The sequence below is a fragment of the Prevotella rectalis genome, from assembly GCF_900607215.1.
Classification (GTDB): Bacteria; Bacteroidota; Bacteroidia; order Bacteroidales; family Bacteroidaceae; genus Prevotella; species Prevotella brunnea.
This window is the reverse complement of the sequence record NZ_LR027822.1, coordinates 832,971-888,761: the sequence shown is the minus strand read 5'-3', so window position 1 is coordinate 888,761 and position 55,791 is coordinate 832,971. Positions and strand designations below refer to the sequence as shown.

Sequence of the window (55,791 nt, the reverse complement as noted above, 5' to 3'; positions counted from 1 at the left end):
AGAGGTATCGTATGGCTCATAAAGAAACGAATTTGACAGACAATGAGATATTGCGCCAGAAGATAGTGAACCTCCAACACGCATTGTCTTTGGAGAAGATGCGCAGCCGTGCCTATGAGAAACTCATAGAGATAGCCGAATCCGAGGAGGGTATCAGCATCTTAAAAAAAGATGGTGCCAAACAGTAACGGCGCTGCGTGAGGAGTTTCCCGGTGTATCCGTGGAATTCCTCTGTGGGCTGTTTGGCAAGAAACGCCAGTGGTATTACGCAAGCAGCAAGCTTGTGATTTCTGAGCGGCAAAGGCGTAAACTGATAGTTGACAATGTACTCTACTATCGTGCCTGCTGTCCCGGGATAGGCGGTGTGAAACTGCACGTCCTCCTCAAGTCGGAGCTAGGTGAAGATGTTACTCATGGTCGCGACTCCTTCTTAAAACTACTTGCTTCAGAAGGACTTATGCTTCCCAAGAACAAGCGAAGACGTACAACGGACTCCAATCATCCTTATAGGAAGTATCCTAATCTTGTACAAGGTGTTACGGCAATGTATGCTAACCACATTTGGGCAGCCGACATAACCTACGTTTGGATTTACGGCAACGTCCTGTACCTCCATCTCATTACAGATGTTTACTCACATGCTGTCATAGGCTGGTGCTTATCCGAAACCATGGAGGCTATAAATACGAAGGAGGCATTGCTAATGGCAGTTAAGGCAGCCGGAGGAGGCAACCTCTGCGGAACGATACACCACTCTGACAGAGGTTCGCAATATGCCTGCCACCTATATGTTGAAACTCTTATGTGCCACCATATCAGGGTTAGTATGACAGAACGGTACAATCCTACGGACAATCCCGTGGCGGAAAGGACGAATGGAACCTTTAAGGTTGAGTGGATTTACCAGCAGGAGATGTACCGAGATTATGACCAGGCCAATATGGAAATCTCCAAGGCAATAGCCTTCTACAACTACAGACGACCGCATATGAGCATAGGAATGAAATGTCCGATGGATGTCTATAGAGGCGAACAGCCCGGGAGAAATCTTTGGAAAAAGAGATAAATGCTTGCAAAAAAGAAAAATATAACGTATCTTTGGAACGCCGAAAATATGGCGAACGACGGTCTTATGCCATCTTCACCAAAGGTCCCAGGGGGCATCGAGCCCCCTAAGACCTTGCCGAAAATATGACGGAACTTAGGTGTTGTCCATCTTCTTTTATGCAAGTGCACTGACTTCAAATTTAAACTATATAATGTTAATGTCAAGTCATTCAGTAAATAAGAAAATATTTGACAAGTAAAACAGAAATACATCGTCAGATCTGACAAGTGAATTCAGGAAAAGACAATTCATGACCTTTTGCATTGCAAAAGGTAAGCTTTTGAAAAGCAAAAGGTAAGCTTTGTATGAATAGAGGGGAATTTATAGAGAATACTATTGGATAAGAGTATATCATTTCGGAAGAGCTATATGACAAAAACGGAACAGACCTTGTTGGCACTCATCAAGTATATGGTAAATGGGACGGAAACTTTTAAGTTGGATGATAACATCAATTGGGAACAACTCATCAGATTATCCAATTTACAAGGAATTTCCATCCTGATAATTGATGGCTTGCAGCAATACCTTTCCGCCCATCCGGAGTGCAGACTTTTCGATGAAGAGAACTCTGCGGACAGACTGCGACGCCTCCAATGGTTTGGACAAGTGGTCATTCATGAACGGATGTATGCCAAACACAGAAAGGAAATAGCCAACTTGTCGCGACTCTATGCGAAGGTCGCCATAAAGATGATGGTGTTGAAAGGCTATGGATTATCGTTGGATTGGCCTGTCCCCAATCATCGTTCCGTTGGCGACATGGATGTTTATCATTATGGAAGATGGCAAGAGGCTGACGCTTTAGTGGAAAAGGAATGTGGCATCAAGATTGACCGAGGGCATGAACACCACACCTTATTCAACTTTAACGGAATTCTTGTGGAAAATCACTACGACTTTATCAACACAAAAGCACATCGAGATGCCCCGAAGATAGAGACTCGACTTAAAAAACTTGCGGAGAAGGGCAACATGGAAATAGAAATGAAAATGGAAGACGCCAAAATTTATCTTCCCTCCGCTGATTTTAACGCTATTTTCCTAATGCGCCATATGGGACAACATTTCTCCGGAGAGAGATTAAGCCTGCGTCAAGTGCTTGATTGGGGATTTTTCATGCGTGCCCACCATGCCGAAGTGGATTGGCTTTCAACAATAAACTTCTTAAAGGAAATAGGCTTGTATAAATTCTTCAATCGGATTAATGCAATTTGTGTGAACCATTTGGGATTTTCGGAAGAATCGTTTCCGACTATTGAGAGGAGAGAAAATATCGAGCAAAGAATTCTCATGGATATTTTTCATCCGGAATTTGACAAAAAGAAGCCCGAAAAGGGTATGTTTCCCATTCTTCTGTTCAAGTTCAATCGTTGGTGGAACAATCGTTGGAAGCATAAGATGATATATAATGATGATTTATTGATGACATTTGTTACTTTGACGTGGAGTCATTTGAAAAGGTATAAATCCATAACAGATTGATGGTAGCACGTCTATGTGGATATTTTTGTGTTTGGTTTAGACTTAAATAAATGAACATACTGTTTCTAACAATGGGTTCCGGTTTTCGGGATGTGAATGTCAGAGGGATATATACGGATTTGTTGCGTAGATTTATGAAAGACAATCATCAGGTCTATGTGATTTATCCCAACGAGAGAAGAACGGGATTGGGAACCACACTGAATGAAGAAGGGCTTTACCACGCGCTGGGCGTAAAAACCTTGAATGTGCAGAAGACCAATGTGCTTGAAAAAGGACTTGGGCAGGTGCTCTTGGAACGTCAGTTTAAGAGAGCGTTGAAGAAGTTCTTCGGTCATGTGAAATTCGACCTTATTCTCTATTCCACTCCTCCCATTACCTTAACCAAGGTTGTTAGGTGGGCGAAGAGACATAACCCCGCGGCAATGACCTATCTGATGTTGAAAGACATCTTTCCGCAGAATGCGGTAGATTTGGGCATGTTGCGAAAGACCGGATTGAGGGGCTTGCTCTATCGCTTCTTCCGTGAAAAAGAAAAGGAATTCTATCGCATTTCCGATTGGATAGGCTGCATGAGTCCGGCTAACGTTGCATATGTGCTTAAACACAATCCGGAAGTTGATGCCATGAAGGTGGAGATTTGTCCGAATTCCTATGACATCCCCTCTGCTCCCCTGACCTCTAAAGAAAGTGTCCCTCAGCGAGAAGAGGTGAAGCGTTCCGTCAGGGTTAAATATGATTTACCAATCGACAAGCCCATATTCATTTACGGAGGGAATATGGGTAAACCGCAAGGCATTCCTTTCTTGATAGAATGCATGGAAGCGAACAAGCATCGTAAGGATTGCCACTTCTTGATAGTTGGGAACGGTTATGATTATCCGTTGCTTGAGACATGGTATAATGCGAATAAACCCGAAGCTGTCAGCCTCTTCAAAAGGCTGCCCAAAGCGGATTATGACAGGTTGGTGGATTCGTGCGACATCGGTATGATATTCTTAGACCATCGTTTCACCATTCCAAATTATCCGAGTCGGTTGCTACCTTATCTCATGGAACGTAAACCCATTCTTGCTTGTACGGACCCGAATTGCGACATGGGAAAGTTGGCTGTTAAGAATGGTTATGGCATGTTTTGTGAAAGCAACGATGTCAATGCGTTTACGTGTGCTGTCGATGAGCTGTTGCGAGCCGATTTAAGTGAAATGGGCGATAATGCCTATCGCTTTTATCTCGATAATTATACCGTTGATCATACTTATAATACCATCTTGAAGCATCTTGCATAACCCTTATATTTGATAAAATTTTCTATGTACAAACATTTCTTTAAACGCTTCTTCGACTTTTGGATTTCTTTGGTGGCGTTAATCGTGCTTAGTCCGGTGCTTTTGATAGTAACCATTTGGCTGCATTTCGCTAATAAAGGTGCCGGTGCTTTCTTTCTTCAAGAACGACCGGGGAAGAATGAGAAGATATTCAAGGTGATTAAGTTCAAGACGATGACAGATGAAAGAGATGAAAGCGGAGAATTGTTGCCAGATGCCAAACGTTTAACAAAAGTTGGTATGTTCGTAAGATCAACTTCAATAGATGAATTGCCACAGCTTATTAATGTTTTGATAGGCGATATGGCTTTGATAGGTCCACGACCATTACTCGTAAAATATCTCCCATTATATAGTAAGCAACAGATGAGACGTCATGAGGTTCGTCCCGGAATTTCCGGTTGGGCACAGTGTCACGGAAGGAATTCAATTTCATGGACAGAGAAGTTTAAACTCGATGTGTGGTATGTTGATCATTGTTCTTTATTAACAGATCTCAAGGTAATATTTATAACGATCAAAAAGGTGTTGTTTCGTGAGGGTGTCAATACGACTACCGGTAAATCGGCTACGATGGATAGCTTTGATGGGACAAATTAAGACTAATAAAAAACCAATAATCCTATATATTTATGGATAATATTTTATTTTGTAGTGTAGGGCGTCGTGCCAAATTGTTAATGGATTTTAGAAAATCCATGAATGGTTGTGGTAAAATTATAGCAGTCGATTTAAGTCCGGTTGCGCCAGCTCTCTTCCATGCTGATGAAACTTATTTGGTTCCAAGTATTGATGACCCTAATTATTTCAGCACTATATTAAGTATTTGTGAGAAGAATAATGTGAAGGCGATAACCACACTTATAGATCCTGAAATTGAAATTTTGTCTTCACATCGTAAAGAATTGCTCAAAAAAGGGATTTTGCCCCTTTGTCCTGCAGATTGGACTGCACATTTGTGTTTTAACAAGTACGAAATGTTTAAATATCTTCGTTCCAAGGGTATAAGAACGGTGCTTACTTATGATTCAATTGAAGGATTAAAAGAGGGTCTTGAAAAAGGAGAAATCTCGTTTCCGGTATTCATGAAGCCAATATCTGGAAGTGGAAGCATAGGGATTGGTGTGGTTGAGGACTTAGAGACCGCAGAAAAGAAATTTCGTGATGGAAACTTTAGATATATCGTTCAAGAGCTTATGACCGAAGGAGATTGCGATGCTGATGTTTATATTGATTGTATAAGCCATAAGGCTGTTTCTGTGTTCTGTAAAAAGAAAATTGAAAGTAGAATAGGAGGCGCAAGCAAAACCATATCTTTCAGGGATCAGAAACTCTTTGATTTTATCAAACAAGTTTGTTCTGTTTTGGAATTAAATGGTCCTTGTGATATGGATTTCTTTATTAAAGATGGTAAATATTATCTTTCTGAAATAAATCCACGCTTCGGTGGTGCTTATTTACATGCTTATGGTGCTGGCGTTGATTTCATAAAACTTATTCTTAACAATATTCATGGCATTGAAAACAAATCGATCATAGGTGAATACGATGAGGATATTATTATGCTGATGTATGATGATGTAGTAATCACTCGGAAGAAGGAGTTATTGTCAGATAGCTACTCTTTGTTATAATATTGTAATCATTACGGAAAGTAATTTAGTAAACAAATTATGTCAGACGAACGGAAAATGATATATCTCTGTCTGGCTCACATGAGTGAGGAGGGATGGGAACAGAAATATGTAAAAGAGGCTTTTGACACCAATTGGGTGGTGCCGATGGGACCTAATGTAAATGCTTTCGAGAAAGACTTGGAGGCGTTCGTGAACGAGAAAGGAAATGGTGAAGAAAGGCTCGACCGAAGAGTGGTGTGCCTTTCTGCCGGTACGGCGGCCGTGCATTTGGCATTGATAGGCTGTGGCGTGAAACCGGGCGACGAAGTGTTGGTGCAGTCGTTTACGTTCTGTGCCTCTTCGCATCCGATTACCTATCTCGGGGCTACGCCGGTGTTTGTGGGATCGGAGAGTGAGACATGGAACATGGATCCGCAACTGTTGGAGAAAGCCATCATCGACAGAAAAGAAAAGACGGGGCGTTATCCGAAAGCCATTGTGCCGGTCGCGCTCTACGGTATGCCCTACAGAATAGACGAGATTATGACGATTGCCGATAAGTATGGCATTCCTGTGGTGGAGGATGCCGCCGAGGGGTTAGGCTCTCGCTTCGACGGACAGGTGTTAGGCACTTTCGGAAAGTATGGCGTGTTGTCATTCAATGGTAACAAGATGATTACCACTTCGGGAGGCGGTGCCTTGATTTGTCGCGATGCCGAAGATGCCGATGAGGTGATGTGGTATGCCACGCAGGCTCGCGATGCCTACCCATATTATCAGCACACCGCCATAGGATATAATTATCGGTTGTCAAATGTCTGCGCCGGTATCGGACGCGGACAGATGAAGGTGGTGAACAATCATATTGTTCACCACAAGCATGTACAGACTCTCTATGAGAAACTGCTTAAAGACGTTCCGGGTGTAAGGATGCACAAGCAACCTGCCGATTCGCGTTATGATGCGAATTTCTGGCTTTGTGCTGCAACGATGGATGCGGACGTGAAGATTAAGGGTCAGGAGAATGCTTATCGTGAAGTGGTGAGGACGGCCGTAGGCGGAGCTGCCGGCGTTATTCATGCCGTTGATACTGCTACTACCGACTGCCAACCCAATGCGAATATCGAGGCTCTGCGCGTGTTCATGCTTGATAAGAAGGTGGAGTGCCGTCCGCTTTGGAAGCCGATGCACAAACAACCGGTCTATGCGAAAGCGCCTGTCTATACGAATGGCATTGAAGAATCGCTCTTCAAGGTGGGCTTCTGCTTGCCGGCAGGTCCGTATGTTACGGATGATGATGTGCGTTATATCGTGGAGAGCATCAAAGCCGCGATGGCGCAATAACGAAGCCCCTGTTGCCATGTGTAATCATTGAGGGTGCAAGTCGAATCGGAACTTGCACCCTCAATGCATATTGGCGCATCACCATCAAGTGATATTGATGCCTATCTTTGCGAATTGGTGCGCAAGGTGTTTGCCTTGATACAAAGGTCTTTTACCACCTCGCCACCCACAATCAGACCGGCTGCGGCAGGAACCCACGCGTTGGAGGCCGGTGTGGCGCGCTTTTTGTGGGCTATTCCTGTGGGTTCTTCGGTGTTATCTTCCGCCTGTTCTGCCCCGACGCTTGGCAGAGGTTCCTCCGGACTATACACCACTTTCACGTTGCGTATGTTGGTTTTACGCAGTTTCTTGCGCAGTACTTTGGCAATGGGGTCGTTGATGGTCTTGAAAAGATCGGTAACACGAAACTGCGTGGCATCGAGCTTAAAGGCAGCTCCCATGGAACTAATCATCGGAATGTTCAGTTGATGGCAACGAGTGATGAGGTCGAGCTTTGCAACTACTGTGTCGATGCAGTCCACCACGTAGTCGTAAGAGGAAAAGTCGAATTGTTCGGCTGTCTCCGGAAGGTAAAAAGTTTGAAATTTGCGGACGTTACATTCCGGAAAGATGTCCTTGATGCGTTTCTCAGCCACATCCACTTTGGCTTTTCCCATGGAAGAATGTGTGGCAATGATTTGCCGGTTGATGTTGGAGAGTGCCACAAAGTCATCGTCCACGATGTCGATATTTCCCACTCCGCTGCGCGCCAATACCTCCGACACGTAACCACCGACACCCCCCACTCCAAAAACGATGACATGGCTGTTGCGTAGTGTCTGCATTGCCGCAGAGCCTAATAATAGTTCTGTTCTGGAAAATTGGTTCTGCATGGCGATTATTTGTCCACCAGTTTTATTGCCAATGGTTTCACACTGATGAGTCGGCGTTTGTACAGGTCGCCAATCGCCTTCTTGTACACTTTCTTCGACACTTGGAATCGACGTTTGATGTCTTCTGCCTCGCTCTTGTCTCCAAGGTCGCATTGTCCGTTGTGTTCTTTCAGGTATCGCAAGAGCACCTCTGCGAAATCCTCCGCGTATTTCTGCCCCATCGGCTGGAGTGTGCAGTCTATCTTTCCGTCTGAGCGAACGGTGGCAATGTAGCCCTTTATCTTGTCGCCGGTGTGAACCTTTCTGAATACCTGATTTTCGTAGATAAGTCCAGGATACTTGTTATCCACGATTACTTTAAATCCTAAGTCGGTTTTCTGCCAGATGAGCAGTTCTACTTCCTGTCCGGGGAGATAGTGGGGCACTTCTTTCTCGAAGTAATGTTCCACCTTTGCCGAAGCCACAAGTCGGTAGGTGTCCTCATCAATATGGATGTGAACGATGTAAGAACTTCCTGCCTCCATGCGCATTTTCTGTTCACGGAACGGGCAGAAGAGATCTTTCGTAACGCCCCAATTCAGGAAAGCTCCATACTCGTTTACCCATGAACATTCCAAAAAGGCAAAGTCGCCCACTGTCACCAAAGGTTTCTCCGTGGTGGCGATGGGGCGTTCCTCGTGGTCGAGATAGACGAATACGTGCAACTCATCGCCAATGGCTGTCCCCTCGGGAACATACTTCTGTGGCATGAGTATCTCTCCCTCGCGTCCGCCGTCAAGGTAGAGTCCGAAAGCCTCTCCATTGCCTTCGCGCAGGGCTGTCTTTATTACGGTCAGCGTGTTGTACGCACCTATTTTTATTTCATTTTTTTTCGACATTTCTTTATTGTTTTTTCGATTACCATGCAAGGTGAGTGGATTGTTTCCCTTTTGGGGTTTATTCCATCGTTACCACTTCCTTGTCAAGGATTAAGCCGTCTTTAAGATGGATGGTTCTGTCGGTCAGCTGTGCCAAAGTCTCATCATGCGTAACGATAACGAACGTCTGTCCGAACTTATCGCGTAGTTCGAAGAAGAGTCGGTGCAGCTCTTCCTTGTTCTTTGAGTCCAAACTGCCCGATGGCTCGTCAGCCAAGATGACTGCCGGATTGTTCATCAAAGCCCTCGCCACTGCCACGCGTTGTTTCTCTCCACCTGACAATTCGTTGGGCTTGTGGGTGGCACGGTTGGTGAGTCCCATGAACTCCAGCAACTCCTCTGCTCTCGATCGTGCCTCTTTGGTTTTTGTCCCGGCAATGTAAGCCGGAATCATGATATTCTCAACGGCTGTAAACTCAGGTAGCAGCTGATGGAACTGAAAGACAAAGCCCAAATGCCGGTTTCTGAACTCGCTCAGTTTGTTGGCAGACAGACGATTCGTCTCTATTCCATCCACGATTACTTTCCCGGAGTCCGGTTTGTCGAGTGAACCAATGATTTGTAGCAGCGTAGTCTTTCCCGCGCCCGAAGGTCCGACGATGCTCACCACCTCACCTTTGTCAATGTGCAAGTCGATGCCTTTCAGCACTTTCAGTGCCCCAAAGCTCTTTGTAATTCCTTGTATATCTATCATAATCTTCTTATTTTCTTTCCAATCCATTTCCGGAAGATGTTATATGCGCTCTGTTCCTCCGTGTGTTGAGGCTGTGCGAACGTCATTCCTTCCATGCGGTTGCCATACTGATCCGGAAAAACAATCATGATGGTTCTTTGCTTGAAGAATCGGTTGATTTCATCCGGCAAACGTTCCATTGCCGTTTTGTAGGAGATGGTTCCTTTTCGCGCGGTAATGATGGCAAGCAGATGGTCTTGGTTCACCTTCGTGGCGAGCTTTGGTAATTCGTTCCAATGCTCCATCTCTGCATATTCTGCCCTCACCCCCTGATGGCGATTGCACACGTAGCCACTGATGAGTTGCAGTGTGTCGCGTCGGGCATGGAACACTATTCGGCACTCGGTGTTGGCTGCGAGCCGCGAGAGTCTTTCCAACCAGCGGTAGAAACCCGGTTCAAACTCTGCGCGCGAGGGTACTGCCACATGGATGCGCCGAATGGTGTTCAGTGGTTGCATGATGCGCGAGATGATGATTTGTCGGCTCAGTCCGTTGTAGAGACTTTGGGTGAATTGTCCCCAAAAACTTTTTGTTATTTCTTGTCGGGCATGTAGTCCCATTACGATTTCCGATGCTTGGAATTCCTTGAAAGCGTGTTTGATGCCATTGGCAATGTTGGCGGCTATGCGCACCTGTGTTTCCAATGGCACGTTCGCCGCGCTTGCCTCTTTTCGCAGATGATTTAACAATTCTTGTCCCTCCTCGCGGTTTTTCGCGAGGTTCACATCGTCATATACCACGTTGAGTGTAACTATCTCGCGTTTCAGTTTTGGGTTGCGTATCATCATGGCAAGCGAGAGCAGGTCATCGGCAAATTCCTGGTACTTCACGGGTACTAAGATTTTCTCGTCATTGTCTGTCTTCACCATCTCCGGTTCTTCTTTCCTCATGAGGCGCAGGCGTCGGGCGGCGTTTTCAGTTACCATGGTAGAGATGACGCAAGTAAAAAGTATCATGATGACGATGCCGTTGAGCACCTCATCGTTGAAAAGGAATTGTCCCGGTGCAATTTCCAATTTTCGCCCCACCATCACCATGGCAATAGCTCCTGCAGCATGCGCACTGGTCAGACCGAAAAGCATGTCGGAAACTGCCTTCGGCAGTCGGAAAAGCAGTCCGGCGAGATAAGCTGCCAATGCCTTTCCCACCGTTCCGAAGAACACGATACACAGCACCACCCATAGGATGTGGGTGCCGGTGAAGAGCAGTCGCACGTTGATGAGCATGCCCACTCCAATGAGGAAGTAGGGGATGAACAGTGCGTTGCCCGTAAACTCTATGTGATTCATCAATGGGGAGAATCGCGGAATGAACCGATTGAGAATCAGTCCCGAGAAGAAAGCCCCAAAGATACCTTCCAATCCGATGGCAGCCGACAATGCCGCCGAGAAGAACATGACCGCGAGGACGAAGATGAACTGCATGACGCCATCGGAATAGCGACGCAGAAACCATCTGGTCAGTCGCGGAATGCCCCAAATTAACCCCGAAATGTACAGTGCGAATTTCAGCACGAGCCACATCCACAGTGCCGCACTACTTGCTCCTTTGACGGAATTAACGATGATTGCCATGCTCGATAGTGCCAATAGAAGAGAGACCATCGTGGCTCCCACGCTCAGCGTGGAACTCTCGTGTTGCGTCAAACCGTATCTGCCCACAATGGGGTAAGCCACCAATGTGCTCGACGACATGATGCAACCCAGCAGCAACGACGAAACGACGGAATACCTCAACAGATAAATCCCCATCAGGAAAGTGAGCACAAACGGAATGAAGAACGTGAGCACTCCGAAGATGGAAATGCGCCCCTTGTTCTTCTTTAATCCCTCCATGTCCATTTCCAGTCCGGCGAGGAACATGATGTAATACAATCCCACGCTGCCGAATAGCTCGAACGAGGCGTCGCGCGTCAAAATGTCCAGTCCATATTCCCCTATTAGCACGCCTGCCAGCACCATGCCGATGATATGCGGAATGCGCAATCTGCCCATGATGATGGGCGAGAGAAGAATCACCAAAAGCACCATGAAGAAAATCAGTGTCGGGTCGGTGATGGGGAAGTATTGGCTGATACCGAACATCTTTATTGTTGATAATTATTTGCAAAGATAGTAAAAAGATGCGGGTTGAGGATTGATAGTTGATGGAATTTTGTATTTTTGCACTTGGAAGTTACGAAAAGAGTGTAATTTATTGGAAATGAGCGTAGGTTAATTGCTCTTGATAGTAATAGGTTACGATTTAGTTAGTTATCTACTGCATTATCCTTCTGCGCGTTGCGTAACCTTCAAAGAACTCTTCGTATGCAAAAGTAGCTATTTAATTCGAGATTTTGATATAAACTCCCGTTTTTTATCCCCTCATTCATAAGAATTTTCCGTAAAAGCGGTATTGTCCGTCGGCACACCATTGCCCAAAACGAGTTTGGAACAAACGTGTGCCGACTACCGCATAGCTGGAGAAAAGGGCATTGCCTCACGCCTAAACGATGTTTAGACAGATGAAGCAATGCCCCTTTCTTTTGCGCCTATGCCAAGAGATGCTTTTACGGGTTTTCAAATGATTTTTCTTTTTTCGCTGTCTCTTTTGCCGGAAGCGGAAAGTGAATGCAGAGTGTGTCAGCCTGCCCCATGAATGAAACAGGCGCCCACACACAGCCGGACAAACCGGGAAGAATGATTGTTGCCACCCGGCTGAACAAGTTCCGTCGGATCGGAAACAATCATACTTCCTTTGTTGTGGTTTGCCCTTTTCACGCTTCCGGTGATGTCTTTTTCCTTTTGGTGATTCTTTTTTTTACGGATTTTCCCCTGAAGTTTTTTTCTACACAATCTGCCTCTGTTTTCGTTTACCTCCATTTTGCGCCTTTCAGTAAGCCGCATCAGTCAGTCATTTTCGTTCTGGGCGCAAAGGTAATTCCGGGATTGGACGGGAAAGCAAGGTCAAGCCTCCTGTTTTCGGTAAAAATCTCCAGCCCTGCGGGTAGTATTTTGACCGAAAAACCTTGCATTCCCTAATCCCTACCTTTTCAAGCACCCGAAACGAAAACGACCGATGCGACAGAAAGACGCATAAAAAAAATGTCGGATAAACGAGAGGCAGATAAGATAGTTTGAAACTCAACTCCCTCAGCTCTTGAATCCGCATTAAAAACAAAAAAATCAAAAACAGCGAAGATATGACGGCAACGGCAAATTTCAGACAAATGGCGCAACACATCGGGTTGGCGATATGCGGCTTGATGATGCGCACCGCCTTCGGGGTGTTCGGCATCCTTTGGGGCATCATCAGAGAGATTGTAAACGGAGTGTTCCGAGTGGCGATAGGTGTAATCGTGGCTATCCTTTCCACCATTGCCTTCTTTGGCTTCATCCTTTGGTTATTCACCCTTTAACCCTTACCGACATGGCAAAAAGAAACAGCAAGACGGCAGCGCAGCAGTGCAGATATTACGAGGTGGACAACATCTTCGTGTATATGGTGGAAACGTACATCAACGGCAATTTTGAAACTTTCCGAAGATTGTACCACGAACTGAACAAGGACGCACGGAGGGATTTCATGGACTTCCTTCTCAGCGAGGTAGAGCCGACCTATTGGAGAGAGATACTGAAACAGATAATCTAAAAATGACAGCGATATGAAAGGAACAGACCATTTCAAGAGAACGATATATATGTACTTGGAACAGCGTGCGGAGGAAGATGCGCTATTTGCAAAGAAGTACCGCAACCCTGCCAAGAACATGGACGAGTGCGTGACCCACATTCTGAACTATGTGCAGAAAAGCGGTTGCAACGGTTTCACGGACGGAGAGATATTCGGGCAAGCCATCCACTACTATGAGGAAAACGAGATAGAGGTGGGCAAACCGATGGACTGCCAAGTGGTTGTGAACCACGTTGTGAAACTCACGGCAGAGGAAAAGGCGGAGGCACGTCAGAACGCTGTCCGCAAATACCAAGAGGAGGAACTCCGCAAGTTGCAGAACCGCCACAGACCGTCAGCGAGAAAAGAAAACCAACCCCAACCCTCATTATTTGATTTAGGCTTATGAAACCGAAGACCAAGATACAGAAAGAGGTGGCAAGACTTTCCGCCAACCTTCGCCCCATATCAGCGACACAAATAGATTGGGCATACCGCCACTGCGTTGAGCATATCGGCTACCGCACCAAGAAAGGGAACATCACCTGTTCCGACTGCGGTCACGAGTGGCACAGCGACAGCGGACTATGCGACACCCTTGAAGGCTGCACCTGCCCCAAATGCCATGCCGAACTCAAAGTGCAGGACACACGCAGACGCATCTACAAGGAAACGCAGAATTTCAGCGTGATAACCACCTGCAAAGGGTATCAGGTAATCCGCGTGGCGCAGGTCAGATGCGAGAGCAGGAAAGGCGAACCGATGCGTTTCTACTGCCACGAGGTCGTGCAGCGTTGGATTTCACCCGACGGCAAGGTTACGGACATGGCGTTGCTCCGTGGCTTCCTTTTCTGCTATTGCGATGTGTGGGCATTAGGCAGCGATATGGAGGTAAGACCGCACAACAGCCTATACGATGATGTGGTGGCAAGAAGCTGTGCATATCCAAAGATGAGGATATTGCCCCAACTCAGACGTAACGGCTTCAAGGGCGATTTCCACGGCATCTCCCCCGTGCGTCTTTTCAAAGCCTTGCTTTCAGACCCAAGAATTGAAACCCTTATGAAAGGCGGTGAGATTGAGGTCATGAAACACTTTCTTTTCAATACCCGTACTGCCGATGAATGTTGGGCATCATATCTGATTGCCAAGCGTCACAAGTATCAGATAGACAACCTCTCAATGTGGTGCGACTATCTGCGTATGCTCAAAAAACTCGGTCAAGACCTCCGTAACCCGAAGAACATCTGTCCCGAAGATTTCATGGCGGCACACGACAACGCAACCCGAAAAATTGAAGCCATACACGAGAAGGAAAGAGCCGCAGAGCAACGCCGTTGGGAGATTGAAAGGCGTGAGCGTGAGCAACAGCGACAACTCCAACGAAAGAAAGATGCGGAGGATTTCATCGCCAACAAATCCAAATTCTTCGGCTTGGTAATCACGGACGAGGAAATAATCGTCAAGGTGCTTGAAAGCATAGACGAGTATTACAACGAGGGCAAGACGCAGGGCATCTGCGTGTTTGGCAGTGGATACTACAAGAAAGCCGACACCCTCATACTATCGGCAAGGATTGGCGATGAGATTATTGAAACCGTAGAGGTGGACTTGCGAACCCTCGAAGTGGTGCAGTGCCACGGCAAGCACAACCAGGACACCGAATATCACGAGCGCATCATAGACCTTGTGAACAAGAACGCCAACCTTATCCGTGAGCGGATGAAAGCGGCATAGCATAACCCCTAAAACAACATTGATATGGAAGTAAGAATTGAAAGTATGATTTGTGTGTGGGATGATGCAATCCCCACGATGTTCCTTGAATTTGTGAACCTCCTCACTCTCACAACGAGTGAGGGGGAATTGAGAAAGAGCGTAAAGGAGTTTGCCGAGAAGCACGAACTTGACAAGTTTTTCCTTTACGGCTTCGGCTCACACCATTTCTACCTGCACCAACGCTACACAAGCAACCCCGAAATGGTGATGAAGAACAGAGTTCTGTCAGTACATTTTTAACCATCTAAAAAGCAACATTATGACAACACGAATGACCATCAACGGAGTAAGCACCTGCGCGGAAGCAGGTACGGAGAAATACGAGCGTTTCCAATCGGGTATCGGAAGACGCAGGCGGACACTTGTGCAGTACGACTACCGCCACCCCATAGACAGAGAATTGTTCTCTTGTGTCAAACCCACGTTGGACGAGTGCCGAGCCGCACGGGACAAGTGGCTGAACGCAAAGAAGGGAAAGGAGGACAGACTATGAACACGACCTATCAAACGCTGATAGTCAAGTTCAGCGAACCTATCACGGCATTGGACGGTATCTTTGACGATACCGGAGCGTGGGGAACGGACACCCTCAAGGGGTGGATAGATGATTACGAAAGCACACGTTTCACCGCCACCGACAGCCATACGGCAGTCATCACGAGCGAGTACAATATGGAATGTGTGAAAGAGTGGCTACAACGGCAGACCCCCATTTCCGAAATGCGAGAATTTTGAACGGGATGGCGGTGTCCGCACCGCCAATACTTAAAACCCTAAAAACAAAAGATATGATAGCCAAGACGATATTACAGCAGATAGGCGGAAAACGCTTCACCGCCATGACAGGTAGCCGTGATTTCATAGATATGGGCAACGGCTTACGGATGAGCCTTGCAAGGAACAAAACAAGTGCCAACCGCCTTGACATCATCTATGACGAAGGGGCAGACCTCTACAATATGCGCTTCTACCGCAGGACGTTCAGCAAAAAGACCTTTGAGTGCAAGACAAAGGACATTGCCGTACACGAGGGTATCTATTTTGATATGCTGGAGGAAATGTTCACGATGGTGACGGGACTTTACACACGCTTTTGAGTGGCGGGGCGGCGAGAGCCGCCCTACTTTCTTTCAGTGAGCATGATGGCGGACAAAGAAAGTAGCAAAGAAACCTTTGTCCAATCTGCGATAACTAAAAAATCCGCAAGTAAAACTTGCGGAGGCTATATATTGGGTCGTTATTTTTTGGTGGAGGGGAATGATAATCTCGAACCGTTGAACTACACATTTCTGCTTCGTCTCCATTTCCCCCAACGATTTGATACGTTCAATCATTTTTGTTGTTCCTTTCTGAATTTTCCTAAATACTTTCTTCATAATTTCGCTATACTTTTTATGGTTAATAACTATGTTTTGTATTGCTCTCACAACACTTACAACTTGAAGTGTTATTTGGAAACCGATAGGCAAAAATGGCTCAACGATGTCAATTAACGAGAAAATCCTACGATAATCTATCAAGTGATAGAGCAAAAGACGTGCCAAGTTAAATATGGCACGTCTTTTGCCAGTTTTGTCAGTCCTTTTATGGGATATACAACAGCGCAAACTCCGCCTTTCTCCGTTTGAGCAGCATGGCGTGGCGTTTTCCTTTGTAGTTGCAGAAGGCTATATACTCACGGTAGATGTTCCTGTCACCAGCTTCCAGCTTCTTGATTAAGGTGCTTTTGGGGATTGTTTTGCTGCCTAACAGCTTCGCCGGTCCCACATTGTAAGCTAACGTGCCAAGCAAAATCGAATCAACCCCGAATTTACGGAACATGGCGACAAATTTGCGCAGGTCTTTCCGCAAAAGTTCATCCGCATCCCGTTTTGTCATGGTTCGTGCCGAATACTTCTCGTTTGGCAAAAGTTTGTGACCCCAACCGACGTATGGGTAGTGTTTTTCTGAGTGCCAGCCTTCAAAGTAGCGGCAGCATAAAAAAGCACGTTCCATAAGCGGCAGTCGGTAGATTGCCGCCTGCCCGTCCGTTCCCTCTTGGCGGCTGATCTGCGCGGACACAGAACAGACCGTCAGAAGTGAACAGAGCATTGTCATGAATACACGCATCATTTCAACAAGGGGCTGAAGTTGCCGATGGGAACGATGGTAAGATCGTCGTCCTTTACATTCCTGTTGTTGAAGTCAAATTCCAGTTCGTAGGAGTTGCTAAAGTTATCCTCCACCACCACGATGAAATTATGCGCCTCATCACCCGCCGCCGTGTAGTACAGGCGGAATTTTTCGTTCTCCAGCAGGTAGCGGTCGTTAGGCAGGAAGGTGATGCCGTTATCCATTTTGAGCGAGCCTTCCCCCTCGAACTGGAAATAGCGGATGGTATAGAGCGTACCCGAAAAGTCGCCCTCCTTTTTCAGTTCACAGCGGATTTCCACTGTCTGCCCCTTTACTACCTTGTTCGGCACGGGCATGACCTCCACCGTGAAGGGATAGGACTGCTGGATGTCCATGTCATCGTCACATGACACGAGGGTGAATGACATGGCGGCTATCAGGCATAACGCCACTGCCTTGAATATTGATGTTCTCTTGTTTCTGTTGTTCAGTATGTTCATTGTTCTTCGATTTTTAGATGGTTGTTTTTCTGTTTTTTCGTTGTCAGTTGCAGGTACTCGTTCAAGTCCTTGCAACCGTCATAGAGGGAGGAACGGTCGGTGACACGTTCCCCGTATCGCATGGTAAGTGCGGCAAGCGTCCGCCGTCCGGCTTCGTCACGGTCGAGGAAGCAGCCGATGCGCCCGTATCCGTCCAGCAATCCCGCCGCCTTCTCCACGTTGGCGACTGAGTTCAGCACAAGACAGTCAGCGTTACCGGTTACACCAAGCGTCACGGCAGAGAGAAAGTCCATGAAGCCCTCGAACACGAGGCACTCGTCAGCCGGGATGTCATTCGCCTTTACCAGTGATACAGACTTCGGAGGTATGCAACCCTTGAAATATCGGCTTCTGACTTCATAGCCACCTGCCATGTTCGGAAAGCCAACGGCAAAATACCGTTTCCCACGCACACCGTAGTTCAAGCGGCAGCAGTGACGGGATGCGATGGCGTAAGGGATGCCCCGTTCCTCTAAATACTCCGTCAGCAGTGAGCGGAGCAGCGGAGCGACCTCCACATCCTCAAAAACGGATTCGGTCGGCTTCGAGAGATAGACGGGCTTTTCCCATCCGGCAACCGTCATATTGGCGGCTTCCGCTATGAACTTCGCTTGCTTCATGAAGTCATCGCTTTGCAGAAACTCCCCGGCAAGCGTGAAGATGTCGCCGCCCTTGCCCAAACCGAAGTCGTACCAGAGCTGTTTCGCCACGTTCACACGGAAAGAGGATGTGCGCTCGCCCCTGTACGGGGCAAGATACCACAGCTCGTTACCGCTCCTTCTGACAGGCTCATGCCCCAGCCGTGCGAGAAAATCCGCAAGCGGCATCCTTCTGACAGCATCTATTTCCGTCCTTTCCATGCCCGTGTCAGTTGATGATGAACTTGATACCGACCCCGAACTGCGTGTGGAACTTCCGTGTGTCGCCACCCCAAAGGCAACGCTCCCGCAGGTTGGCAAGCAGGGCGATACGGTCTGCCACGTAACACTCCACATCGAGCGTCAGCGCACCGCCGTAGATGAAGGCGTCCCGGTCGTGCAGCGTGGAGCCGTCATGCAGCACCTTCTTCCCCCAATTTACCGCCTCATATCCGGCGAGAGCCGAAGCCCCGGCATAGACGAAAACAATCTTTCGGGCGTCCGACAGTATCTTGAAGTAATAGCCGCCCTCCGCCGTGAACTGCGCCACGGGTATCTTGGTGTCCTTGTAGGGATTGTTCTTCAACAGGTATTCGCCACCGAACACCCACTTGTTCCCCTTCTTCGTGTAGGTGGAGAGAGCCGCCCCGAAGCTGTACCCGCCGTCCTTGCCGCCGAGATTGAAGCCGTCCGCCATGTCCGCCCTCACCTCGATGCCCTGCATCTTCGGCAGACACCGCTGGGCGTGCGCCTGCCCTGTAAAAAGGGCAAGCGACGCGATGATTATTGCGATGTACTTTCTCATGGTCAGCGTACTTGAAGTTCGTTGATGGTACCCGCGCGTACCAAATCCTCGTTCTCAATCACGAAGGACTGGTGACGGCCGCCGTTCTTCTCGTTCAATTCCACCACGAGGCACTTGTCATCGGGGATGGTGAACTTCGCCATCGTGAAGACCGTGCGCTCGCTCTTTTTGCCCGGCACGAGGGTGGCGTAGTTCTGCGCGCGGAGCGGCAGAATAATCTGCTCCTGCACGGCAGTACGCTTCGCAACCTTCTTGTCCACGATTTTCCAAGTGATGTAGTCCACATCGAAAGGCACGTTGCTCTGGTTCTTTATCTCCGTGTGGAAATAAAGCAAGCCGTTGTGCGTGTAGATGCCTTTCAACAGGTATTGGATGCCGAAACGCTTGCAGCCGATATGCTTCACCTCGCGCTTGTTCTGTTTGTGGATGGACTTCATGATAAGGCGCACCAGCATCGGGCTTTCGCTGCCCAGCTCTTTCAGATAGATTTCCTGCGCGTTGTTCGGGCGGTTCACCGTGCTGCCGTCATGGATGAAGTCGCACATCTCCACGTTGAGCAACAGCGGTTCGGCGGCGTACTTCACGTTGAAGGTGTAGAAACTGCCGTCCTCCGTGATGACGGACATATTCGTTTCGTTGGGAAAATTCCTTACGGTAGCCTTCACACGGATGATGTTCTCCGCTCCGTCGGCTTTCCCGGCAATCAGGTCGGGCGAGCCTAAATCGACATAGCGCACCTCCGCCGGAAAAATGACGTGGACGGTCTTGTCGTAGGTCACTTCCAGACCGTGCGGCGGTATCATGCGGTCGAAGGTCAGCTTGCGTGACAGCCCGTGATATAGGTCGCCGTCCGCCTCCTTCTGCGGATAGACCTCCTTCGTCAAGGTCGGTTGTTCACTTCCGTTGGTCGTTTCAACGGTTACATTCTCCTGCGCGTTGGCAGTTATGATGCCCATAGCGAGGGCAAACATGATGATTACTTTTCTCATTACTTTTGGATTTTAGTGGTAATTTTTATTGTTTTCAATATTTTTCTTGGTAAAGCATGACCCTGTACCCGGCTTTCAGATGCACCTTGACGGTTCGCATCTTTTTGGCGATGTACTGGCTCGTGCCTTGTATCAGCCCCTTGCCCAAGTCGGAGGCGAGCTGCGCCCCGGCATTGGTGGAGATGTTGATGCTGCTTCCCAGCGAGCCGCCCATGTTGGCGGCGACCTCCCGGACGGCGTTCATCTCCATCGAGTTCGGGATGAAGATGCCGGGCTGTCCGTCCGTGTCATAGACCGCAAGCTCCACGGGGATAATCGTGCCGTCGTATTCCAGCGAGGTAATCTCGATGTCGAGCCGCTCACCCTGTATCTTGCCCGTGCCGACCACCACCGCACCCCGGGGTATTGTCCTGCCTGCCACCGCCATAGGCTCCAGCAGGCGCAGCCTTACCGTCTGCCCGTCCGTCACGCTCTGCGCCCCATGCACGCACGCCGGTATGGTGTTCCTGTCCAATACCTCCGCCGTGCCGACAGCCGTGTTGAAACCCCGGTTGCGTTCCTGCGATAAGGCGGCGACAAACTCCGCGTTACTCATAGGCTGTGAGAGTGAAGAAACTACTTGATGCTCCACCTGTCTGATAGGCATTGCCTTGTTCTTCTTCCCTTTCTGCACGGTAGTTGGCTCTGCCCTCTGTTCCGCCGATGGCTGTCCTCCGTTCTGACCGCCCATGTACTTTGCCGCCAGCTCGTAGGACTTCTCCATAAGAGCCACCTGCTCGTCCATAGAGGAAACCTTGCCCCTCTCGCTTTCCAGTTCCGACTCCAGCGATGCGATGCGCTCCAACAATTCGTCCATCTCCGCATTGTCGTTTTTCGGCTGGTCGTAGAAGTTTCCGAGCGTGGCGTTCAGGTCACGGTAGGCGGCTGCGGAGGACTGGATGGTCTGCGGCGTGGCTGGCTTTGCCCTTTCTTCCTTGCCGCCCGGATTGGCGAGGTCGAAGTCCACTCCGTTCTCCGTTCCCGCTATCTCGCGGTCGAACATGTCGCCCAGCTGCCCGATGGCACGGTTGCGGCTCTCCTGACGCTCTTCCATCTCCCCATGCTCGTAGGCTTTCAGCTTGTCGCCGATAATCTGCCGGTTCGCCTTGTCAGCGTCGGGCATCTCGGTGTTGTATCCGTCCGTTCCCGGCGGTTGCTCCTTGCCGGAGGACGGGGCGAATATCAGCCACATCGCCCCGATGAACACCAACACCATAGCGGGCAGCACGATCATCTTCTGCCGTTTCAGCCGTTGCGCCTCTGTCAGCGGTTCGCGCTCCTTTTTCGGTTTCCCCGTTTCGGGAGCAGCTTTGTTCTCTTTCGTCGGTTCATTCTTTGTCTGTTCCATATAAATAAGGTGTTAAGTGATTGCCTGTTTCCGCCGGGGTCGGCAGTTCCACCCGTCCGGCGTGTCCCGTTTCCATATGTGAGCCGTCGTTCCTGCCGATGTCATAGACGGCTCTGCCGAAGGTGTAAAGGGCAAGCACCGCGAAGGCGGCGAACATCCCCAGCACGATGCGGCGGCGTGTTTCCGGCGGCAAGCCGTCCAGATACCCTTTGAGACTTGCCGCCAAGCGTTTCCGTTTGTCGTGGAGTTTCCAATACATGCCCCACATTGATTTTCTGATACTTTTCATGTCCTGTTACCGTTTGATAGTCTGTAAATCCTTGTTCTCAATGATGGTGAAACCCTCGATGGTAAAACCGTTCGGGTTGTCATCCGACCGCGATGCGTTCAGCAGGCGGCAGGTGGTCACGAGGCTGCGCTCGGTGACGTTGCTCTGCCGGATGATTTTCTGTGTGGCGTAGGTCACGGCACGGTAGGGATAGGCGTTGAAGTCGCACACCACGCTGTCCACCTTCAGCACTTGGTTGATGTTCCCGGCGATGATGCGGTTGTAGTACCCCTTCTCCGCGAAGTCCGAATAATAGTGGTACACGCTCTTGTCCGCCAGCAGCAAGGCACGTTTCACGTTGTGTTCAATCGCGCTTTTTTCAGGTGATAGCGTGAAGAACATCTCGTGGAAACGGCGCACATGTTCCCGTGCCTCCGCCGGGCGGTTCTGCGACAAATCCTGAGACAAGGCGAGCATCAGGCTCTTGCCGTTGTCCAGCACATAGATTTTCTCCCGTTGCTTCTCTGCGAAACGGTAGGAGTTCCACACGCTCCACACCGTCACCACGGCGCACAGCGAGAGGAAGACGATACCGAACAGGCGTATCTGCCTGAACGACGATTCGATGTTTCTAAGTGATTTGAATTCCATTTATATTTTCCAATTTATGATTGCACATTGATTATTTCAGCAATTTGCCGACACGTCCGACTGCGTTTCCTGCGGCTGCACCCGCCACGCTGCCCGCCATGCTTCCGGCTCGTCCCGCCATCTGGTTCACGTTGCGACCGTAACCGCCCATGCCTCCGGCTTGGATAATCCAGCCCGCAACGGTGGGAATGGTAAAGTAGCCGATGATGCCGATGCAGAGGAATACGATATACACCCCGTCGCTCGAATCCAGCGAGAAGTTCGGGTCTGCCTGCATCCGCTCGATGTCGTTTTGCAGCATCAGAACCTGTATCTTCGCCAGTATGGTGCTGAACATGTCCGATACCGGTAGCCACAGATAGACCTGTATATAGCGGCATATCCACTGCGTGAGCGTGTTTTGGAAACCGTCCCATACCGACAGGGCGAAGGCTATCGGACCGAGAATCGCCAGCACCACGAGAAAGAAGGTGCGGACGGTGTCTATCACGAGGGCGGCGGCTTGGAACAGCAGTTCGAGTATCTCGCGGAAGAAGTCGCGGATGCTCTTCTTCATGTTGTACATTCCCCGGTCGATATACATTCCCGCCATCGTCACCATGTCGGAGGGCGACCAGCCGAGTTCCTCCAGTTGCTTGTCAAATTCCTCGTTGGACACGAGGTAGGCGGTTTCGGGGTTGCGTACCATCGCCTCGTATTCCAGTTTGTCCTTCTGCTCCCGGTATCGGTTCATGTCCAGCGTTTCCGCCTCCAGCATCTTTGCCGTGCCCTGTACGACGGGTGAGAGGATGCTGTTTATCGTGCCCAGCACCACAGTCGGGAAGAACATGATGCACAGACCGATGGCAAAAGGACGGAGCATCGGGAATACGTCTATCGGTTCAGCTCTCGCCAGCGACTGCCATACCCGGTAGGCGACGTAGAACAGCGCACCCAGCCCGGCGATGCCTTTCGCCACACCAGCCATGTCCCCACACAGCGGCATCATCTGCTCATAAAGTGAACGTAAAATCTGATGAAGGTTGTCGAACTTCATAGGCTACCAGTATCTTTCGTTCATGTTCCCGTACAGCCCCATGATGCGGTCGAGGTCGTTCTTCTTTTTCGCACGCAGGTAACTCACGGAGATGTTCTTGTTCGTGTAGTAGCTCACGAGGTTGCGGTAACGCTTCATCTTCGAGTGGCAGCGTTCCACCACGTCCATGCGCTCCTTGTCGGTCATGGAGAGCGTGGTGATGTTCACCACGTTCCTGAGTTCCGTCAACACTTCGTTGCTTTCCTCCAGCAGTTTCGTGTAGCCGAAAGCGATTGCGGAAAGCTCTTCGGGTCTGAAATTCCCGTCACGGAGCATCCGTTGGAAACTGTTCACATAGATGTCTGTGATGTCGCCCACCATCAGGATGGTCTGCTGCACCTTGCGGGCGTCCTTGACCAGATTGTTCACCGATTTGAGGGCATCGTAATACTTCTTGCCCTGCTGATAGATTTTCACCGTCTCCTGAAAGTTGCTCACCATGTTCGTGGCGGTCTTGGAGGTATGGATGATGTTTTTGGAGGCATTGATGATGCCCTGCGCTAGATTGCCCGGATCGCTTACGACCCACTGTGCGCTTGCCCTGCCCGCGAAAAGCAGGCACAGGCAGATAATCATTGTTATTCTTGTTCTCATGTTACTTTGGATTTTAGTGGTTGTTATTCTTCGGTCGGATGTCCCGGCTGCGGCTTCACCCGCACATAGTCCCCGTTTGGCGAGAAAGTCAGCACATCCGTGGCCTCGTTGTAGGACACGTCGATGCGGAAGCCGGTGTTCATGAACAGGTTGCCGTTCTCCTCCTGCAAGAGATAGGTTTCCGGCTTGAGCTTGCGGCGCAGACCGCTACGACGGAACACCGTCACTTTGTAGGCTTCGCCCTCCTTGTAGATAAGCACGTCAGGTTTTCCCTCCACGCTCTCCCAGTTCCCGCACAGCATGTCGCGGCGGTTGTCGGCCACGTCGCAGGATTGCAGCATCATGACCGCCAATCCGATAAGGCACTTGCTGACTTGCAGCATTTTCACTTTTGGTAAATTCATACGCGTTTTTCTTTTTTGGTTGATACATTCTGTTTTTTAGTTATTCCTTGTTTCTCCGCCTTTCGGCAAGCTGCCGGATGGCGGCTTCGATGTCGTCGCCCAGCTTCTCCGCCAGACGGTAAACCTCCACTTTTTCCGTTTCCTCGGTGGTGTACGCCAGATACTCTTCCGCGCTGACCTCCGTGGCATAGACCGCCGACTGCGTGCCGCCCAAGCCTATCCACACCTCCTTGTAGAGCCGTGAAGGGTTGTTCGCCATGTTGATGGAGAGTATCTGCGACTTCTCCTTTTCCGTCAGTCCGAGCAACGCCTGTATCTGGTCGAACTTGTTCATATATTTCCTTTGGTCAAGCAGGATTTTACAATCCGAGTTGTTGATAATGCTCTCTTTGACCACCGGAGAACTGATAATGTCGTCCACCTCCTGCGTCACCACGATTGCCTCGCCGTAATATTTTCTGACCGTCTTATACATATAGCGCAGATATTCAGCCATGTTCGCCGATGAGAGGGCCTTCCAAGCCTCTTCCACGATAAGCTGTTTCCGCACGCCTTTCAGCCGCCGCATCTTGTTGATGAAGGCTTCCATGATGATGATGGTCACGACGGGGAACAGTTCGCGGTTTTCTTTAATCGAATCTATCTCGAAGACGATGAACCGCTTGCCGAGCAGGTCGATGTTCTCCGTGGAGTTGAGCAGGAAATCGTAACGCCCGCCCCGGTAATACTGCCGCATGGTGGTGAGCATGTTGTCGATGTTGAAGTCGGACTTCTCCACCTTGATGTCACGCTGTGCCAGTTCCTTGCGGTAGTCGTCACGCATATACTCGTAGAAGGTGTTGAACGACGGCACGATGCTACGGTCGGATTGGATGCGCTCAATATAGGCACTCACGGCACTGCCCAGCTCGCCGCTCTCCGTCTTTGTCACCTTGTCGTCCTCCGACTTCCAGAGCGTCAGCAACAGGGTCTTGATGCTGTCCTTCTTCTCCACGTCGAAGATGTAATCGTCGGTGTAGAACGGGTTGAAGCTGATGGGCTTATCTTCCGTGTAGGTGAAATACACACCGTCCGCTCCGCCTGTCTTGCGTCGGATCATGCCGCACAAGCCCTGATAGGAGTTTCCCGTGTCCACCAATACCACATGTGCGCCTTGCTCATAATATTGGCGCACGAGGTGGTTCATGAAGAAAGACTTGCCGCTGCCCGAAGGACCCAGCACGAACTTGTTGCGGTTGGTCGTGATACCTCGCTTCATGGGCAGGTCGGAGATGTCAAGGTGCAGCGGTTTTCCCGTGAGCCTGTCCACCATCTTGATGCCGAAGGGCGAGAGCGAGCTGCGGTAGTTGGTTTCCTCTGTGAACAGGCACACCGCCTGTTCGATGAAGGTGTGGAAACTCTCTTCCGCCGGGAAGTCCGCCGCATTGCCGGGTATCGCCGCCCAGTAGAGTGTCGGGCAGTCGATGGTGTTGTGGCGCGGCACGCATTCCATGCTTGCCAACTGGCTGCCCACGTCGTTCTTGATATGCTTCAGTTCCTCCGCATCGTCGCTCCACGCCATGACGTTGAAGTGTGCCCGTACCGAGGTCAGTCCGTAGGAATGGGCTTCGTTCAGGTATTGGTCTATCCACTCGCGGTTGATGCTGTTGCTCCTTGAATAGCGAGATAGCGACTGCATGTTACGGGCGGACTTCTCGAACTTCTGCAAGGTTTCCTCACTGTTGTCTATCAGCACATACTGGTTGTAGATATGGTTGCAGGAGAGCAGAAGCCCCACCGGGGAGGCGAATGACAGTCGGCAGTCACTCCGGTCGGTGGAGAGCTTCTCGTAACGGGTGTCGGTAGCCACCTTGCCCGGCAGGTCTTCCGCGTCGGAGAGGGTGTGCAGACACAGGCGGTTGTCGCCGATGCGCATCTCCCTTGCCGAAAGCTCGATGTCCTGCAAGGTGGTGTCACCTTCCGGCATGAGCGAGAAGTAGCGTTCAATAAGTCCCGTCTTTCCCTCAGTACCCACAATCTCATCGGTGGAGAGGCGGCGCAGCCTGACAAGCCCGCTGTCGTTCATGATGCGCTCGAACTGTTCGCAGGCTTCCAAGAACTTGGTCGTGGTTTCCCTGTCCAGCTCCTTCGGGATGATATGTCCCCGGCACAGCGTGCTGAAATTGCTCTGCATCCGGTTACGCTCCTTTGTTGTCTTGGTCAGGTAGAGGTAGCAGGTGTGTTTCAGGTACGGACGCTCGTTGAAGTGACGCTCGAAAGAGCGGCTTAAAAAGCTCATGTCGTCCTTCTGAAGCTCCGGTTTGTAGCGTTCCTTGATGAACCAGTCCTGTTTGTGGACGACGGAGTAGTCCGGCAGCACCTTGATAGCCTTGCACCAGCAACTGTGTATCGCCTCGTACTCCGCACCCGTCACGGTGTAAAGTTCCGGTAGTTCCACCTCGAAAGCCACCGTGATGTCGGCGTCCTTTGAGATGATGCAGCCATGCTCCACCGCTAAAAGTGGGAACCTGTTTTCCAGTGTTGTCATTTTCGATGTATTCCTCATTGTCTTTCTTCCTTTCGTTGTCGTTTGAACAGACGGGTTATCCGCCGCCGGTTGATAAGGTATCGGGGATGGCTCCGTGCCGCTCCTAATTTCATCAGCCCGTGTTCACCGTACCGGGCGTTCAGCGCGAAGGTCTGCCATACAAGGAGGGAGGACGATGCCGCGCCGAAGCCGATACATATCCACTGGTCGATACCGACCATGTAGAGGATGACGAACAGGACGAAGAGAGCCAGCAGACCTCCGCAGAAGATGAAGAGGTACTGTGCCTTCAAGCCCTTGAACTCTACCGGACGGCCGATACCCTTGTTGATTGGGTATTCAGCCATACATTATTTATTAAAGGAAGAATGAGCGCAGGATGGTGGCGGCAACAATCAGGAAGATGCACGCGCCGAACCACGAGGCGGCTGTCTTGCTGGTGTCGGGGTCGCCCGATGAAAACTTGCCGTACACTTTTACGCCCCCGATAAGCCCGACGACTGCACCGATGGCGTATATCAGTTTAGTTCCGGGGTCGAAATAAGAACTCACCATAGAGGTGGCTTCGTTGATGCCCGCGATGCCGTTTCCCTGCGCGAAAGCGGAGGCGGTTGCGGCGATGACAAGTGCCGCGGAGAGGATTGCTTTTCTGTTTTTCAAGATGTTCTTGTTCATAAACTGTTCTTGTTTTTTGCCGTCAAAAGGGTGGATGGTCCTTTGTCGGGCGGTTGATACTTTGTTTCTTTACTTTGGTTTTAGTGGATGCCCGTTTGTTTCCACGGACGTGGGCGTGTCCGTTGCGGATGGGGATGCGCCTTGCGTTTCCTCGCCGCGTGGGTTGATGTCATTCTTTCATGTTCATTTCTTTTATTGTTGTCATACATAGTTGCGAATGTCGAACTCCTCGATGTTGTCCGGCACGACGAACTCCTTTTCAGATTTCTTCAGCCGAATCTCGATAAGCCCCTTGATGCGGATGCCTATCTCCGAAGAGCCTTCCATCATTTTCTCGTACAACTCCGTGCCCTCCATGTCGGTGAACACCTTAGCCGCCTTTTCACGTTCCGCCTGTGTCGCGTCCGGGTTTTTGGCGGTCTTGCAGGCGTCGTCAATCTCGTCAAAGCTGCTGCCCGAAGCCCGTGGCGTGTCCGAGGCGTCCTCTTCCGGTTCGTCGTCCCCGTATCCCAGTTCCTCCGGCGGTATGCTCGTGAAGGTCTCATCGAGTTTTTCCTCCGGGACTTGTGCCGGGCGGGATGCGTTTCCCGTTTTTCCGTCGTCAAAAGTAGCCTCTTCCTCCGACAGCTCAATGCCTTTTTCAATAGTGGCGGCTTCTTGCGTCGGTATGGCAGCGGTTGTCCGGGTGGATGCCATCCTGAAACGGCTCTTGCCGATGATGTCCGCCTTTTCCGCAGGGACTTCCTCGTGTGCCGCTATGCGTTTAGCCTCATTCCCGTCCAGTGACCGCCATAATCCGACAATGCCCTTGAAGAAGCGGACAATCCGCGTGTCCATGATGCGCTCGTAAAGGAGCAGGAACAGGAACCAGAGGTTGCAGCCGACCGATACCGCCAGCAGAATGTCTGTCATGCTGATTGTGTAATTCATATCCTTCCGTTTTTGGTTAGAATACTGAATTGTAATTTCGGGCATAAAGGCTCTTTATCGCATCTTCGCACTGGTTGAAGTGGTGCGTCAGCACATGGTCGATGTAAGCGGACAGCGTAAGCCGGTCATGCCCGATTACACGGGTGATACGCATGATACGCTCGTGGTACTCCGGGCGCACATACGCCATCTTCCCCTCACGTGCCTTTACTTCCGGGTCGCGGATGAACAGGCGTTCATAGTCCTTCTCACTGCATTTGCCGCTTACCGGGACAGGCGACAGTATTTCCACACTCGCCTGCACTTGGGTAAACATACCTCCGCAGTCTTGCTGTGGTCTTTTTTCATTCGGTGTCATTTCTTTTTCCATTTTCAAATCAGATCTTCACGTTGTTTCTTGTACAGTTCGTTGATTCTCTCCTTGTGCTGTTCCAGATGCTGGCGCAGCACGGTATCCACATATCCGCCTACTGAGATTTCCCCTCCGGCGATGTCGTTCACGATTCTGAGGATCTTGCCGTGGACGTCACGGCTGATATAGACACATTGGCGGGTCTTTATCTCGTTGCGGCGCAGGAATAGCTCGTTGTAGTCCTCGTCCTGCCTTTTCCGGCGTCCACTTTCCCTCTGCGCTTTTTCCCGTGTTACGGGTTGCACAGGAGATGGTTCCGGTGCGGCGGTGTCCTCTTCGGTCGGTGCAGCTGCGGGTACTTCCTGTGCGGGGCGCAGTGTCCCGTCCTGTGTGCGCCGCCCGATGGAGGCTAACAGCAGTTCCTCGTCGATGCCTTCCGTGTTCACTTTCCTGCTGCCCATGCTCACTGCGGTCTGATGATGTCGCTTATCTCTTCGGAAAACTCCCGGATGCCACTCCCTTTCAGCAGTGCCGTGTCCATCGGGAAGATGGTGGAGCGGAAAACGCTCTTGCGCTCTTCCGAAAGGTCACGGCGGAACTTCTTGCTGTCGGGCAAGCGGGTGGAAAGTACCGGAAAGCCCATTTCGGCTATCACTTCCTCGTAGATGCCGTACAAGTCGTTCCTCTCCCTGCCGTCCACCATCGTCCAGAACAGATGCAGCCCCTTTGTTTTCGCCTGTCCGGTAGTCATCAGCCTGTCGCGGAACATCGTGACGAATTTCAGGGTACTCTCCACGACAAAGCGGTCGGCACTCAGCGGAGTGAAAATGTAGTCCATCTGCGAGAGCGTCTTTATCACGCCGTTGCTTCGGAGTGTGCCGGGCATGTCGAAGAACACCACGTCGGGTTTCACGTCCTCAGTGGCAATCATCCTCTCGGCATCGTCGAGGGCGTTCACCGCATTGCTTTTGACGATGGTGTAGGCGTTCTTTTTGATCCGGCGGAAATGGTCGCAAGCGAGAGCCTTGAAGTAGGTGCTGCTGTCGATAAGCCCCATTTCGTGTTCGCGCAGCCCGTGGATGCTGTGCTGCGGGTCGTCGCAGTCCACGACGGCGACATTGTAGCCTTTCACGTTGTGCAGGTAGCTGGCGGCAAGTGCCGTGACAGTGGATTTGCCGATGCCACCTTTCTGTGTTGCGAATGCAACGAAGATTTCCTTACTCATAGTTCCATTTATTTTAATTGTTGATGATTTGTTTTTCTGTTTCCATACGGATTTGGCTGTCGCACCATCCGCTTCCGTGACTACACACGCAGGCGGGTCGTCGCGTATCCGGTTCTGTGGTGAAGCGGTGCGTCGGACAAATGGTGATTGACGACATTGCGTCATGAAGTCATTGAATCCATACGTCACCGAATTGTCGGAGAACCGGGTTTCCGACGGTTCGGGTATCCGTTTCGGCAAGTATCCGAAGAAGCGGATTTCCGGGTATTTGAATGTTCCGTTTATCATATCTTCAAATCGTTCGTTTCTTGAATCATGCTGCAAATAAACAAGTATATTTTGGAACCTGTATCACTTCTCCGGCAAGTGGCGGCACGTTGCGCCGGTTGGCAGTCATTGACCGGGTCAAGCATCTGTCCGATACCGCTTTAAGGGCGTAACTTTGCACCCGGACAGCAGGGTTCGCCGATGACGCGCGGCCCGGAGTCCTGAAAGGTATTTTCCCAATCCGTCCCCTGACGGATTTTTATGTTCACCTGAACATAGCAAGATGTCTTTTCAGCCGCTCAAAATATTTTGAGCAGCCACGAAAAGCACTTGCCCTTGCAGGGGGCGGGCTTTCCCTCCGAAGTCGGGAAGCCTTTCAGAACTGCGGTGCTGTAATCCGAAGCGGCGGCTTATGCCGTCAATCCGCTAAATCCAAAGTAATATGAAAGAGAAAAGGAAAAGCAAATCAGGGAGAAATCCCAAACTTGATCCGGCGGTGTACCGGTACACCGTCCGTTTCAACGAGGAGGAACACAACCGTTTCCTCGCCATGTTCGGAAAATCGGGTGTCTATGCACGGTCTGTTTTCCTCAAAGCGCACTTCTTCGGGCAACCGTTCAAGGTGCTGAAGGTGGACAAGACGTTGGTGGACTATTACACCAAACTGTCGGATTTTCATGCACAATTCCGTGCCGTGGGTACGAATTACAACCAAGTCGTGAAGGAACTGAGGCTGCATTTTTCAGAGAAAAAGGCGATGGCGTTGCTCTACAAATTAGAGCAACACACCGTCGAACTCGTGAAACTGAGCCGCCGGATTGTGGAACTTTCAAGGGAAATGGAGGCAAAATGGTCGCAAAAATCAGTGTAGGAAGTTCGTTGTACGGCGCGATTGCCTACAACGGGGAGAAGATTAACGAGGCGCAGGGGCGGCTTCTCACCACCAACCGCATCTACAATGACGGTTCGGGAACGGTGGACATAGGCAAGGCGATGGAGGGTTTTCTCACCTTCCTGCCACCGCAGATGAAGATCGAGAAGCCGGTGGTGCATATCTCTCTCAACCCGCACCCGGAGGATGTGCTGACCGATATTGAGTTGCAGAATATCGCCCGCGAGTATCTGGAAAAACTCGGTTTCGGAAACCAGCCTTATCTTGTATTCAAGCACGAGGACATCGACCGCCACCACCTGCACATCGTGACGGTCAACGTGGACGAGAACGGGAAAAGGCTCAACCGGGATTTTCTCTACCGCCGCAGCGACCGTATCCGCAGGGAACTGGAACAGAAGTACGGATTGCATCCGGCAGAACGTAAAAATCAGAGATTGGATAATCCGTTGCGCAAGGTGGCCGCATCGGCAGGTGATGTGAAGAAGCAGGTAGGCAACACCGTGAAGGCTCTGAATGGGCAGTACCGTTTCCAGACGATGGGCGAATACCGTGCGCTCCTTTCCTTATATAATATGACGGTGGAGGAAGCGAGGGGCAACGTGCGCGGACGGGAGTATCACGGGCTGGTCTATTCCGTCACGGACGACAAGGGTAACAAGGTGGGCAACCCGTTCAAATCCTCGCTTTTCGGGAAGTCCGCAGGCTATGAAGCCGTACAGAAGAAGTTTGTCCGTTCCAAATCGGAAATCAAGGATAGGAAACTGGCAGACATGACGAAACGCACCGTCCTTTCCGTGCTGCAAGGCACTTATGACAAGGACAAATTTGTATCCCAACTCAAAGAGAAGGGCATCGACACCGTACTGCGCTACACAGAGGAAGGGCGCATCTATGGGGCTACCTTCATCGACCACCGCACGGGATGCGTGCTGAACGGTTCGCGCATGGGTAAGGAGCTTTCGGCGAATGCCTTGCAGGAACACTTCACCCTGCCATACGCCGGACAACCGCCGATACCGCTATCCATCCCTGTGGATGCTGCGGACAAGGCACACGGGCAGACCGCCTACGACAGTGAAGATATATCGGGCGGTATGGGCTTGCTCACTCCCGAAGGTCCGGCGGTAGATGCCGAGGAAGAGGCTTTCATCCGGGCGATGAAGCGCAAAAAGAAGAAAAAACGCAAGGGCTTGGGTATGTAATCAGAGTATCAACAATTAAAAAATCAATGTATGTCACAACAAGAAGACGATTTGAGGGCATTGGCGAAAATCATGGATTTTCTGCGTGCCGTGAGTATCATTTTAGTGGTCATGAACGTGTACTGGTTCTGCTACGAAGCCATCCGGCTGTGGGGCGTGAACATCGGCGTGGTGGACAAAATCCTTCTGAACTTCGACCGCACGGCGGGGCTGTTCCATTCCATTCTCTACACGAAGCTGTTTTCCGTCCTTTTGCTTGCCTTGTCCTGTCTGGGTACGAAGGGTGTCAAGGGTGAGAAAATCACTTGGGGGAGAATCTGGACAGCATTTGCCGTCGGGTTCGTGCTGTTTTTCCTGAACTGGTGGTTGCTGCCCCTGCCGCTGCCGCTTGAAGCGGTGACGGGACTGTATGTCCTTACCATTGGAACGGGCTATGTCTGCCTGTTGATGGGTGGTCTGTGGATGAGCCGCCTGTTGAAACACAATTTGATGGAGGATGTTTTCAACAACGAGAACGAGAGTTTCATGCAGGAAACGAGGCTTATCGAAAGCGAGTATTCGGTCAATCTGCCGACACGTTTCTATTACAGGAAACGCTGGAACAACGGTTGGATCAATGTAGTTAATCCCTTCCGTGCGTCCATCGTGTTGGGTACGCCGGGCAGCGGCAAGTCCTATGCCGTGGTAAACAATTTTATCAAGCAACAGATTGAAAAGGGCTTTAGTCAATACATCTACGATTTCAAGTATCCCGACCTATCTACTATTGCCTACAACCATTTGCTGAACCACCCGGACGGCTACAAGGTAAAGCCGAAGTTCTATGTGATCAACTTCGACGACCCGCGACGCTCTCATCGGTGCAATCCCATTCACCCGGATTTTATGGAAGATATTACGGATGCCTATGAGAGTGCCTACACAATAATGCTCAACCTCAATAAAACGTGGGTGCAAAAGCAGGGCGACTTCTTCGTGGAGTCACCTATCATTCTGTTTGCCAGTATTATCTGGTATCTCAAAATCTATCAGAACGGGAAGTTTTGCACGTTTCCCCATGCTATCGAGTTTCTGAACCGCCGTTACGAGGATATATTTCCGATACTGACCTCTTATCCGGAGCTGGAGAACTACCTTTCGCCGTTCATGGATGCGTGGCTTGGAGGGGCTGCGGAGCAGCTCATGGGTCAGATAGCGTCGGCAAAAATCCCGCTTTCGAGGATGATTTCACCGCAGCTCTACTGGGTGATGTCAGACAGCGAGTTTACGCTGGACATCAACAATCCCGAAGAGCCGAAAATCCTCTGCGTGGGTAACAATCCCGACCGTCAGAATATCTACGGTGCGGCACTCGGTCTGTATAATTCCCGTATCGTGAAGCTCATCAACAAGAAGGGGATGCTGAAGTCATCGGTCATCATCGACGAGTTGCCCACAATATACTTCAAAGGGTTGGACAATCTTATAGCTACCGCCCGAAGCAACAAGGTTGCCGTGTGTCTGGGCTTTCAGGATTTCAGCCAGTTAGTGCGTGACTACGGGGACAAAGAGGCGAAAGTGGTGATGAACACTGTCGGCAATATTTTCTCCGGTCAGGTGGTGGGGGAAACAGCCAAGACGCTCTCCGAGCGGTTCGGTAAGGTGTTGCAGAAACGGCAGTCCATCTCCATCAACCGGCAGGATGTTTCCACCTCCATCAACACGCAGATGGACGCGCTCATTCCACCGAGTAAGATTTCCGGGCTTACGCAGGGAATGTTTGTCGGTTCTGTATCCGACAACTTCAACGAGCGTATCGAGCAGAAGATTTTTCATTGCGAGATTGTGGTGGATGCCGAAAAGGTGAAACGGGAAGAAAGTGCCTACAAGAAAATTCCCGTCATTACAAACTTCACGGACGAGGACGGCAACGACCGCATGAAGGAAACGGTGCAGGCGAACTACCGGCGCATCAAGGAAGAGGTGAAGCAGATTGTGCAGGAGGAACTGGAGCGTATCAAAAACGATCCGGTGCTGTGTAAACTGCTACCAGATAATGAGACTGTCTAACAAGTCCCCAAAATTGAAAATTATCCCTATCGAAGTTTGAAGTGACCCCCAAAAGTTGGATACAATTTTTTTGGGGGGCACTTCAGTTCTGACGGGTAAAATCGTAAAATTCGGACTTGTTAGACAAATACTTACGCGGTTTCAACCTCAGGTACTGAATCTATCGAATTGACAAATTTAACCAATTGCGGATCTGAATCTTTTTGTATGAGGTTTCGGAGACTCTTTTTCAATTCATAAGCATCATCCCCTGCTGTATTTATTAAATCCATATAAAAATCTTTGTTTTGCAGAATCAATGAACGGCATGCCCCATCGGAAATTACAGGTTTCACTATTTTATCAATAACGTCTCCAGCTTGACTTTTCAAATTACCATGCGATCTAAGCCATGTTTCGAAAAATTGAAACTTTATTGCATTGATAGTCTTTTTACCGATGCAGAAATCATTTCTTATATCGGTAACTGTCGATTTAATTTTTCGTTTATCCAATCTTTCAACTATATTCTTGAAACAATTAGGGAAAGGATTCAAACTTTGAGTTCCAGAAGCAATATCCATCAGAATCTTTTTGCCAAATTCAGTCAAGTTATCTGGCAAGGATTTGATTTTAGCCAGTAAATGTTTTATTGCGACAAACCAATAATATGATGTATGTGCTGTTCTTTGGGCGTATAATGTATCAACACTTATTTCAGACAACGCTTCGAACGCTATTTTATTGATATGATCGGTCAGGACATTGCTTATTTTAGTGGTCAAATCGTAAAAAGATGCGTCAGGAATTACATCTTTAATATTGTTCTTAGTGATATACTTATCCAAATCGGTATTCCACTCTGCTAAATGCTCGATAAATACCTCATCCGTTACACCTATTCTGTTCTTAATATCTTCAAATTGGGGCAATATGTCTGAGAGCAATAATTTATAGCCAAGTTTATGATTTACCATGTATTGTAGTGTTTCATTTAATAGCGGTATATTCCATCCCACACTATTTACTAATAAGTCTCCATGATCCACATAATAGTCCATGAGTTCTGCAACATATTTTATATCTCCACCCTCTATTAAGGAAACGGAATGACCATGTGCCAATTGCATGGCGACTAAATCGTAATATCCAGACTCTTTAATGTTTCGGCCATCAGTTTCTAATTCAGAATGCAACTGATTTATGTAGGTTGAATCTAACGTTACAGGTAAAGGTCTTTCTTCGTCAGATGCCAATAAACGATAGGTTGTAAATATAGCCCCTATATTATCTTTATTTACATTCTGTTCATCAATGCAATTCGTGATCGCTTGCAAAAGCGTTGGAAACGTATAGGTAGAATTATCTTTTAACGTTTTTACAATATCTGCATGGTCGAAATTATCGGGTAGTAAGTTTGCCAAATAATTATCGAGCGCCTCCGAATTTGTTGCTACTTGATAATATTTATATGCTTTAGTTGTCGCGTTATCCCGATAGGCAGCATCTGTTGCATTTGCAGCTTGAATATAATCGATAAATGTATTTGGCTTGACTGTTTTTGCTTCAATCAATGACGTAAAATCGCACGCCAACTTATTTTGCGCAATAAACCTGTCTATTGCATCTAACGTTTTGAAATAGTCGCCGCCATTGAAGTCATTGAACCGAACTATCTTCTTATATAATTGAGCAATCACATGGTTTTGGCTTTCCGTGTCTAAATGCAACAGCAGTTCTTGGTATTCGACAGGGAACACCTGCTTCTCTATGGATTCTTTTAATTTCAATTGTGCTATTCTTTGCCATACACGCAGAATAACATCGCTCTTTCGAGTTAATTTATGCAAACAATGTATAATCTTATCGATAAGCGCATTGTCCATACATTGTATAACTTCTTCTAATACAGTGTCAAATTGTTTATTAGTCTCTGCATATTGATTTATGTCGTGGTCTTCTTCTCCGTTGATGCAGCCTTCAATATATTTTTCAATGGAATTTGTCGAGCATCTTCAACATCGACACCATATACCAAAGCTGCAATTTCGCGTTGTGTTTGCAGATCATTGTTAATTATTGTTTGAATGCCATTCAGATAGTCGCCGGACAATATTTGTTCTACTGGATTTGCCAGAATATCCGTCTTCTTCAAACAGAACAATGCTATGTTTATCATCAAAATTTCGTTACACCACTCTTGTTTAAGAGCGACCATCTCATTGATATATGATATAATTTCCCTAACATTGGCATTAGGATTTACCAATCTGAATATCCGATTTATAGTTTCTTTCGCTTCATTTTCTGTTTCTCCAAATGCTTCAACAAACAGTTTGTTGAATATACTTCGATAGTCGGTAATAACAGGAGGAGCAACACGATAAACAATAGGGAAAGTTTTATTGATAAAATACTTGGTCAGTTGTTTCGTTTGTTCGTCGGTCTCATCTCCGAATGCACAAGCTAAATGTGTTTCATCGAAAGGAATAACAGCCCAAACATTTTCAAAACCGCTATCGGCGAAGAACGTATGGATAGAAGACCATAATTCTTTTACTTTTTCAGCGGGGAGACGATCCATGTTGTCAAAAACAAGGACTAATTTACGTTGTCCTTTTTCCTTGATAAAATCAGAAATGTCTTGCATCCATGTTTTGAACTCGTAAACCGTTGGTTCGTCTTCGCTCAAAGTCTCATAGCAAACGTCCTTTTCGACTTTATCTTGATAAATAGCTAACATATAACTCCATCCATATTTATGATCTTTGCTATATGCCCATTTCCAAACGCACAATGCAATAAGAACTGGCAGTGCAGCTATGATAATAGACAATAAAGAAAACCACCATGTTGTGGGTGTAGGTTTTACTGCATACGCAATAAATGTAAATATCGGAGTTAAAACTGCAACCAAAAATGCCGCAACCATACCATTACTGATAAGGGGATATTTTTCGGTTACGGTCTCCGTTTTACGGGCTAATAAATATTTCAGCTTTTCAGACCATGATACGGTTTTCGTACCTCCACCTTTGACTTTTATTGTTGCATTTCCAGATAGGATACCATCATCAATAAGTTTGCTTGTAAGCAATTCCAATATAGAGCGGCGTTGCAAGTCCTCTTGATGTCCCCATGCGTCATACTCAAAAAAGTAATAGTCGTCTGATAATTCACGTTCCAACATTTTAACCACGTTGGATTTTCCAGATCCCCAAATACCTTCGATGCCGATAATTCGAGGTAAAGTACATTCCTCATCCAATGAATCATTCTGACAAAAATGGCGAGCAATAGTTTTTGCCAACCTTTCTTGCGAACCTCCATCGAATTTGTCAATACCACACGGTTTATTTTGGATAAACCGCGGATATTGCTGTTTGGATTGTAGTTTTGTTTCCATATACGTAATTTATTGATTATACGAACTCCAAATAATTCTCCCGATTTACCACATGAAACTCGGCATAGGGATAGGCTTCTTGGAAGGCTTTCGGTGCGGCCGGCATTTTATTTCCCCACTTGAACTCCAAGGCGGTAAGACTGTCGGCACTCTCCTCAATCAGGTCGATTTCCTGTTTGTCGTAGGTGCGCCAGAAATAGAACTCCCTGTGCAGTCCCTCATTGAAGTTCGCTTTGCGCCGCTCTCCGATGATGTAGTTCTCCCACAGCGCACCGACATCCTGCCGAATGGCCAGCGGTGAGAAAGCCCCGATAATGGCATTGCGAATGCCGTTGTCGTAGAAGTACCACTTGCCAGCTTTTGTAACCTCCTTGCGTAGGTTACGCGAATAAGCCCCCAGACGATAGATAACGAAGACCTTTTCCAATAGGTCGAGGTATTTTTCAACGGTCGTCTTGCTCATGCCGAGTTGTTTACCTAACTCTTCGTAAGAAACTTCGCTGCCCAACTGAAAAGCTATCAATCGCAGTAGATCGCGCATCTTGCTCGAATTTTTTAAGCCGTCAATTGCTAAGATATCTTTAAGCAGGTATGCACCGACAATATCACGTAGGTAGTCTGTTTTACGTTCATAGTTCTCCATCATTACTACTTCGGGATAGGAACCGTAAATCAAGCGCGCTTCGAGGTTCTGGCGGGTTTCAAGTGCCGTTTCCGTCTGTGCGATTTCCCGTTGCGAGAATGGTGTAAGGAGAAATTGCGTACTGCGGCCGACCAACGGTTCACCAGTCTTATTCAGCAAATCGAATGACGAAGAACCACTTGCCAAGACACTTATTCCCGGTATTTCATCAACTATCAACTTCAGAATACTACCGATTTGTGGTATGTTCTGTGCCTCATCAATAGCCAGCAAATCAATACCATCCAATAAATGCCGATAATTGGCTATTGAGCGATTCTCCAATAGTGCTAATGTGTCGTAGTCTTCGCCGTTGAGCATCATCGTCCTACCTGAATAGTTGTCCACAATTTTACGCATCATTACCGTTTTACCAACACGGCGAGCACCAAAAATCAGTACTGCTTTATTGGGCGCGATTCGTGCTGTAATCTTCTCTTGAAGTATTCTATTTACTGTTTCCATACCTTATAAAATATAATGCAAAGATAATCATATTTTTTTAATTGGCGAATTTTACAAAAAAAACGGGCTATTAAATGGCGATTTTTACAACCACAATCTTATGGAAGTTGTTTCATTGTTTTTAGTAATGATATATGTTCATACTATGATGACTCAATAATTTACCAGACATACGTTTCTGAAATTTGTCCTTATAGGAATGAAAAACTCACATATATTGTGCTAATTAGTCGTCCCTCAAGAACTCGACTTACAACCAGCAAAAGGTATTGGATAACACCTTTGTTTCGTTAAAGTTGGAATCCACTCCTTGAATACTCCATTTTATCATAGTTCGAATAAGGCACAAAAGAAGCCGCATGGCTCTTTTGAAGTTGAATGCAGCCGCAGCGAGCATCACGTTGATGGCATCACCCAAGAGACCCTTGTAGAAGTTCCTCCCCAATCGATGATCTGCCTTGCAGTGCCCTATGACAGGCTCTATTCCTGCTCTCTTGCGGAAGAACATTTGTTTTTTCTTTTTCGTGTGTGGCGAGTCGCTTGCCTTGGGAACGCCGGGTATCATGATGTTCGTCTCTCCGCACGTTTCCTGCCCGCGATACCCTCTGTCCCCAGCGAGTCTTTTGATTTTCCTGCCATAGACCCTGCCGACCTGCTCCATTGCCTTGTCTATCGTATGACCGTCGTATTCATTGCGGAAAGATAATGCACCGACAATGAGACCATTCCACAGTCTGACAAGGGAGACTTTATTGCCGAACTCGTATTTCTTGTGGTCCTTCCCCTTGCTGATGCACAACACGTCCGGCTCATGAAGGGAGTAGATCTTGTGACCGTCCATTCTCTCGCCGTTAACAAACTTCATGCAGACCTCAATACGTTCTTGGTAAGAGTTCTCAGGGGGCAAATTCCGAACCAGCTCGCGCAACAGCCTTCCGGCGATGGTGCGCATCCGACGGTCGGCTTTCCTTACCTTGGCTGAACTGTTCTTCCTGCCACGGAAACGCTGCACAAGCTTAAGTCTCTTGATTTCCCCGGCATAGCTTTGGCGCACCTTGAGATGCTCTGCATGAGCCACGTCGCGGCAGAAACCGATGATTTTATTCAGGAGTTTCGAATCCGTGGGGAACGTGACGTTCTTCTCCTGCACGGTTGAGTCGATAAAGGCTGTCTGCTCGGTGTCGGACTTGCGTCCACGACCGTCCTTGCCGTCATTTCTGTTTTCATTCTCTTTCCGCTTGTCGTCAAGCAGCAGGTTGACCCGGATGCTCTCCTTGAGAATCAACTCCATGCCCGCCTCGCCAATGCGATGGCGGAACTCCACGAGTTCCGTCGGTACGCAAGGCTTGGCGATGGTGAAGGATTCCATTCCGCAAAAATACTGGTAGTAGGCGTTCTCCGAGAACTGTTCCACGACGCTCTCGTCCGAGACGTTGCGAATATGCTTCAGCACTATAAGACCGACCATCAGGCGGATAGGCTTGGCCATGCGTCCGTTGTCCTTACAGTACAAGGGGGCAAAGGAACGCTCAAAGGTTTCCCAATTTATCAGATTGGCAAGTTTGTACATTGGATGGGTGGGATTGAGCATGGATGCCAAGTCCCAAAACATTGATACCTGATGGGTGTTGGATGGAGATTTATACATTGTTGATTTGCAAGATTTTACCATGCAAAGATACAAAAACTTGTAGATATATACAAATAATAGAAAGGCTATTTTATTGATAATCAATAGGTTATTTACTTTTCAAGGGACGACTAATTAATATATAATTAAATGAAAATAAAAAGACAGGATACGAGTATTCCTGTCTTCTCATATGTAATGGATATTTTTTTATTTTCTCATCCGCTCCAACTCCTCATCACGCAACATTCTCTCGTTCAGTTTTTCCTGCATCCTGTCAATGAAATAGGTGCGGCTTTCGTTCTTCCGGCGTTTGATATCAGTGTAGAAGCGGTAGCAGTCTTTAGAATCAACCCCGAATATCTTATAGAGAAGTGGGGCGAGCTGTTTGAGCGGCATATTGCCGTTGTTGATGCAGCCCATCACGTCTATGCCGTAGATAAGTTCCACGAGGTCGATGGCATTGCCCGTCCATTGAAGAAGGCTGGCGGTGGTTTCTGTTGCGTTGTTGGCGGATATTAGTGGTGGCACTTGGGGCGTGGCAAGGAATTTCTGCATCTTTCTTACGAAAGACAGAGCCTTGCTGACGTAGGCGGCAATCTCTCTTTTTTCTTCTGACAGATTACGTACGGGATGGTGCTGCAACTCGATTTCGATGTAGGCAAGCGCGATGACGGTAAGGTTCATGTCCATGCCGCCGTTGCACAGTTCGATCACTTGGGTGGCGAAAGCCGTGTATGCCGTTTCCATATTGCAGTCGCCGGCTTCGTTTATCAGGCGGAAAAAGTCGGTTTCCGCCAGCAAGAAATAATTCATGGTTCTGTCAATTTTGAAAATTACACTTTGTTTTCTGCGTGCGCACATGAATATAATTGGCAAAAAACGCGGCAGAAAATAAAAAATCCAACACTCAATTTTACAAAGTGCTGGATTTCAGAGGTATAAAATTCAGTATTTTTTCACAAGGACAAATTATCTCCGACTTAAATTGTTTGTAATCGGAACATTTATTCTATTCCTGAAAATAGAAATGTATGCTTGCCGCACATTTTGGCTATCTTGCTTTTTTATCAAGGATATAGATAATGCGACATACACCGTTGGGATAGCTTTTCAAAGAGGAAAGCGTCCAGTGTTGCTCTGGCAGAGCCGACTTAAAAAAATGTCGTCCGCTTCCGGATATGAAAGGAACGGTGTATAGTATGATTTCATCCACAGCGTGCATCCGCAGCAGTCCGTTTATATAGTCTGCCGTGTCCGGTGTGGCTTCCGCGAGGTAACGGATGTTTGTGCAGTCTTTTCTCCATTCGTGCAGCATTGAAATGGAATAGTCCGGTGTCACACGGTAAAAGGCTTTCTTCCTGATTTCATCAAGACCGCAACGGTCAAGGCACAAATCCTGATGTGCTTTATCATATAACTCTGAAGAAAGACATCCGTCCATCGTCAGTACGGCGAGAATCTGAACTTTACCCATAATCGTTTCCTTTCGTTAGGCAAGGGTAAAAAAGTAGCGTGCAATTCACACTACCTTCAAGCGATGGCTCTGGTAAAGCCTTTACGGGTCAGTCGTAAAACCCAGTTGCACCCCTCTCCCCTCATGCACATAATTTCATAAGCCTGTAAAGGAAGAAAGGAATATCCGTTACTCCCCTGAACTGTGCCCTGAAGGCTTTGACTTTTGCGTTGAAGGATTCAGCATTGGCATTTGTGGCTCTGTTGACAAAGAAATTGAGTATGCTATCATAATGGTTCTTAAAGGTGTCAATAACCGTATAGAAGTTGTCCACCCCCAACTTCTCCACCTTATTAAACCACCTTGCCAGTTTCAGCCTTGCTGCGTCCTTGATGCTTCCGGCATTATAAATATCGGTAAGTTCCATGGCCAGGTCATAGGCTTTTTTGAGTTCCGGGTAGTTTTCAAAGATTATTTCCGCCCTTAGCCTTTGCGATTCCGTCCACTTGGACTTGTGTTTAGTCAGTATAAACTTCGCCCTGGCAAGTAGTTGCTTACGTGTGTCACCGTTGCTATATCTGAATGGCTTGTAGGTTTCGTTCTTGGCTTTGGCTTCCTTCATCTCCTCATTTTCTCTGTCCCTTGCCATCCACCGGTAGGCTATGCGCATGTCGTCCAAAGCGTCATAGTAAAGTTTCTGCACATGAAACCTGTCACTGGTGATGAGTGCCTTGGGGAACACCGTGCGCGCAATGATCATCATAGAGGAAGACAAGTCGAGCGTTATCTCCTTGACAGTCTTTCTTTTGGAAAGGTCAATCTTTTCCAGAACACGGATCACATCTTCGGCTTTTGTTCCCCTGACCACAGCTACCAGCGTACCCCTGCCACCTTTGCCAGCCTTGTTGGTCAGAAACGTATAGACCTCACCGCTGCTTAGACAAGTCTCATCGATACTCAGGCTCTCTCCCAGGTTCTCATCAAACAGCAGCCAGTCTCCCGCATGCGACAACTGCTCCCACCGGCGATAATCGCTGAAATGCTCCTTGTATTGTTGGGAAAGCTGCTTACCGTCTACGCCATAATGAGAGCCGATACCTGTAATGCTCTCCGCAGTAGACTCAATTCTATTCTTTTAAAAAAGAAACGAACTCAGGGGATAGTTTGCTGCCCTCAGCCGTCAGGTCATCGTAAGAATAACTGAATATCTCACCCGTGGAACTGTCACGCCATTTTCGACGGCGGACATGAAGGTAAACGGGCTTACCACGAAGGGGAAAGTCTTGGACAACCCGTTCGGCGGTAAAGCCGTAACTGCTTACTGTGCCGGACTTGCGGTCTGCTTCTTCCATAAAGTTACGCTCATCCAACCAGAAGTCTATCTGGGAAATGCTCTCTTGGATATCTATCACATCAAAATAATCTGCGAGTATCTCTGGAAAGATACAACGCAACAATTGTTCGCTATTCATAATGCAAAGGTAACAAATACTTATGAAATTATGTGCATGAGAGGGAGGGGATGCAACTGGGTTTTACGACTGACCCGCCTTTACGGAGAGTACGTGAATGCACGCTATGCGTAAGCATAGCATAAGCATCACGCAATCGTCTCCGTAGTTCCAATTTACCAGATTTTCGCTTGAAACGCCTTGCGGTCTTATCCTATATGTTGGCGGCGAAAAGCTCCTGCCAATCGCCGTTTTTCTCAAATGTTATGCAAAGATAGCCAAATTCAGTGAATTACGGGCTATGATTGCTTGAATTTATATTTAAGTCCATACTCTTCAAGTTTGCTGTATAGTGTTGTCCTGCCTATGCCGAGCAGTTCTGCGGCGACACTCCGGTTGCCGTTTGCCTGTTTCAACGCACGCAATATCCGCTCCTTATCCTCCGCGTCATTGCGCAAGGCGAAGCTGACAGTAGAGGTCGGTTTCGTCACGGCAAGTTCCAGATGCTCTTTCATGACAACACCTTCCTGCGCCTGCAATACAGCACCCATAACTTTCTGCCGAAGTTCCCGCACGTTGCCCGGCCATGCGTGTGTCAGCAACGCTTTACGTGCTTCGGAACTGAACCCGCTCACGCTACACTCCAGCTCTCTGTTTGCCATATCACGGAAGAACTCTGCCAGCGGCATAATGTCTTCTTGACAGTCACGCAACGGAGGAACGGTTATCCCGAAGTCGTGCAGGCGGTACAGAAGATCCTGCCGAAAACGCTTTTCATTCACCGATACCTCCAAATCTTCATTGGTAGCAGCGATGATGCGGACATTGAAATTCCGGTCTGCCTTGTCTCCGACCGGGCGATACCGCCTCTCCTGTATGGCACGGAGCAACATCTGTTGGGTTTCCAACGCGAGGTTTCCTACCTCGTCCAGAAACAACGTGCCGCCTTCCGCCTCATGGAAATATCCTTTCTTGGCATTGTCCGCACCTGTAAATGCACCTTTGACGTGTCCGAAGAAAGCCGACGGTGCAAGCTCTTTGGAGAGTGAACCGCAGTCCACCGCCACAAATGGCTTGCCTGCACGTTTGCTCTTGTCATGCAACAGGTGGGCAATATGCTCCTTGCCCGTGCCGTTCTCACCAAATATCATCACGCTCATATCGGTGGCGGCTACCAGCCTTATGCGGTGCATGATTTTCTGAAAGGCGGAACCTTCACGGGCGAATATAGGCATACGGCGTTGTCCTGCCTGACGTTCTTTCAGTATGGAACGGATCAGGGGGACAAGTTTATCCTCCACAAGCTGTTTGGGAATATAGTCTATCGAGCCGAGTTTCATGCTTTCCACGGCGGTATTAACTTCGGCGTAGTCGGTCATAATGATGAAGGGCTGCATCTTTCCCTCCTTTCGCATCCAGCACAAAAGGTCTATGCCACTGCCGTCAGGCAGACGCAGGTCGGCAACCACGATATCATTATCTGTTGCCTGTTGCAGATGTTTCTTCGCGGTTGAGAGGTGGTAAGCCTTCATATTGCGGTAGCCCTCCCGTGACAGCATATTGCAGACATATTCGCAATACACGATGTTGTCTTCCACCACAATTATTTTTGTCTTATTCATCTTCGTATTTTCTCCTTTCCTCTTCTGCCAACCGTATTATTTCCACTCCCTTATCCAGCACGGCAGTCACGGCATGGCTTAACGCTTCACCATCCGGGAGAGCATCGCCACGAAGCAATCCGTAAAGTACATTCAGCGGTTGGTCGGCACGGAGCACCTCCCACGAACTGCGCAGGTGGTGGATCAGGGAATCCAGCTTTTGCAGGTCTTTTTCTTTTGCTGCATCCCGTACCGCCTGCATTTCCTTTTCTGTTTCAGTTATCAACTTTTCCAGCATGACGGCTTCATTGCCATAGGACAATAAGGCGGAAAAGTCCGGTTTCCCGTCCGGTGTCGCTTTTATGGCACACCTGTCGGAAACCTCCATCAGTTCCGATATGGAGAACGGTTTGAACAGGCATCCGGCAAAGCCTTTTGCCAATAGTTCCCCTTTGTTACAACTGCCCGAAGCGGTTGCCACAACCACCGGGATTGTTGGTGAATTGCCCACGTTGGACGAACGCAACAGTTCCAGCAATTCGAAACCGTTTATATCGGGCATATTCAAGTCTGTCAGCAACAGGCTGTATTCTTTCTGGCGTATCATTTCCATCAGTGCCGCAGCATCGGTGCAAGTGTCGCAGTGTATTCCTTCTTGGGAATACATCTCTTTCAGCATCAGAAGTAATACCTCATCATTGTCAATGGCGACAACATCATGGAATTTATTGTTATGATAAACAGGTGTATTGCTTGTATATCCAAGCTGTTCTTCAGCTTCCTGCATAGAAATTTCAACTGTGAAACGACTGCCTTTCCCTTTCTTGCTGTCTAAACGGATTGTTCCGCCAAGCATCGACACAATATTACGCATTATGGCAAGCCCAAGCCCGAAACCCTCCTTTGCGGCGGCATTTGATAGACGTTCAAACGCACCGAACGCTTGTTTCTGTTCCTCTTCTGTCATGCCTGTACCTGTATCTTCAACGACCAGTGTCAGAACTCCATTATCATATTCAGTAATCAAAGAAACACCGCCTTCTTCTGTGAACTTGACAGCGTTTGACAGCAGGTTATTCCCGATTTGTATTATTCGCTCTTTGTCGGTCAATACAATGGCATCGTGTCCAGTCTTCACGGACAAGGACAGCCCTTTGTTCACGGCAACAGGCATGAACTCCGTTTCAAGTGTGTGCGTGATTGCTGAAATCCGGCAGGGTGACAGACGGGGCTGTTCCTTGCCGTTGTCCAGGCGGAAGAAGTCAAGCAAAGTGTTAAGCATATCCCGCATACGGTCGGAGGATTGCAGTATGTTTTGGATATACTGCCCGGACTTATCCTCACACTGTTCTTTCCGTATCAGTCCGGCATAGCCTGTTATTGCTGTCAGCGGTGTGCGCAGTTCATGGGTGATAGTATGTACCGCCTTCTTCCTTGACGTTATCAGTGCCTCGTTCCGTTGTACGGATTGTTCCAGTTGCCTTATCAAATCAGTTGTCTTGTGCTTGTATTGTTTAATGCTTTTTGCATCACGATGTATGATGATGTAGGAAATTAACAACAATAGAAGAACGAATCCCATTAAACCGCCTACTTGCATAAATGACTTTTCACGCATGGCAACTATTTCGTTTTCCCGGCTTTGCAGTTCGGTTTGTACCTTTTCTTCTATTTGGCAAATCAATTCTTGCAGTTGTCTGTTAAGTTCTGCATTACGAGCTGCAAGGCTGTCGGCTTGTTCCGACAATTGGCGATCCTGCACTTTCTGTTCGCTGATTACGTTTCTATTGACCGAATGAAGGATAGTGGTTGATACTGCTGGAGTTACTTCCTTTTTTTTGCCGAATATGCCTAAGAAACCTTTTCGTTTTGGCTTTTTGGACTGTTCCTGCACACTTTTCTGTACAATAACCGGAATTTGATTGGCTATCTTCTTGTTAATAGATTGTTGTTCATCCATTAACCGGACTATCTGGAACATCTGTCGTTCCTTATCCTCTAAAAGACTGCGCACACTATCGATGCGCTCTGCTGGATAGGTGGCCTTGAAACGGCAGAGCATACTGTCCATTGCCATACGCCGTGCATGGTAATGCTCGATATCTTTATCGTTCCATTCCAGTATTGTTTCACCCAATAGAGAAAATTTTATCATTTGAATATTGATATTGTTTATTTCTTTTCGGAGCTCGTCTATTTTTTTATTGCCAAGTTCTAATGCTTCTATCTCCTGCCATTCATAGAGGCTATTATATGCCATACATCCGATAAGAATGGAGATAAGTATATATCCCAACCGTATTGCCTTATAGAAATTTCCTGACCGCTCCATTATTTTAATGACATTGATTTTTGGAACATGAATAAAAGTTTATCTTTTTCGTTCATGCGGATATTATCAGAATAACCGTCTTTTGTTATTTGATACCCACATGGCTTAACCATAAAAATGCCTAAGCCCTTAGTGTACGAACTTACTTCTGAGGCATAGTCTTTACTTGTATTTAATGGAACTTTCCCTTTAATATGACACCACTCATTATTACAACTGATGTCTTCAATCTCAGACATCAGTTTTTGCAAATCTGTAATAGCTTTGGAACTCGCTACTTGGGGTATCTGCAACTCAAAACAGAGCATCGGTTCGAGAATGTCCACACCTGACTGTTGCAAAGCCAGCCTGAAGACATAAGGGGTCAGCTGTCTGAAATCAGCAGGTGTACTTACCGGGCTATAATACTCGGCTTGAGTAAAAGTTACTTTCAGATCTGTCACTTCCCATCCATGTAAACCAGATTGGCAAGACATACGAATCCCTTCAAAAACGGCATTTTGAAAAGAATGGTTCAGATAACCATAGGAGATGTCACTTTCGATTTGCAACCCTGCCCCTAACGGTAAGGGTTCAAGAGTCAGCCCTATTGTGGCCCAGTAAGGGTTGGGTGGTACTTCGATCTGAATAATCTTATTGACCTTTTTTATAGGTCGTTCTTTGTAGATAGTCTTGATCTCATCAAAATGGACCTTTACGGAAAATCGTTCTTCCAGCAATGTCTGTATGATTTCCTTTTGGGTCAAACCATATAACGAGATTTCCAATTCATCACTATATGAGTTTATGGAAAAGGACAAAGACGGGTCTTCAATCCACAATGTATTCAGAGCGGATATCACCTTGCTTCTCTCTTCGGGCTTATTTGGCCGGACGGAGGATTTGAGAGCGGGATGCTGATGAGATAATCCTTGAATCAAACAAGGTTTAGCACCTAAATAATCTCCGATTCGAAAATCTTCTATATCTTCTACAATCGCGATATCATTGGCACCCACTTCATCAACATTTATCTCTCTGCCCTGATAAATAGTCTTTAGATTTTTAATCTTGATGAATTTTTCCGAATCGTTGATTCTTACAACGTCTCGAAGTCTCAGACTTCCGTCAATTATTTTAAGAAAACTTCTTTTATGCCCTTTGGGGTCATGCTCTATCTTATAGAGATAAGCTGAAAGTCTGTTTGAGACTGATGCCGGAGGAAGTATAAAAGAAGAAATGGCGTCCAACAACTCATTGATACCGATATTGAACATTGCTGATCCATGTAGCACCGGATAGACTTTGGCTTTTGCCACAAGAGCGATTATCGTATTCCAATAATCAGCCGGTGAAATTTCGCTATCCGCCAAATATCGTTCTAATATATCGTCGTCATGGTTGCATACAAATTCTTTGTATTCTTCCTTTATATATGTTTGGGAGCAAACCGGATAAACCGATCCATCGACAACAGTTTGCATAAACAGGACATCTTGCGACAGATTTGTTTTTATATCCATATACAAACGCTCCAAATTCACACCGGCACGGTCAATCTTATTGATAAATATAATTGTCGGGATTTGCAGCTTTTGTAAAGTACTGAACAGCAACTTTGTCTGCGCTTGTATGCCTTCCTTTGCGGATAAGATGAGGACTGCTCCATCAAGCATTTTGAATGTCCGCTCCACTTCCGCAATAAAATCCATGTGTCCCGGAGTGTCAATGATATTGCATTTCACTCCATTCCAGATAATAGATGTCGTAGAAGCCCGGACAGTAATTCCTCTACGTTTCTCTATATCCATAGAGTCCGTTATGGTGTCACCATTATCCACACGGCCGCACTTTTCCGTTGCTCCACTGGCAAACAGCAGATTCTCGGTTACGGAAGTTTTTCCTGCATCAATGTGAGCAAGAATTCCTAAATTTATAATATTCATTTGGATTAAGCAATAATATACTACAGTAGATGCATTGTCGAAACGCACCTTTTAATACCTCCTCGTAGCATATGAGAACTACAGGATTACTAACTCGTATTAATATGTATATTATTACTGCCGCATAACGATTACAAAATTACACAAAAAAATATATCTAACAAAAGTGGGAGGATTTTTTAACTTTTTACCATAGACATTTTATTAGGGAAGCGTAGGTTCAACTGGCAAGTACAAATAAGTAGAAATGTTTGAACAACACCGTTTTAGGAAGTTGAAAAATCAAGTTTCTCTCTCGGTATAGCGTTTATTTTGGCCAATATCTTCTTTAGTTTAGCATTTGTGTATTTCCCATTCGTGTTCTATTTAGCTCCTTATTATGAGTATGTAGCAAGTTACTTATCAAATTCAGCCTCTTTGAGGGTCAAATATGGTTTTGCAAATGGTGACTGACAAGACATAAACAAGGTCAGCAGGAATTTTTTACATAAATGGACATGAATGTATATAACCTAAAATAAGAATAAATTTTAATAAGGGCTGCCCAAAAAGAAAAAAATGCAGTTGCCATCCTATAGATACTTGCAGAAAGGATAAAATTTACTTTTAGACCTTTTGGGATAGCCCTTATTAATACTTCAGATAAAATTCCTTAGGTTATATTTTCAATCCTTTGGACCGGGTTTCCTCCTTGGCATACAGTCCCGGACGCCCGATTATGACATGGTTGGCAACGATACTATCCGCCGGACTGCGTATCTGCGGCGGTGCATTTTCGGGATATTGCGCCTGCCTGTTCCTCACATCTTCCGCTTCCGGCTTGAGCTGTTGCCCTTCATTCTCCTTTTCTGCGACTTCGGGCGTGGGTGGCGCAAGCTCCAGCTGAATTTTTCGGTCAAGGGCGGCAAGTTCGGACTTCAACTGCTTCAGCTCGTCCTCCTTCTTCCACACCTTACCCGCTATCTCCTGTAACTGCGGTATCTCCATCTCCAGCACCTCGTTCTTCGCCTTGTACTGGTCGATGATGGAGGGTATCCTCTCCATCGCGTTGAGGAAGTTGCGGGCGGCGGCCAACGGGTCAGCCATCGCCAGATGCCCGTTGTTGTAGGTGTACTTGTAGTTCCCCTCGACCACGAAGCGGTTGTCGGTGAACTCCAATCCCTCTTTGAGTATCCTTTCGCTCACCACCTTTATCGGAAAACCGTAAAGTTCACCGACCTGCGTGTACAACCCTCCGGTCGTGGCATTCTTGGCTATCTCCTGCAAACGCTTTCCGATGACCTTCTCATCGGCGGAATCCACTCCGTCCACCTTTATTATATTAAGGCGGTTGCCCTCCTTGTCGGTCTGCACCACCGACAGGAAGCGGTTCCAGTCCTCCGTCATGGCATCTATGAAAGCCGTGTTGTTGCGCAACTCGCCGGTCTTTGACTCCAGCTTGAACTCCGAATCACGCTTGCCCTTGTTGAACGACTTGCGTTCCCCTTCGAGCGATGCGATCCGCTTTTCCAGTTTCGCCTTGTCCAACAGGTCGGTATTGCCGGAGAGCAACGCCATGTATTCCGAGAAATTCATGCCCGATTTTTCGTCCATTGCCCCCTCGTCGATGGTACGCGCACCCATCGCACCGCTTTTGAGCTGGCTTATGAAAGTCTGCTTGCAGTGCAGGAGGTTGAACTTGTAGCTGTCCAGTGACTTCTCCACCGCGTAGATGATTACATCCACGTTGTTCCCGGCGAAATGTTTGGCAATCTCATTACCTGCCCTAACTCCGCGTCCGTCACGCTGTTGCAAGTCGGACGGTCGCCACGGCGTATCGAGATGATGGATAGCCACACACCGTTTCTGGGCGTTCACACCCGTTCCGAGCATAGAGGTAGAGCCGAACAGCACACGCACCGTCCCGGCGTTCATGGCGTCTATCACCGCCTTCCGCGCCTTGTCGGTCTTGCACTCCTGAATGAAGCGCACCTCGCTTGGCGGTATACCGTAGTCCTCCGTCAGTTTGCGCTTGATTTCCGAATAGACGTTCCACCCGTCGCCCGGCTGGTATGTCCCCAAATCAGAGAAAACGAACTGCGTGCCTTTCTGGGCGTCGTATTTTTGATAATACTCCGCGATCATCTTGGCACAGTGACTCGCTTTGTTGTCGGGATGATCTTCGTAATTCGGGTCTATCATGCGCATGTCGAGTGCCATTTTCCGGGCATAATCAGTTGTTAAGAATCAAGGGAAACAGAGGGAAAAGCAAGGAATGTAACTATTTGAAATATCATCATTTAGCATTTTTATGCCATTATCGAGTTAGGCGAAAGGAAGCATCAAACGGCAGGAGTTCCGTTACCAAATCGTAACCCATCAAGGAAAAAGCAAAAAGGGGTTACGAATTGAAGGTAAACAACTGTATCATAGGTTTTTATTCTTCATCTTTCATTTTTCTGCATCGCTCAGGAATACTTGTTCATCTGTACCTTTGCAAGCAAAGGAAATTTTGAAAAAACGACAGAAAAAAATGAAGGAAAACAAACTCAAAGTATCGTTCTTCGTTCAGGCGAAACGAACCGACAAGAAAGGACTTGTGCCTGTCATCGGGCGCATCTCCGTTGGCAGAACCCATTCGGGCTTCTCCACCAAGTGTAAGACTCCGCTCGCTCTTTGGGACAGCCGCAAGCAAAGGCTTATCGGCAAGAGCAGCATGGCTGTGTCCGTCAATCAGAAACTTGGTGAATGCACTGCACTTATCCACACACGCTTTCACGAACTCAGTGAAAGAGAAGAATCCTTTACAGCCACAGACGTGAGGGATGCCTATCAGGGGCAAATCCACCGCCAAACCCTGCTCTTGGAGAGTTTCGGGGAGTATCTCACACAGACAAAGGAGCGCATAGGCATCGACCGAGCCTTGAAGACGTTCAAACTTCGTACCTACCAGCTCTCCCTGCTCCGTGAGTATGTGCAGAAAAAGCATAAAGTAAGCGATATACCCCTTTCACAGTTGGATAAAGCATTTATCGAGGGATTCGAGTATTATCTCACCATCGAACGCAGACTGAAACGCAGCAGCATATCGAGTACCTTGTCTACTTTGCAGACCATTGTCCGCATAGCGGTAAAGAAAGGTGTGCTGGACTTCTATCCGTTCTTGGGCTACAGTTACGAGCGACCAAAGGGTGAACCGAGAAGCATTACGCAGGAAGAACTTGAGCGCATCATCAACTTGGAGATTGAATGGGAGAACTATCGTTTTGTCCGTGATTTGTTCGTCTTTTCTTGCTTTTCAGGGCTTGCCATCTCCGATGTCCGCAATCTGAGAGAGGAAAACATTGTCTTGGAAGAAGGCAAACTCTGCATCAAGGGCAGACGCATGAAGACCAAGACCCCGTATCGTGTACAGGTGCTTCCCCCTGCGCTGACTATCATGAATCGTTATAGAGGGATAAGGGCAGGCTTTGTCTTTGACGTGCCGACCACCGACATTGTCCTCAATGGTATGCACTACATACAACGAAACATCGGCATGGAAACTCCGCTAACCTTCCACATGGCTCGCCATACCTTTGCTTCGCTTATCACGCTCTCGGCAGGCGTTCCTATCGAAACGGTGAGCCGTATGCTCGGACACACCAACCTGAGAACGACACAGGTATATGCAGCGGTTTCCTCCGAAAGAATCCATCGGGATATGCAAGCGATACAGCAGCGAATACAAGATACATTCACCTTAAAACTTTGAAATTATGGCACGAAGTACATTCAAGACACTCTTTTATATCAACCGCTCCAAAGAGAAAAAGAACGGCAAATGCCCGATTATGGGGCGCATCACTATAGACGGAGAGCAAGTGCAATACAGCACGAGAAAGGAAATCGCTCCTGAACTTTGGGATAGTCGTAAGGGAAGATGCAAGGGAACGGGCGAAGAGATAAAGGAAATCAACCGCTATTTGCAAACCAAAGAGGAACAAGCCAAAGCAAAGTATCAAGAATTGGTATGGCAGCGTGGCTATATCACCGCCGAACTGTTGAAACGTGAACTTATGAAAGAGGACAAGCCCAAAGGTTTTCTTATGGAGGAAGCACGACTTTTCATAGAGGAAAAGCGTCCTTGCGTAGGAATAACGGTAGCCAAGCCGACCTTTGCCAACTACATCTATGCCACACAACTCATTGAGGCTTATTTGCGTGAACGCTTAGGGCTGGAGGATATCCGCTACTCATCGCTTGACTATGGTTTTATCGAGGGGCTGGACTTCTACCTTAAATCAGAGCGCAATCTTTCTCTTGCCACTATTCAGGTAGCGGTCATCTTCCTTAGGAAACTCATCGGCATCGGCCAGCAGAAGAAGTATATCCGCATCGACCCTTTTGCGGACTACAAGGCAGAACAGCCACACCGCACAAGGCGTTATCTCACAACGGAAGAACTACAGCGGATACTGCAAACACCCATAATTGACAAGCAGTTCGAACGGGCAAGGCAACTCTTTCTTTTCTGCGCCTTTACTGGTCTGGCTCGTGTGGATATGCAACGGCTCAGGCTAAAGCATATCATCCGTAATGCAGACGGCACGGAGGAAATCCGAATCAAAAGGCAGAAAACCAATGTGGAAGCGATTATCCCACTTCTGCCCATTGCCAAACAAATCCTTTCGCTCTATATAAAGGACAAGAAAGCGGACGACTTGATATTCCCCAATCTCACAATTAGGAAGGCATCTTTAGCTTGTGTGAACATCGGTCAGATATGCCGAATAGAGAAAGGCTTGACCTTTCACATGGCTCGCCACACATTCTCTACCACGATATGCCTTTCCAACGGCATATCAATGGAAACACTCAGCAAGATGCTCGGACACAGTAATATCGGTACGACACAGATTTATGGAAAGATAACCGACCACAAGATACAGGAGGATATGACTGCACTCACAGACAGGGAGCATACTGTATTTGAGGGTTATTGTGAGTCGATAGCACGGCAGAACGTTCCATTGCAACAAGCATAAAAAGGAAGTAATTACCAAACATTTATTATTCACGATTGAAAACCAAATGATTATGAAAAAGAACAACAAACAGGAACTTTCTTACTTTCGATTGAAATTAAGAAGTTACATGAGTGAGCATCACCCCGAGAGATTGCAAGATACGGAGTTTATCACTGCAAAGGCAGATATGGCTCTCACAGTTTACTGCGATGCCGTGGCGCAAGGTTTCACGCACCCCGAAGCGGAAAGCATGGCAAACGAGGTTTTGTATCAAGGCTTGCACTTTTCCAAGTATGATACGCTTGTATCCGTGTTTGAGAATGAGTTTGAAAGGGAACTGCCTGCACCTCTCCCAGAGAAACTCGTACCTATATTGTTGTCGAATAAGGCTATTCAAGCCACATTCGACAAGTTCGGTTTGACGGACACATTTGCTTCTGACGAGCAATACGACCGTCTTTACACCGAACTCACAGGCACGATAGTGCTGCTTACCAAGAGCAATCATTTGCCAATAATCGGTCAGACGGAGAGGTAAGCCCAAAGGCGTTGTAAGCAAAGGCACACGCAAAGTCCCTGATGCCGTTTCTTATCGTGCAAAGGTACAACGGCAGCCAATCTGCCCTGACAAGGTCAAGTCCTGCGGATGGAGAGAAGAATCTCCACCGCAGGATTTTTCTTTTCAAGTTGGTATTGCCATTTTCAATATTCGTGCGGTCGTATTCATCTCTCCCAACCTTGCAGGGCTGGGCTGCCGTAGAGAGTATAGGCACGACAAGAATACGGCATACTCAGGCTCTTTGGACGCAAGGCGTAACAGCCAACAATAGATAGGACTGACTATAATACGGACTATCTGTTGTTTGTACAATTTATTGTCATGACTATCTGTTGTCATGACTATCTGTTGTCATGACTATCTGTTGTCAAAACTATATATCGTCAAAACTATATATCGTCAAAACTATATATCGTCAAAATAATCTATCGATAAAACTATCTATCGACACTTCGACATCTCGATTTGTCGAACTATCGAATTATCGATAAAACAACAAAATAATAAAAGGAAAGAGCCGGCACCTCATCTCATTACCGCAATAACACAGATGGATCTCCTTTGGTCTTTTCTCTTGTTTTCTCTCTATTTCCCTGCTTTTCCTCATTTCTTGCAGCGGTGCTTCCGAGGGTTTACTTTTGCACTCGATAAGTACGGCAATGGACTGCATAACAGTTTGTTTGCCGAGTAACAATAAAGTAATCAAAACAAAATCAAGGCAATGAAACTCATTATCATCGACCGCAAAGCGTGGGAGCGGCACTGCTCCGAATTTGCAGACTTTATCCACAGTATTGAACAGCTTATCGGCAATCCGCCCGAAACGGACGAATGGCTCGACAATGAAGCCGTATGCCGCAGGCTCGGCATCAGCAAACGCACCCTGCAATCCTATCGCGA

Annotated in this window: 55 protein-coding genes and 3 pseudogenes; 23 read left to right on the top strand and 35 right to left on the bottom strand. The window is 47.9% G+C overall.

Annotation, left to right across the window (positions count from 1 at the left end; genetic code table 11):
* The 7 genes and pseudogenes from E0E16_RS13990 to E0E16_RS12065 all read left to right on the top strand — a co-directional run.
* Positions 1–188: pseudogene (locus E0E16_RS13990) on the top strand (hypothetical protein); the annotation flags it as partial.
* Between the two features lie 32 nt (positions 189–220).
* Entirely contained in the window at positions 221–1,066 is an 846-nt protein-coding gene (locus E0E16_RS12090) for an IS3 family transposase (RefSeq protein WP_240048166.1), read from the top strand.
* A gap of 411 nt (positions 1,067–1,477) precedes the next feature.
* Positions 1,478–2,593 (top strand): nucleotidyltransferase family protein, encoded by a 1,116-nt coding sequence (locus tag E0E16_RS12085; protein ID WP_130830449.1) that lies wholly within the window; start codon positions 1,478–1,480, stop codon positions 2,591–2,593.
* A gap of 50 nt (positions 2,594–2,643) precedes the next feature.
* The gene (locus tag E0E16_RS12080; protein ID WP_130830448.1) at positions 2,644–3,882 is read left to right on the top strand and encodes a glycosyltransferase family 4 protein; all 1,239 of its coding nucleotides are present in this window, start codon (positions 2,644–2,646) and stop codon (positions 3,880–3,882) included.
* A gap of 24 nt (positions 3,883–3,906) precedes the next feature.
* Positions 3,907–4,521, top strand: coding sequence for a sugar transferase (locus E0E16_RS12075; protein WP_130830447.1), 615 nt, complete (start codon positions 3,907–3,909; stop codon positions 4,519–4,521).
* Positions 4,522–4,553: 32 nt separating this feature from the next.
* Positions 4,554–5,555 carry an ATP-grasp domain-containing protein gene (locus E0E16_RS12070; RefSeq protein WP_130830446.1) on the top strand — a complete coding sequence of 334 codons (1,002 nt, stop codon included), beginning with the start codon at positions 4,554–4,556 and terminating at the stop codon, positions 5,553–5,555.
* Between the two features lie 39 nt (positions 5,556–5,594).
* Positions 5,595–6,881: a DegT/DnrJ/EryC1/StrS family aminotransferase gene (locus E0E16_RS12065; RefSeq protein WP_130830445.1), complete on the top strand. Its 1,287-nt coding sequence runs from the start codon at positions 5,595–5,597 to the stop codon at positions 6,879–6,881.
* Positions 6,882–6,982: 101 nt separating this feature from the next.
* Here the strand turns inward: E0E16_RS12065 and E0E16_RS12060 are convergent, their stop codons facing one another.
* The 5 genes from E0E16_RS12060 to E0E16_RS13725 all read right to left on the bottom strand — a co-directional run bounded on the left by E0E16_RS12060 (position 6,983) and on the right by E0E16_RS13725 (position 12,264).
* Complete coding sequence (locus tag E0E16_RS12060) at positions 6,983–7,753, bottom strand: tRNA threonylcarbamoyladenosine dehydratase (RefSeq protein ID WP_130830444.1); 771 nt, start codon at positions 7,751–7,753, stop codon at positions 6,983–6,985.
* Between the two features lie 5 nt (positions 7,754–7,758).
* On the bottom strand, positions 7,759–8,631 hold the full coding sequence (locus E0E16_RS12055) for a CvfB family protein (protein ID WP_130830443.1): 873 nt from the start codon (positions 8,629–8,631) through the stop codon (positions 7,759–7,761).
* Between the two features lie 58 nt (positions 8,632–8,689).
* The gene (locus tag E0E16_RS12050; protein WP_130830659.1) at positions 8,690–9,364 is read right to left on the bottom strand and encodes an ABC transporter ATP-binding protein; all 675 of its coding nucleotides are present in this window, start codon (positions 9,362–9,364) and stop codon (positions 8,690–8,692) included.
* Entirely contained in the window at positions 9,361–11,487 is a 2,127-nt protein-coding gene (locus E0E16_RS12045; RefSeq protein ID WP_130830442.1) for a cation:proton antiporter, read from the bottom strand. Before E0E16_RS12045 ends, E0E16_RS12050 begins: the two co-directional genes overlap by 4 nt.
* A 537-nt stretch (positions 11,488–12,024) precedes the next feature.
* On the bottom strand, positions 12,025–12,264 hold the full coding sequence (locus E0E16_RS13725; RefSeq protein ID WP_004293903.1) for a hypothetical protein: 240 nt from the start codon (positions 12,262–12,264) through the stop codon (positions 12,025–12,027).
* Between the two features lie 320 nt (positions 12,265–12,584).
* Between E0E16_RS13725 and E0E16_RS12025 the strand changes: the two genes are divergently transcribed.
* From E0E16_RS12025 to E0E16_RS11990, 8 genes are read left to right on the top strand one after another with little or no spacing between them, the layout of a single operon-like run.
* Complete coding sequence (locus E0E16_RS12025; protein ID WP_004291535.1) at positions 12,585–12,800, top strand: hypothetical protein; 216 nt, start codon at positions 12,585–12,587, stop codon at positions 12,798–12,800.
* An 11-nt stretch (positions 12,801–12,811) separates the two neighbouring features.
* Positions 12,812–13,033 (top strand): hypothetical protein, encoded by a 222-nt coding sequence (locus tag E0E16_RS12020; protein WP_004291534.1) that lies wholly within the window; start codon positions 12,812–12,814, stop codon positions 13,031–13,033.
* Positions 13,034–13,046: 13 nt separating this feature from the next.
* Positions 13,047–13,463, top strand: coding sequence for a PcfK-like family protein (locus E0E16_RS12015; protein ID WP_004291533.1), 417 nt, complete (start codon positions 13,047–13,049; stop codon positions 13,461–13,463).
* On the top strand, positions 13,460–14,791 hold the full coding sequence (locus E0E16_RS12010; protein WP_004291532.1) for a PcfJ domain-containing protein: 1,332 nt from the start codon (positions 13,460–13,462) through the stop codon (positions 14,789–14,791). Before E0E16_RS12015 ends, E0E16_RS12010 begins: the two co-directional genes overlap by 4 nt.
* A gap of 24 nt (positions 14,792–14,815) precedes the next feature.
* The gene (locus tag E0E16_RS12005) at positions 14,816–15,073 is read left to right on the top strand and encodes a DUF8466 domain-containing protein (protein ID WP_004291531.1); all 258 of its coding nucleotides are present in this window, start codon (positions 14,816–14,818) and stop codon (positions 15,071–15,073) included.
* A 19-nt stretch (positions 15,074–15,092) separates the two neighbouring features.
* Positions 15,093–15,326 carry a DUF3873 domain-containing protein gene (locus tag E0E16_RS12000; protein ID WP_004304291.1) on the top strand — a complete coding sequence of 78 codons (234 nt, stop codon included), beginning with the start codon at positions 15,093–15,095 and terminating at the stop codon, positions 15,324–15,326.
* Positions 15,323–15,568 carry a DUF6956 domain-containing protein gene (locus E0E16_RS11995; protein ID WP_004291529.1) on the top strand — a complete coding sequence of 82 codons (246 nt, stop codon included), beginning with the start codon at positions 15,323–15,325 and terminating at the stop codon, positions 15,566–15,568. Before E0E16_RS12000 ends, E0E16_RS11995 begins: the two co-directional genes overlap by 4 nt.
* A 53-nt stretch (positions 15,569–15,621) precedes the next feature.
* On the top strand, positions 15,622–15,930 hold the full coding sequence (locus tag E0E16_RS11990; RefSeq protein ID WP_004304290.1) for a hypothetical protein: 309 nt from the start codon (positions 15,622–15,624) through the stop codon (positions 15,928–15,930).
* 33 nt (positions 15,931–15,963) lie between these two features.
* Here the strand turns inward: E0E16_RS11990 and E0E16_RS14690 are convergent, their stop codons facing one another.
* From E0E16_RS14690 to E0E16_RS11895, 19 genes are all read right to left on the bottom strand, one after another.
* Positions 15,964–16,353 (bottom strand): hypothetical protein, encoded by a 390-nt coding sequence (locus E0E16_RS14690; RefSeq protein ID WP_004291527.1) that lies wholly within the window; start codon positions 16,351–16,353, stop codon positions 15,964–15,966.
* Positions 16,354–16,417: 64 nt separating this feature from the next.
* Positions 16,418–16,945, bottom strand: a complete 528-nt coding sequence (locus E0E16_RS11980; protein ID WP_004291526.1) for a glycoside hydrolase family protein — start codon at positions 16,943–16,945, stop codon at positions 16,418–16,420.
* Positions 16,942–17,445 carry a DUF3872 domain-containing protein gene (locus tag E0E16_RS11975; RefSeq protein WP_004291525.1) on the bottom strand — a complete coding sequence of 168 codons (504 nt, stop codon included), beginning with the start codon at positions 17,443–17,445 and terminating at the stop codon, positions 16,942–16,944. Before E0E16_RS11975 ends, E0E16_RS11980 begins: the two co-directional genes overlap by 4 nt.
* The gene (locus E0E16_RS11970; RefSeq protein WP_004291524.1) at positions 17,442–18,344 is read right to left on the bottom strand and encodes a DUF8464 domain-containing protein; all 903 of its coding nucleotides are present in this window, start codon (positions 18,342–18,344) and stop codon (positions 17,442–17,444) included. Before E0E16_RS11970 ends, E0E16_RS11975 begins: the two co-directional genes overlap by 4 nt.
* 7 nt (positions 18,345–18,351) lie before the next feature.
* A complete protein-coding gene (locus tag E0E16_RS11965) occupies positions 18,352–18,927 on the bottom strand; it encodes a conjugal transfer protein TraO (RefSeq protein ID WP_004291523.1) in 576 nt (191 codons plus the stop codon).
* 2 nt (positions 18,928–18,929) lie between these two features.
* Entirely contained in the window at positions 18,930–19,916 is a 987-nt protein-coding gene (traN, locus tag E0E16_RS11960) for a conjugative transposon protein TraN (protein WP_004291522.1), read from the bottom strand.
* Positions 19,917–19,950: 34 nt separating this feature from the next.
* Positions 19,951–21,303 carry a conjugative transposon protein TraM gene (traM, locus tag E0E16_RS11955; protein WP_130830441.1) on the bottom strand — a complete coding sequence of 451 codons (1,353 nt, stop codon included), beginning with the start codon at positions 21,301–21,303 and terminating at the stop codon, positions 19,951–19,953.
* The gene (locus E0E16_RS11950) at positions 21,284–21,571 is read right to left on the bottom strand and encodes a TraL conjugative transposon family protein (protein WP_018697145.1); all 288 of its coding nucleotides are present in this window, start codon (positions 21,569–21,571) and stop codon (positions 21,284–21,286) included. The genes traM and E0E16_RS11950 overlap by 20 nt, the downstream gene beginning before the upstream one ends.
* A 27-nt stretch (positions 21,572–21,598) precedes the next feature.
* Positions 21,599–22,222, bottom strand: coding sequence for a conjugative transposon protein TraK (gene traK, locus E0E16_RS11945; RefSeq protein ID WP_004291519.1), 624 nt, complete (start codon positions 22,220–22,222; stop codon positions 21,599–21,601).
* A gap of 31 nt (positions 22,223–22,253) precedes the next feature.
* Positions 22,254–23,258, bottom strand: coding sequence for a conjugative transposon protein TraJ (gene traJ / locus E0E16_RS11940; RefSeq protein ID WP_004291518.1), 1,005 nt, complete (start codon positions 23,256–23,258; stop codon positions 22,254–22,256).
* Between the two features lie 3 nt (positions 23,259–23,261).
* Entirely contained in the window at positions 23,262–23,891 is a 630-nt protein-coding gene (locus E0E16_RS11935; RefSeq protein WP_004304283.1) for a DUF4141 domain-containing protein, read from the bottom strand.
* Positions 23,892–23,914: 23 nt separating this feature from the next.
* Positions 23,915–24,295 carry a DUF3876 domain-containing protein gene (locus tag E0E16_RS11930; RefSeq protein WP_004291516.1) on the bottom strand — a complete coding sequence of 127 codons (381 nt, stop codon included), beginning with the start codon at positions 24,293–24,295 and terminating at the stop codon, positions 23,915–23,917.
* 40 nt (positions 24,296–24,335) lie between these two features.
* On the bottom strand, positions 24,336–26,840 hold the full coding sequence (locus E0E16_RS11925; RefSeq protein ID WP_004291515.1) for a TraG family conjugative transposon ATPase: 2,505 nt from the start codon (positions 26,838–26,840) through the stop codon (positions 24,336–24,338).
* On the bottom strand, positions 26,837–27,169 hold the full coding sequence (locus E0E16_RS11920) for a DUF4133 domain-containing protein (RefSeq protein ID WP_004291514.1): 333 nt from the start codon (positions 27,167–27,169) through the stop codon (positions 26,837–26,839). Before E0E16_RS11920 ends, E0E16_RS11925 begins: the two co-directional genes overlap by 4 nt.
* Positions 27,170–27,179: 10 nt before the next feature.
* The gene (locus tag E0E16_RS11915; RefSeq protein ID WP_002560983.1) at positions 27,180–27,497 is read right to left on the bottom strand and encodes a DUF4134 domain-containing protein; all 318 of its coding nucleotides are present in this window, start codon (positions 27,495–27,497) and stop codon (positions 27,180–27,182) included.
* Between the two features lie 201 nt (positions 27,498–27,698).
* Positions 27,699–28,427: a hypothetical protein gene (locus tag E0E16_RS11910; protein ID WP_004304280.1), complete on the bottom strand. Its 729-nt coding sequence runs from the start codon at positions 28,425–28,427 to the stop codon at positions 27,699–27,701.
* A gap of 16 nt (positions 28,428–28,443) precedes the next feature.
* Entirely contained in the window at positions 28,444–28,797 is a 354-nt protein-coding gene (locus E0E16_RS11905; protein ID WP_004291505.1) for a DUF3408 domain-containing protein, read from the bottom strand.
* A 2-nt stretch (positions 28,798–28,799) separates the two neighbouring features.
* Entirely contained in the window at positions 28,800–29,240 is a 441-nt protein-coding gene (locus E0E16_RS11900; protein ID WP_004291503.1) for a DUF3408 domain-containing protein, read from the bottom strand.
* A 2-nt stretch (positions 29,241–29,242) separates the two neighbouring features.
* Positions 29,243–30,292, bottom strand: a complete 1,050-nt coding sequence (locus E0E16_RS11895; protein WP_004291492.1) for a ParA family protein — start codon at positions 30,290–30,292, stop codon at positions 29,243–29,245.
* Positions 30,293–30,713: 421 nt separating this feature from the next.
* Here E0E16_RS11895 and mobA point away from each other — a divergent pair, with 421 nt between their 5' ends.
* From mobA to mobC, 3 genes are read left to right on the top strand one after another with little or no spacing between them, the layout of a single operon-like run.
* Positions 30,714–31,142, top strand: coding sequence for a conjugal transfer protein MobA (gene mobA, locus E0E16_RS11880; protein WP_004291488.1), 429 nt, complete (start codon positions 30,714–30,716; stop codon positions 31,140–31,142).
* Entirely contained in the window at positions 31,121–32,368 is a 1,248-nt protein-coding gene (mobB, locus tag E0E16_RS11875) for a conjugal transfer protein MobB (protein ID WP_004291483.1), read from the top strand. Before mobA ends, mobB begins: the two co-directional genes overlap by 22 nt.
* 30 nt (positions 32,369–32,398) lie before the next feature.
* Positions 32,399–34,417, top strand: a complete 2,019-nt coding sequence (gene mobC / locus E0E16_RS11870; RefSeq protein ID WP_004291482.1) for a conjugal transfer protein MobC — start codon at positions 32,399–32,401, stop codon at positions 34,415–34,417.
* A gap of 131 nt (positions 34,418–34,548) precedes the next feature.
* On the opposite strand, the pseudogene E0E16_RS11865 reads toward mobC, so the two are convergent.
* The 11 genes and pseudogenes from E0E16_RS11865 to E0E16_RS11810 all read right to left on the bottom strand — a co-directional run.
* Positions 34,549–37,802 (bottom strand): annotated as a pseudogene (locus E0E16_RS11865) (P-loop NTPase fold protein).
* Between the two features lie 16 nt (positions 37,803–37,818).
* Positions 37,819–38,949, bottom strand: a complete 1,131-nt coding sequence (locus tag E0E16_RS11860) for an ATP-binding protein (RefSeq protein WP_004291480.1) — start codon at positions 38,947–38,949, stop codon at positions 37,819–37,821.
* A gap of 250 nt (positions 38,950–39,199) precedes the next feature.
* On the bottom strand, positions 39,200–40,597 hold the full coding sequence (locus tag E0E16_RS11855) for an IS5 family transposase (RefSeq protein ID WP_130829655.1): 1,398 nt from the start codon (positions 40,595–40,597) through the stop codon (positions 39,200–39,202).
* Between the two features lie 192 nt (positions 40,598–40,789).
* A complete protein-coding gene (locus E0E16_RS11850; protein ID WP_004304269.1) occupies positions 40,790–41,395 on the bottom strand; it encodes an RteC domain-containing protein in 606 nt (201 codons plus the stop codon).
* Between the two features lie 238 nt (positions 41,396–41,633).
* Positions 41,634–42,056 carry a dihydrofolate reductase family protein gene (locus tag E0E16_RS11845; protein WP_004291474.1) on the bottom strand — a complete coding sequence of 141 codons (423 nt, stop codon included), beginning with the start codon at positions 42,054–42,056 and terminating at the stop codon, positions 41,634–41,636.
* Positions 42,057–42,177: 121 nt separating this feature from the next.
* Positions 42,178–43,161: an ISAon1 family transposase gene (locus E0E16_RS11840; protein ID WP_439650607.1), complete on the bottom strand. Its 984-nt coding sequence runs from the start codon at positions 43,159–43,161 to the stop codon at positions 42,178–42,180.
* Position 43,162: 1 nt separating this feature from the next.
* Positions 43,163–43,507, bottom strand: a complete 345-nt coding sequence (locus tag E0E16_RS11830) for an ISAon1 family transposase N-terminal region protein (protein WP_130829820.1) — start codon at positions 43,505–43,507, stop codon at positions 43,163–43,165.
* A 278-nt stretch (positions 43,508–43,785) separates the two neighbouring features.
* On the bottom strand, positions 43,786–45,108 hold the full coding sequence (locus E0E16_RS11825; RefSeq protein ID WP_004291471.1) for a sigma-54-dependent transcriptional regulator: 1,323 nt from the start codon (positions 45,106–45,108) through the stop codon (positions 43,786–43,788).
* The gene (locus E0E16_RS11820; protein WP_004291467.1) at positions 45,101–47,419 is read right to left on the bottom strand and encodes a hybrid sensor histidine kinase/response regulator; all 2,319 of its coding nucleotides are present in this window, start codon (positions 47,417–47,419) and stop codon (positions 45,101–45,103) included. Before E0E16_RS11820 ends, E0E16_RS11825 begins: the two co-directional genes overlap by 8 nt.
* Positions 47,419–49,344 carry a tetracycline resistance ribosomal protection protein Tet(Q) gene (tet(Q), locus tag E0E16_RS11815; protein ID WP_004291466.1) on the bottom strand — a complete coding sequence of 642 codons (1,926 nt, stop codon included), beginning with the start codon at positions 49,342–49,344 and terminating at the stop codon, positions 47,419–47,421. The genes E0E16_RS11820 and tet(Q) overlap by 1 nt, the downstream gene beginning before the upstream one ends.
* Positions 49,345–50,001: 657 nt before the next feature.
* A pseudogene (locus E0E16_RS11810) lies at positions 50,002–51,567 on the bottom strand (helicase-related protein); the annotation flags it as partial.
* A 289-nt stretch (positions 51,568–51,856) separates the two neighbouring features.
* Between E0E16_RS11810 and E0E16_RS11805 the strand changes: the two are divergent.
* The 5 genes from E0E16_RS11805 to E0E16_RS14475 form a co-directional block, all read left to right on the top strand.
* A complete protein-coding gene (locus E0E16_RS11805) occupies positions 51,857–53,077 on the top strand; it encodes a site-specific integrase (RefSeq protein WP_025064855.1) in 1,221 nt (406 codons plus the stop codon).
* 4 nt (positions 53,078–53,081) lie between these two features.
* Entirely contained in the window at positions 53,082–54,350 is a 1,269-nt protein-coding gene (locus E0E16_RS11800; RefSeq protein WP_130830440.1) for a site-specific integrase, read from the top strand.
* A 52-nt stretch (positions 54,351–54,402) separates the two neighbouring features.
* Positions 54,403–54,870 (top strand): DUF1896 domain-containing protein, encoded by a 468-nt coding sequence (locus tag E0E16_RS11795; protein ID WP_130830439.1) that lies wholly within the window; start codon positions 54,403–54,405, stop codon positions 54,868–54,870.
* A gap of 41 nt (positions 54,871–54,911) precedes the next feature.
* Positions 54,912–55,166, top strand: a complete 255-nt coding sequence (locus E0E16_RS13715) for a hypothetical protein (RefSeq protein WP_165444219.1) — start codon at positions 54,912–54,914, stop codon at positions 55,164–55,166.
* A 446-nt stretch (positions 55,167–55,612) separates the two neighbouring features.
* Positions 55,613–55,791 (top strand): DNA-binding protein (locus E0E16_RS14475; protein WP_181951357.1); only part of this gene is annotated, 179 nt, incomplete at its 3' end.

Excerpts from the sequence above, each read along its gene's own strand:
- E0E16_RS11910 (WP_004304280.1), bottom strand. The coding sequence starts at position 28,427 with ATGAATTACACAATCAGCATGACAGACATTCTGCTGGCGGTATCGGTC.
- E0E16_RS11965 (WP_004291523.1), bottom strand. The coding sequence starts at position 18,927 with ATGAGAAAGTACATCGCAATAATCATCGCGTCGCTTGCCCTTTTTACA.
- E0E16_RS11820 (WP_004291467.1), bottom strand. The coding sequence starts at position 47,419 with ATGGAGCGGTCAGGAAATTTCTATAAGGCAATACGGTTGGGATATATA.
- E0E16_RS12005 (WP_004291531.1), top strand. The coding sequence starts at position 14,816 with ATGGAAGTAAGAATTGAAAGTATGATTTGTGTGTGGGATGATGCAATC.
- E0E16_RS12080 (WP_130830448.1), top strand. The coding sequence starts at position 2,644 with ATGAACATACTGTTTCTAACAATGGGTTCCGGTTTTCGGGATGTGAAT.
- E0E16_RS11850 (WP_004304269.1), bottom strand. The coding sequence starts at position 41,395 with ATGAATTATTTCTTGCTGGCGGAAACCGACTTTTTCCGCCTGATAAAC.
- traM (WP_130830441.1), bottom strand. The coding sequence starts at position 21,303 with ATGGAACAGACAAAGAATGAACCGACGAAAGAGAACAAAGCTGCTCCC.
- E0E16_RS11830 (WP_130829820.1), bottom strand. The coding sequence starts at position 43,507 with ATGAATAGCGAACAATTGTTGCGTTGTATCTTTCCAGAGATACTCGCA.
- E0E16_RS11995 (WP_004291529.1), top strand. The coding sequence starts at position 15,323 with ATGAACACGACCTATCAAACGCTGATAGTCAAGTTCAGCGAACCTATC.
- E0E16_RS11805 (WP_025064855.1), top strand. The coding sequence starts at position 51,857 with ATGAAGGAAAACAAACTCAAAGTATCGTTCTTCGTTCAGGCGAAACGA.
- E0E16_RS12045 (WP_130830442.1), bottom strand. The coding sequence starts at position 11,487 with ATGTTCGGTATCAGCCAATACTTCCCCATCACCGACCCGACACTGATT.
- E0E16_RS11825 (WP_004291471.1), bottom strand. The coding sequence starts at position 45,108 with ATGAATAAGACAAAAATAATTGTGGTGGAAGACAACATCGTGTATTGC.
- E0E16_RS11855 (WP_130829655.1), bottom strand. The coding sequence starts at position 40,597 with ATGTATAAATCTCCATCCAACACCCATCAGGTATCAATGTTTTGGGAC.
- E0E16_RS12085 (WP_130830449.1), top strand. The coding sequence starts at position 1,478 with ATGACAAAAACGGAACAGACCTTGTTGGCACTCATCAAGTATATGGTA.
- E0E16_RS11925 (WP_004291515.1), bottom strand. The coding sequence starts at position 26,840 with ATGAGGAATACATCGAAAATGACAACACTGGAAAACAGGTTCCCACTT.
- E0E16_RS11845 (WP_004291474.1), bottom strand. The coding sequence starts at position 42,056 with ATGGGTAAAGTTCAGATTCTCGCCGTACTGACGATGGACGGATGTCTT.
- E0E16_RS12015 (WP_004291533.1), top strand. The coding sequence starts at position 13,047 with ATGAAAGGAACAGACCATTTCAAGAGAACGATATATATGTACTTGGAA.
- traJ (WP_004291518.1), bottom strand. The coding sequence starts at position 23,258 with ATGAAGTTCGACAACCTTCATCAGATTTTACGTTCACTTTATGAGCAG.
- mobB (WP_004291483.1), top strand. The coding sequence starts at position 31,121 with ATGGTCGCAAAAATCAGTGTAGGAAGTTCGTTGTACGGCGCGATTGCC.
- E0E16_RS13725 (WP_004293903.1), bottom strand. The coding sequence starts at position 12,264 with ATGGAGGTAAACGAAAACAGAGGCAGATTGTGTAGAAAAAAACTTCAG.
- E0E16_RS12075 (WP_130830447.1), top strand. The coding sequence starts at position 3,907 with ATGTACAAACATTTCTTTAAACGCTTCTTCGACTTTTGGATTTCTTTG.
- E0E16_RS11920 (WP_004291514.1), bottom strand. The coding sequence starts at position 27,169 with ATGGCTGAATACCCAATCAACAAGGGTATCGGCCGTCCGGTAGAGTTC.
- E0E16_RS12065 (WP_130830445.1), top strand. The coding sequence starts at position 5,595 with ATGTCAGACGAACGGAAAATGATATATCTCTGTCTGGCTCACATGAGT.
- traN (WP_004291522.1), bottom strand. The coding sequence starts at position 19,916 with ATGAGAAAAGTAATCATCATGTTTGCCCTCGCTATGGGCATCATAACT.
- E0E16_RS13715 (WP_165444219.1), top strand. The coding sequence starts at position 54,912 with ATGCCGTTTCTTATCGTGCAAAGGTACAACGGCAGCCAATCTGCCCTG.
- E0E16_RS12055 (WP_130830443.1), bottom strand. The coding sequence starts at position 8,631 with ATGTCGAAAAAAAATGAAATAAAAATAGGTGCGTACAACACGCTGACC.
- E0E16_RS11990 (WP_004304290.1), top strand. The coding sequence starts at position 15,622 with ATGATAGCCAAGACGATATTACAGCAGATAGGCGGAAAACGCTTCACC.
- E0E16_RS12070 (WP_130830446.1), top strand. The coding sequence starts at position 4,554 with ATGGATAATATTTTATTTTGTAGTGTAGGGCGTCGTGCCAAATTGTTA.
- E0E16_RS12020 (WP_004291534.1), top strand. The coding sequence starts at position 12,812 with ATGGCAAAAAGAAACAGCAAGACGGCAGCGCAGCAGTGCAGATATTAC.
- E0E16_RS11860 (WP_004291480.1), bottom strand. The coding sequence starts at position 38,949 with ATGGAAACAGTAAATAGAATACTTCAAGAGAAGATTACAGCACGAATC.
- E0E16_RS11900 (WP_004291503.1), bottom strand. The coding sequence starts at position 29,240 with ATGGGCAGCAGGAAAGTGAACACGGAAGGCATCGACGAGGAACTGCTG.
- E0E16_RS11975 (WP_004291525.1), bottom strand. The coding sequence starts at position 17,445 with ATGAACATACTGAACAACAGAAACAAGAGAACATCAATATTCAAGGCA.
- E0E16_RS12025 (WP_004291535.1), top strand. The coding sequence starts at position 12,585 with ATGACGGCAACGGCAAATTTCAGACAAATGGCGCAACACATCGGGTTG.
- E0E16_RS11935 (WP_004304283.1), bottom strand. The coding sequence starts at position 23,891 with ATGAGAACAAGAATAACAATGATTATCTGCCTGTGCCTGCTTTTCGCG.
- E0E16_RS12000 (WP_004304291.1), top strand. The coding sequence starts at position 15,093 with ATGACAACACGAATGACCATCAACGGAGTAAGCACCTGCGCGGAAGCA.
- E0E16_RS11800 (WP_130830440.1), top strand. The coding sequence starts at position 53,082 with ATGGCACGAAGTACATTCAAGACACTCTTTTATATCAACCGCTCCAAA.
- E0E16_RS12010 (WP_004291532.1), top strand. The coding sequence starts at position 13,460 with ATGAAACCGAAGACCAAGATACAGAAAGAGGTGGCAAGACTTTCCGCC.
- E0E16_RS12050 (WP_130830659.1), bottom strand. The coding sequence starts at position 9,364 with ATGATAGATATACAAGGAATTACAAAGAGCTTTGGGGCACTGAAAGTG.
- mobA (WP_004291488.1), top strand. The coding sequence starts at position 30,714 with ATGAAAGAGAAAAGGAAAAGCAAATCAGGGAGAAATCCCAAACTTGAT.
- E0E16_RS11895 (WP_004291492.1), bottom strand. The coding sequence starts at position 30,292 with ATGATAAACGGAACATTCAAATACCCGGAAATCCGCTTCTTCGGATAC.
- E0E16_RS11905 (WP_004291505.1), bottom strand. The coding sequence starts at position 28,797 with ATGGAAAAAGAAATGACACCGAATGAAAAAAGACCACAGCAAGACTGC.
- E0E16_RS11795 (WP_130830439.1), top strand. The coding sequence starts at position 54,403 with ATGAAAAAGAACAACAAACAGGAACTTTCTTACTTTCGATTGAAATTA.
- E0E16_RS11980 (WP_004291526.1), bottom strand. The coding sequence starts at position 16,945 with ATGATGCGTGTATTCATGACAATGCTCTGTTCACTTCTGACGGTCTGT.
- mobC (WP_004291482.1), top strand. The coding sequence starts at position 32,399 with ATGTCACAACAAGAAGACGATTTGAGGGCATTGGCGAAAATCATGGAT.
- E0E16_RS12060 (WP_130830444.1), bottom strand. The coding sequence starts at position 7,753 with ATGCAGAACCAATTTTCCAGAACAGAACTATTATTAGGCTCTGCGGCA.
- E0E16_RS11930 (WP_004291516.1), bottom strand. The coding sequence starts at position 24,295 with ATGAATTTACCAAAAGTGAAAATGCTGCAAGTCAGCAAGTGCCTTATC.
- E0E16_RS11915 (WP_002560983.1), bottom strand. The coding sequence starts at position 27,497 with ATGAACAAGAACATCTTGAAAAACAGAAAAGCAATCCTCTCCGCGGCA.
- traK (WP_004291519.1), bottom strand. The coding sequence starts at position 22,222 with ATGGAATTCAAATCACTTAGAAACATCGAATCGTCGTTCAGGCAGATA.
- E0E16_RS11970 (WP_004291524.1), bottom strand. The coding sequence starts at position 18,344 with ATGGAAAGGACGGAAATAGATGCTGTCAGAAGGATGCCGCTTGCGGAT.
- E0E16_RS11950 (WP_018697145.1), bottom strand. The coding sequence starts at position 21,571 with ATGTGGGGCATGTATTGGAAACTCCACGACAAACGGAAACGCTTGGCG.